Annotated in this window: 49 protein-coding genes, 1 other RNA gene, 1 pseudogene and 1 riboswitch; of the genes and pseudogenes, 39 read left to right on the forward strand and 12 right to left on the reverse strand. The window is 40.9% G+C overall.

All coding sequences use genetic code 11. From position 1 onward, the window contains the following. From ACFQ0V_RS00005 to ACFQ0V_RS00055, 11 genes are all read left to right on the forward strand, one after another. A partial coding sequence (locus tag ACFQ0V_RS00005) for an IS30 family transposase (protein WP_381008497.1) occupies nucleotides 1-221 on the forward strand: 221 nt, incomplete at its 5' end. Between the two features lie 154 nt (nucleotides 222-375). After that, nucleotides 376-641, forward strand: an RNA gene (gene ffs, locus ACFQ0V_RS00010) — signal recognition particle sRNA large type. A 503-nt stretch (nucleotides 642-1144) separates the two neighbouring features. Beyond that, entirely contained in the window at nucleotides 1145-2860 is a 1716-nt protein-coding gene (gene dnaX / locus ACFQ0V_RS00015; RefSeq protein ID WP_381008499.1) for a DNA polymerase III subunit gamma/tau, read from the forward strand. 24 nt (nucleotides 2861-2884) lie between these two features. Then, nucleotides 2885-3205, forward strand: coding sequence for a YbaB/EbfC family nucleoid-associated protein (locus tag ACFQ0V_RS00020; protein WP_381008501.1), 321 nt, complete (start codon nucleotides 2885-2887; stop codon nucleotides 3203-3205). 10 nt (nucleotides 3206-3215) lie between these two features. Beyond that, entirely contained in the window at nucleotides 3216-3812 is a 597-nt protein-coding gene (gene recR / locus ACFQ0V_RS00025) for a recombination mediator RecR (protein ID WP_194563054.1), read from the forward strand. Beyond that, complete coding sequence (locus ACFQ0V_RS00030; RefSeq protein WP_381008504.1) at nucleotides 3812-4042, forward strand: YaaL family protein; 231 nt, start codon at nucleotides 3812-3814, stop codon at nucleotides 4040-4042. Before recR ends, ACFQ0V_RS00030 begins: the two co-directional genes overlap by 1 nt. 131 nt (nucleotides 4043-4173) lie before the next feature. Then, nucleotides 4174-4848, forward strand: a complete 675-nt coding sequence (locus ACFQ0V_RS00035; protein ID WP_381008506.1) for a response regulator transcription factor — start codon at nucleotides 4174-4176, stop codon at nucleotides 4846-4848. Further along, the gene (locus ACFQ0V_RS00040; RefSeq protein WP_381008508.1) at nucleotides 4845-6230 is read left to right on the forward strand and encodes a sensor histidine kinase; all 1386 of its coding nucleotides are present in this window, start codon (nucleotides 4845-4847) and stop codon (nucleotides 6228-6230) included. Before ACFQ0V_RS00035 ends, ACFQ0V_RS00040 begins: the two co-directional genes overlap by 4 nt. Nucleotides 6231-6317: 87 nt before the next feature. Next, complete coding sequence (locus ACFQ0V_RS00045) at nucleotides 6318-6722, forward strand: hypothetical protein (protein ID WP_381008510.1); 405 nt, start codon at nucleotides 6318-6320, stop codon at nucleotides 6720-6722. A gap of 150 nt (nucleotides 6723-6872) precedes the next feature. After that, nucleotides 6873-7208 (forward strand): MMPL family transporter, encoded by a 336-nt coding sequence (locus ACFQ0V_RS00050; RefSeq protein ID WP_381008511.1) that lies wholly within the window; start codon nucleotides 6873-6875, stop codon nucleotides 7206-7208. Nucleotides 7209-7225: 17 nt separating this feature from the next. Then, nucleotides 7226-7894 carry an MMPL family transporter gene (locus ACFQ0V_RS00055; RefSeq protein ID WP_381008513.1) on the forward strand — a complete coding sequence of 223 codons (669 nt, stop codon included), beginning with the start codon at nucleotides 7226-7228 and terminating at the stop codon, nucleotides 7892-7894. An 85-nt stretch (nucleotides 7895-7979) separates the two neighbouring features. On the opposite strand, the gene topB is transcribed toward ACFQ0V_RS00055, so the two are convergent. After that, on the reverse strand, nucleotides 7980-10118 hold the full coding sequence (gene topB, locus ACFQ0V_RS00060) for a type IA DNA topoisomerase (RefSeq protein ID WP_381008514.1): 2139 nt from the start codon (nucleotides 10116-10118) through the stop codon (nucleotides 7980-7982). Between the two features lie 222 nt (nucleotides 10119-10340). On the opposite strand from topB, the gene ACFQ0V_RS00065 reads away from it, so the two are divergent. After that, nucleotides 10341-10535 (forward strand): antitoxin VbhA family protein, encoded by a 195-nt coding sequence (locus ACFQ0V_RS00065; protein WP_381008516.1) that lies wholly within the window; start codon nucleotides 10341-10343, stop codon nucleotides 10533-10535. A gap of 38 nt (nucleotides 10536-10573) precedes the next feature. On the opposite strand, the gene ACFQ0V_RS00070 is transcribed toward ACFQ0V_RS00065, so the two are convergent. Beyond that, nucleotides 10574-12220, reverse strand: a complete 1647-nt coding sequence (locus ACFQ0V_RS00070; protein WP_381008518.1) for a sigma-54 interaction domain-containing protein — start codon at nucleotides 12218-12220, stop codon at nucleotides 10574-10576. A gap of 208 nt (nucleotides 12221-12428) precedes the next feature. Here ACFQ0V_RS00070 and ACFQ0V_RS00075 point away from each other — a divergent pair, with 208 nt between their 5' ends. The 19 genes and pseudogenes from ACFQ0V_RS00075 to ACFQ0V_RS00165 all read left to right on the forward strand — a co-directional run bounded on the left by ACFQ0V_RS00075 (nucleotide 12429) and on the right by ACFQ0V_RS00165 (nucleotide 29980). Beyond that, the gene (locus ACFQ0V_RS00075) at nucleotides 12429-13361 is read left to right on the forward strand and encodes a thiamine pyrophosphate-dependent dehydrogenase E1 component subunit alpha (RefSeq protein WP_194563090.1); all 933 of its coding nucleotides are present in this window, start codon (nucleotides 12429-12431) and stop codon (nucleotides 13359-13361) included. A 13-nt stretch (nucleotides 13362-13374) separates the two neighbouring features. Then, nucleotides 13375-14361: an alpha-ketoacid dehydrogenase subunit beta gene (locus ACFQ0V_RS00080; protein ID WP_194563044.1), complete on the forward strand. Its 987-nt coding sequence runs from the start codon at nucleotides 13375-13377 to the stop codon at nucleotides 14359-14361. A 15-nt stretch (nucleotides 14362-14376) separates the two neighbouring features. Next, entirely contained in the window at nucleotides 14377-15669 is a 1293-nt protein-coding gene (locus tag ACFQ0V_RS00085; protein WP_194563043.1) for a dihydrolipoamide acetyltransferase family protein, read from the forward strand. 16 nt (nucleotides 15670-15685) lie between these two features. Next, nucleotides 15686-17050 carry a dihydrolipoyl dehydrogenase gene (lpdA, locus tag ACFQ0V_RS00090; protein WP_381008521.1) on the forward strand — a complete coding sequence of 455 codons (1365 nt, stop codon included), beginning with the start codon at nucleotides 15686-15688 and terminating at the stop codon, nucleotides 17048-17050. 11 nt (nucleotides 17051-17061) lie between these two features. After that, a complete protein-coding gene (locus tag ACFQ0V_RS00095) occupies nucleotides 17062-17808 on the forward strand; it encodes an SDR family NAD(P)-dependent oxidoreductase (protein WP_194563041.1) in 747 nt (248 codons plus the stop codon). 21 nt (nucleotides 17809-17829) lie between these two features. Then, nucleotides 17830-19266, forward strand: a complete 1437-nt coding sequence (locus ACFQ0V_RS00100; RefSeq protein ID WP_381008523.1) for an NAD-dependent succinate-semialdehyde dehydrogenase — start codon at nucleotides 17830-17832, stop codon at nucleotides 19264-19266. A gap of 17 nt (nucleotides 19267-19283) precedes the next feature. After that, nucleotides 19284-20285 carry a zinc-dependent alcohol dehydrogenase gene (locus ACFQ0V_RS00105; RefSeq protein ID WP_381008525.1) on the forward strand — a complete coding sequence of 334 codons (1002 nt, stop codon included), beginning with the start codon at nucleotides 19284-19286 and terminating at the stop codon, nucleotides 20283-20285. A 13-nt stretch (nucleotides 20286-20298) separates the two neighbouring features. After that, nucleotides 20299-20751, forward strand: coding sequence for a VOC family protein (locus ACFQ0V_RS00110; RefSeq protein ID WP_194563038.1), 453 nt, complete (start codon nucleotides 20299-20301; stop codon nucleotides 20749-20751). A gap of 12 nt (nucleotides 20752-20763) precedes the next feature. Continuing rightward, on the forward strand, nucleotides 20764-21519 hold the full coding sequence (locus tag ACFQ0V_RS00115) for an SDR family NAD(P)-dependent oxidoreductase (protein WP_381008526.1): 756 nt from the start codon (nucleotides 20764-20766) through the stop codon (nucleotides 21517-21519). 21 nt (nucleotides 21520-21540) lie between these two features. After that, nucleotides 21541-22299, forward strand: a complete 759-nt coding sequence (locus ACFQ0V_RS00120; RefSeq protein WP_381008528.1) for an SDR family NAD(P)-dependent oxidoreductase — start codon at nucleotides 21541-21543, stop codon at nucleotides 22297-22299. 14 nt (nucleotides 22300-22313) lie between these two features. Beyond that, the gene (locus tag ACFQ0V_RS00125) at nucleotides 22314-23351 is read left to right on the forward strand and encodes a TRAP transporter substrate-binding protein (RefSeq protein ID WP_194563035.1); all 1038 of its coding nucleotides are present in this window, start codon (nucleotides 22314-22316) and stop codon (nucleotides 23349-23351) included. Between the two features lie 63 nt (nucleotides 23352-23414). Further along, nucleotides 23415-23927: a TRAP transporter small permease gene (locus tag ACFQ0V_RS00130; protein WP_381008530.1), complete on the forward strand. Its 513-nt coding sequence runs from the start codon at nucleotides 23415-23417 to the stop codon at nucleotides 23925-23927. Further along, the gene (locus ACFQ0V_RS00135; RefSeq protein ID WP_194563033.1) at nucleotides 23928-25214 is read left to right on the forward strand and encodes a TRAP transporter large permease; all 1287 of its coding nucleotides are present in this window, start codon (nucleotides 23928-23930) and stop codon (nucleotides 25212-25214) included. It begins immediately after the preceding gene. A gap of 156 nt (nucleotides 25215-25370) precedes the next feature. Then, nucleotides 25371-25961, forward strand: coding sequence for a class D sortase (locus ACFQ0V_RS00140; protein ID WP_381008532.1), 591 nt, complete (start codon nucleotides 25371-25373; stop codon nucleotides 25959-25961). A gap of 294 nt (nucleotides 25962-26255) precedes the next feature. Next, complete coding sequence (gene proS / locus ACFQ0V_RS00145) at nucleotides 26256-27692, forward strand: proline--tRNA ligase (RefSeq protein ID WP_381008533.1); 1437 nt, start codon at nucleotides 26256-26258, stop codon at nucleotides 27690-27692. A gap of 176 nt (nucleotides 27693-27868) precedes the next feature. Further along, the gene (locus ACFQ0V_RS00150; protein WP_381008535.1) at nucleotides 27869-28276 is read left to right on the forward strand and encodes an Rrf2 family transcriptional regulator; all 408 of its coding nucleotides are present in this window, start codon (nucleotides 27869-27871) and stop codon (nucleotides 28274-28276) included. Nucleotides 28277-28482: 206 nt separating this feature from the next. Next, complete coding sequence (locus ACFQ0V_RS00155) at nucleotides 28483-28986, forward strand: NAD(P)-dependent oxidoreductase (RefSeq protein ID WP_381008805.1); 504 nt, start codon at nucleotides 28483-28485, stop codon at nucleotides 28984-28986. 104 nt (nucleotides 28987-29090) lie between these two features. After that, nucleotides 29091-29384, forward strand: a pseudogene (locus ACFQ0V_RS00160) (DoxX family protein); the annotation flags it as partial. Continuing rightward, nucleotides 29381-29980 (forward strand): nitroreductase family protein, encoded by a 600-nt coding sequence (locus ACFQ0V_RS00165; RefSeq protein ID WP_381008537.1) that lies wholly within the window; start codon nucleotides 29381-29383, stop codon nucleotides 29978-29980. The pseudogene ACFQ0V_RS00160 and the gene ACFQ0V_RS00165, both read left to right, overlap by 4 nt. 409 nt (nucleotides 29981-30389) lie before the next feature. On the opposite strand, the gene ACFQ0V_RS00170 is transcribed toward ACFQ0V_RS00165, so the two are convergent. Together ACFQ0V_RS00170 and ACFQ0V_RS00175 are read right to left on the reverse strand one after the other, a co-directional pair. Next, nucleotides 30390-31061, reverse strand: coding sequence for an ABC transporter ATP-binding protein (locus ACFQ0V_RS00170; protein ID WP_194563024.1), 672 nt, complete (start codon nucleotides 31059-31061; stop codon nucleotides 30390-30392). A 4-nt stretch (nucleotides 31062-31065) separates the two neighbouring features. Then, nucleotides 31066-32133 (reverse strand): ABC transporter permease, encoded by a 1068-nt coding sequence (locus ACFQ0V_RS00175; RefSeq protein WP_381008539.1) that lies wholly within the window; start codon nucleotides 32131-32133, stop codon nucleotides 31066-31068. A gap of 324 nt (nucleotides 32134-32457) precedes the next feature. Here ACFQ0V_RS00175 and ACFQ0V_RS00180 point away from each other — a divergent pair, with 324 nt between their 5' ends. Then, nucleotides 32458-33462: a c-type cytochrome gene (locus ACFQ0V_RS00180; RefSeq protein ID WP_381008541.1), complete on the forward strand. Its 1005-nt coding sequence runs from the start codon at nucleotides 32458-32460 to the stop codon at nucleotides 33460-33462. 63 nt (nucleotides 33463-33525) lie between these two features. On the opposite strand, the gene ACFQ0V_RS00185 is transcribed toward ACFQ0V_RS00180, so the two are convergent. Next, nucleotides 33526-34710, reverse strand: coding sequence for an alanyl-tRNA editing protein (locus ACFQ0V_RS00185; protein WP_381008543.1), 1185 nt, complete (start codon nucleotides 34708-34710; stop codon nucleotides 33526-33528). Nucleotides 34711-34829: 119 nt separating this feature from the next. Beyond that, nucleotides 34830-35726: an EamA family transporter gene (locus ACFQ0V_RS00190; protein WP_381008545.1), complete on the reverse strand. Its 897-nt coding sequence runs from the start codon at nucleotides 35724-35726 to the stop codon at nucleotides 34830-34832. 127 nt (nucleotides 35727-35853) lie between these two features. On the opposite strand from ACFQ0V_RS00190, the gene ACFQ0V_RS00195 reads away from it, so the two are divergent. Beyond that, a complete protein-coding gene (locus tag ACFQ0V_RS00195; RefSeq protein ID WP_381008546.1) occupies nucleotides 35854-36756 on the forward strand; it encodes a methyl-accepting chemotaxis protein in 903 nt (300 codons plus the stop codon). A 78-nt stretch (nucleotides 36757-36834) separates the two neighbouring features. Further along, entirely contained in the window at nucleotides 36835-37533 is a 699-nt protein-coding gene (locus ACFQ0V_RS00200) for a CBS domain-containing protein (protein ID WP_381008548.1), read from the forward strand. A 456-nt stretch (nucleotides 37534-37989) separates the two neighbouring features. On the opposite strand, the gene ACFQ0V_RS00205 is transcribed toward ACFQ0V_RS00200, so the two are convergent. Then, a complete protein-coding gene (locus tag ACFQ0V_RS00205; RefSeq protein ID WP_381008550.1) occupies nucleotides 37990-38247 on the reverse strand; it encodes a CsbD family protein in 258 nt (85 codons plus the stop codon). 129 nt (nucleotides 38248-38376) lie between these two features. On the opposite strand from ACFQ0V_RS00205, the gene ACFQ0V_RS00210 reads away from it, so the two are divergent. Together ACFQ0V_RS00210 and ACFQ0V_RS00215 are read left to right on the forward strand one after the other, a co-directional pair. Further along, nucleotides 38377-39456 (forward strand): AI-2E family transporter, encoded by a 1080-nt coding sequence (locus ACFQ0V_RS00210; RefSeq protein WP_381008552.1) that lies wholly within the window; start codon nucleotides 38377-38379, stop codon nucleotides 39454-39456. Between the two features lie 124 nt (nucleotides 39457-39580). Next, nucleotides 39581-40852, forward strand: a complete 1272-nt coding sequence (locus tag ACFQ0V_RS00215; RefSeq protein ID WP_381008554.1) for an acetyl-CoA hydrolase/transferase family protein — start codon at nucleotides 39581-39583, stop codon at nucleotides 40850-40852. A 45-nt stretch (nucleotides 40853-40897) separates the two neighbouring features. Here ACFQ0V_RS00215 and pepT read toward each other — a convergent pair whose 3' ends face one another. Both pepT and ACFQ0V_RS00225 read right to left on the reverse strand, forming a co-directional pair. After that, complete coding sequence (gene pepT / locus ACFQ0V_RS00220) at nucleotides 40898-42124, reverse strand: peptidase T (protein WP_381008555.1); 1227 nt, start codon at nucleotides 42122-42124, stop codon at nucleotides 40898-40900. A gap of 97 nt (nucleotides 42125-42221) precedes the next feature. Continuing rightward, a complete protein-coding gene (locus ACFQ0V_RS00225; protein WP_194563015.1) occupies nucleotides 42222-42443 on the reverse strand; it encodes a DUF2187 family protein in 222 nt (73 codons plus the stop codon). Nucleotides 42444-42682: 239 nt separating this feature from the next. On the opposite strand from ACFQ0V_RS00225, the gene ACFQ0V_RS00230 reads away from it, so the two are divergent. Together ACFQ0V_RS00230 and ACFQ0V_RS00235 are read left to right on the forward strand one after the other, a co-directional pair. Further along, nucleotides 42683-42949 (forward strand): metal-sensitive transcriptional regulator, encoded by a 267-nt coding sequence (locus tag ACFQ0V_RS00230; RefSeq protein WP_381008557.1) that lies wholly within the window; start codon nucleotides 42683-42685, stop codon nucleotides 42947-42949. Nucleotides 42950-43074: 125 nt separating this feature from the next. Further along, complete coding sequence (locus ACFQ0V_RS00235) at nucleotides 43075-44205, forward strand: MBL fold metallo-hydrolase (RefSeq protein ID WP_381008559.1); 1131 nt, start codon at nucleotides 43075-43077, stop codon at nucleotides 44203-44205. A 38-nt stretch (nucleotides 44206-44243) separates the two neighbouring features. On the opposite strand, the gene ACFQ0V_RS00240 is transcribed toward ACFQ0V_RS00235, so the two are convergent. Beyond that, nucleotides 44244-44870, reverse strand: coding sequence for a glycerol-3-phosphate acyltransferase (locus ACFQ0V_RS00240; protein ID WP_381008560.1), 627 nt, complete (start codon nucleotides 44868-44870; stop codon nucleotides 44244-44246). Between the two features lie 150 nt (nucleotides 44871-45020). Then, nucleotides 45021-45126: riboswitch (SAM riboswitch) on the forward strand. Nucleotides 45127-45232: 106 nt separating this feature from the next. Between ACFQ0V_RS00240 and ACFQ0V_RS00245 the strand changes: the two genes are divergently transcribed. Then, complete coding sequence (locus tag ACFQ0V_RS00245; RefSeq protein WP_381008562.1) at nucleotides 45233-46519, forward strand: O-acetylhomoserine aminocarboxypropyltransferase/cysteine synthase family protein; 1287 nt, start codon at nucleotides 45233-45235, stop codon at nucleotides 46517-46519. A 38-nt stretch (nucleotides 46520-46557) separates the two neighbouring features. Here the strand turns inward: ACFQ0V_RS00245 and ACFQ0V_RS00250 are convergent, their stop codons facing one another. Further along, entirely contained in the window at nucleotides 46558-47445 is an 888-nt protein-coding gene (locus ACFQ0V_RS00250) for a YitT family protein (protein ID WP_381008563.1), read from the reverse strand. Between the two features lie 292 nt (nucleotides 47446-47737). Then, nucleotides 47738-48256: RNA-guided endonuclease InsQ/TnpB family protein (locus ACFQ0V_RS00255; protein WP_381008565.1), on the reverse strand; the 519-nt coding region annotated here is incomplete at its 5' end.

Consider the following 48256-nt stretch of genomic DNA (forward strand, 5'->3'; position numbering starts at 1 on the left):
AATTTAGTGAACTTAGCGCACAAGGAAAAGAAATGGGAATAGATGTTTATTTTGCGCATCCATATGCATATTGGGAGAGAGGGACGAATGAACGTCATAATGGGCTACTCAGACGTTTTATAAAGAAAGGGCAACAGATTCATGCATACTCAGACCAGCGCATTGCAGAAGTTGCCAATTGGATGAATACATTCCCCCGGAAAATTTGCGAAATTCGTTGATTGTGTGGCCTAGGCCACATAATCAACAAATTGACATAAAAACCTTATATAGTGGTTTCACATAAAGTGTTGCATTTAATATTGCAATTTAGGATAAAAGTTTTGAAAAGGTTGAGAGTTGATTTTTTAAGGAAAAATGCTATACTTAGAAATGCCGTGCTAGGTGGGGAATTAGCGGTGCCCTGTACTTGCAATCCGCTTCAGCAAGACTGAATCCCTTCTCGAGGCTTCTCGTATTGTAGAGTCTGCCTCATGCACGTAGTGTTGACGTTTGGGTCCTGCGCAATGGAAACCCATGAACCATGTCAGGTCCGGAAGGAAGCAGCATTAAGTGGATCATTTCATGTGCCGCGGGGCAGCCTAGGCTGAGCTGGCGACATGAGTAACGTCTATGTGCGGTCGTCGAAGGAAGGTGCGCGGCATAATTAAGAATTTTCAACAGTCACTTCATTGAGAAGTGGCTGTTTTTCATTTATCGATGAGTTGTAAAGTGAGCATAGAGAAAATCATTCCCCGTGCTCACTTTTTTTATATTGAATATGCTTTTTGATGGAAAAGAACAATAGAAAAGAAAGAAGGAGTGCAACAAATCTGAGCAGTTTCACGAACCAAAGTGTGAAACCAAATACAATGGTGTACACCCCATAAGCAATCCAAATGAAAAATGCTAAAAATATTAAAGACGGACGGGCTTTCCTGTATTTAGATAAAGGTGGATGTTCTGTATTGTGCAAAGTAATCTCTCCTTTACGTCTTGTATAGTGAAGGTTAGAACATTCGAAAGATGAGTACAGTATATTGCATGGCGTAATTATTGCACCAAATGATTATCGTTTACATAAACGTTCTCGCTGTTTGCAAAGTAAAAGACATGAGAAAATGGTATAATAAACGAATGAGAAAAAAGAAAGGAAGCGACGTGAATGATTCATCAATCGTTTTATCGGGCGTATCGTCCACAAACGTTCGGAGATATGTCAGGACAAGCACTAGTGAAGCAGACGCTACAAAATGCTTTGCTCCATAATCGAACGACTCACGCTTATTTGTTCTCCGGACCTCGTGGGACTGGGAAGACGACGACGGCTAAAGTGTTTGCGAAAGCTTTGAACTGTGAGCGTGGATCAGCACCTGAACCTTGTAATGAATGTGCGACGTGCGTAAGCATTACAGAAGGTTCAAATACTGACGTCATTGAATTTGACGCTGCCTCGAACTCGCGAGTGGAAGAGATGCGTGAAATTATCGGAAAAGTTCACGTAGCTCCAGCTCGGTCCCCTTATAAAGTGTATATTATCGATGAAGTGCACATGTTATCGAATTCAGCATTTAATGCGCTCTTAAAAACGTTAGAGGAGCCACCGAGTCATGTCGTCTTTATTTTAGCGACGACCGAACCGCATAAAATTCCGCTGACGATTATTTCACGCTGTCAACGATTCGACTTTAAGCCGTTAACGAATGAAGAAATTATCGATCGTTTATCAGTTGTTTTAAATGATATTGGAGTGACCGCGGAAAAAGGAGCGCTTCAAGTGATCGCACAGGCGGCTTCTGGTGGAATGCGAGATGCACTCAGTATGTTGGATCAAGTCGTTGCTTTCAGTAGCGATACGATTACGGTAGACGCAGCCTTGCTCGTCACAGGTTCAATTAGCGAAAATCGTTTTTACGAATTGATGGATGCGCTCGTTTCAAACGATCCGAAACGAGCATTGTCAATCATCGATGAATTGATGCAAGAAGGGAAAGATGAACTGCGTCTCGTCGAAGATAGCATCACATTGTTCCGTGACTTTCTTCTATTGAAAACAGCGAACGATTCCGGACATCTTTTACAAATGATTCAAGAGCCGGCGACATTTCAGTCTGTCATTGAACGGTTTACAGTAGAACAGCTATACGCTTGTATCGACGTATTCGCTCAAGCGCAACAAGAGATGCGTTTTTCAAATTATGCGCGTGTGTATATCGAATCGGCTTTATTAAAAATTATCCATATGATGTCAGTCGCTCCAGTAGCGACCGCAGAAGCACCAGTAGCTGAAAATGTGCAACAACAGCTCGATGATTTACGGAAGACGGTATCCGATTTACGTCAGCTTGTCGCTAACCGTCCTGCTCCTGTAAAACAAGCGAAACAAGTATCGAGAGCACCCCAACAAAAGCCTGTCATTCGAGTGCCGAAAGCGAAAGTAGAAGGGGTATTAGCGGAAGCGACGAAGCAAGACCTCGTTCAATTGCGTTCGCTATGGGCGAATTTAATGCAAGCTTTAACAAAATCACACGCAGCACTTTTAGAAGAAACAGAACCGGTAGCAGCATCTTCGAGTGCTTTTGTGTTAAAATTCAATTATGATATTCATTGTTCTATCGCCCTTGAAAAAGAGATGTTGCGAGATGAACTGCTGCGCACGTTGCAACAGTTTTTACAAAAGCCGTACGATGTCATTTACGTTCCAGAAGAACAGTGGCAAAAAATTCGGTCTGAATTTATCGCAACGAAGATGAATCGCTCAGAAGAAGTAGAAGAACAAAGAGAAGAAGCTTTTGAAATGCATGATGTGGCAGATGAACAAGAGCATATCGTTCAAGCGACTGAATTGTTTGGAGATATCGTAACAGTCGTCGACGAATAAAAATTAATGAGGAGGCATACAATTATGCGTGGTATGGGAAATATGCAAGGTATGATGAAACAAATGCAAAAAATGCAAAAGAAAATGACGGAAGCTCAAGAGAAACTAGGTGAAGAGCGCATCGTCGGAGAAGCGGGAAATGGTATGGTGAAAGTGACGGTTTCAGGACATCGTGAAGTGCTCGATATCGAAATCGATCCAGAATTAGCAGATCCAGAAGATGTGGAAATGTTACAAGACATCATCATCATCGCAACGAACGACGCATTGAAAAAAGCGGAACAATTGTCTGAAAGCACGATGGGACAATTTACGAAAGGCTTAAACTTACCAGGAATGTTCTAGGAGGCGTCCAATGCATTATCCAGAACCGATTTCAAAGTTGATTGATAGTTTTATGAAACTGCCGACAATCGGCCCGAAAACAGCGAGTCGTCTCGCTTTTTTCGTGTTAAATATGGAAGAAGATACAGTGCTCGACTTTGCGAAAGCACTCGTCGATGCGAAACGAAATATTCATTTCTGTTCGGTTTGTGGTCATATTACGGATGTAGATCCTTGTCACATATGCCAAGACCAGTCGCGAGATGAGTCGATGATCTGTGTCGTCCAAGATCCGAAAGATGTCATCGCGATGGAAAAAATGCGCGATTATAACGGTCGTTATCACGTGTTACACGGTGCGATTTCGCCGATGGACGGAGTAGGACCTGAAGATATTAACGTGCCTAGTTTATTGACGCGCCTTCAAGATGAGCGCGTACAAGAACTCATTTTAGCGACGAACCCGACAGTAGAAGGGGAAGCGACCGCGATGTATATTTCGCGTCTCGTGAAACCATCTGGCATTAAAACGACACGAATTGCGCACGGCTTACCAGTCGGAGGCGACTTAGAGTATGCGGATGAAGTGACGCTCTCTAAAGCGATTGAAGGACGGAGGGAACTGTAATGTTTCGTTTATTTCGAAAGCGTTCTTCTGTACGTCAAGAGTTTGATGACCGCTTCATGCAGTTATTACAAGAATTAAAAGAAGAGTGGGAACAAGCCCGCGAACTTGAAGAGCTTGTACGCGATTACGATGAACAAGTGATCGCTAAACGCAAAATAGCAGAAAGTAAATATTTTTACATGTTTAAAGAGGCGAAAGAACGCAACATTCGTTTAAATCGTCGTTTTTAAAAGCTATCACAATCAGATAACGGTTGTGATAGCTTTTTTTTGTAATAAATCATCCTCTATCGTATCGTGTGCGAAATAAAAGTATGTGATGTAAAATTCATAACGTATGGTAGAAAGAAGGAGTGAATGAGATGAAAATATTAGTAGTAGATGATGATCGTCACATTGTAGAGTTAGTCTCGATTCATTTACAAGAAGCGGGTTACAAAGTGATGAAAGCATATGATGGGGAAGAAGCCCTTATATTAGTAGAAAATGAAATTCCAGACCTCGCCATCGTTGATGTGATGATGCCGAAGATGGATGGTTACACATTGACGAAAGAATTGCGTGCATATGATGACATTCCTGTGCTCATGTTGACAGCAAAAGGAGAATTAGAAGATAAAGAACGCGGATTTACAGCAGGGAGCGATGACTATGTCGTTAAACCATTTGAACCTCAAGAATTATTGTTCCGTGTTCGTGCCATTTTACGTCGTTATGACAAGGCGACGGACGATCAAATTGTCGCAGGTCCATTAAAAATTGATCGTCAGCGCTATGAAGTACATATTCAAAACAAAACTTTTTTACTCCCATTGAAAGAATTCGATTTACTTTCTTTACTCGCTTCTCGACCAGGTCACGTATATGCGCGTGATTTTTTAATCGAGCGCGTGTGGGGATATGATTACGAAGGAGATGAACAGACGTTAAACGTACATATTAAACGTTTGCGTGATAAGTTAGCTCCATTTGAAGATGAAGTGAAAATTGTGACGATGCGTGGCGTCGGATACAAATTTGAGGTTGTGGGCGAATGAAATCATTGTACGGAAAATTTTTAGCGATGACTGCGATCATTATGGTGATGAGTACAGTCATCGCCTTTTTAATCGTCAATACGTATTATCATCAAAATATGAAGGAAGAAAATTCAGCGAAAAATATATCGATTGTCCAACAAATCGCGACATATATTGAATCGGAACAGCCGCCTAACTTGGAGTTCTTTTTACGCACGGAAGCAGCGGTCGGGTATAAGCTCGTACTCGTTTCACCAACTGAAGAAATCGAATTTTTCGGCGCGCCTTTTCGCGAGCACAATTTAGCGCAAGATGCGATTGACCAAGTGTTAGAAGGACAAGTGTACAACGGTATGCAAAACTTCCCGACGGAAACGTTTATGACAGGCTTTTTCGCAGATGAGTCATCGAATACGGTCGGAAGTCCCGTATTATATCAAGGTGAGCGGTATGCTTTATTTTTACGTCCCGATATTAAATTATTGTTTACGGAAGTTCATTTATTATTAGGTGGAATGGTCATCGTCATTGCGATCATTAGCTTTTTAGCGATGTTATTTTTCGCGAAGAAATTAATCGATCCGATTACAGAGTTAACAAAGGCGACGAAGCAAATTGGCGATGAAAAATTTGTCGAGTCACTCGATATTGCGCGCCAAGATGAAATTGGACAGCTCGCTCAAAGCTTTAGTCAAATGGTGGAAAGCTTAAAGCAAAATGATCAAATGCGTAAACAATTTATTAGCGATGTGTCTCACGATTTTCAATCTCCTTTATTAAACATTCGTGGCTATGCTTCTTTATTGAATAAAGGAGAAGTCGATGAGAAGATGCGCCAACAATATGCATCGATTATTGAATCTGAAACAGAACGTTTGTCGACATTGACGAAGCAATTGTTGTTGTTAACGTCACTCGACCAATTAAAGACGCCATTGCAAAAGAAAACGTACGCGTTAGATGAACAAATTCGAGATGTCGTGCGTAATTATCAGTGGCAAATTGTTAATAAAGAGCTATCATTAGAGCTCGAAGTAGAGCCGATTACTTATCAAGGCGATCCAGCGTTTCTAGAAAAAGTGTGGGATAATCTCATTTCCAACGCTGTGAAGTATACAGAACAAGGAAGTATTCGCATTACGTTAAAAGAATTGTCTGAAGATGTCGTATTTTGTATTGAAGACACTGGGATTGGCATCTCAGAGGAGCATTTGCCTCAATTGTTTGAGCGTTTTTACCGAGCAGATTCTTCCAGAACGAAAGAGATTGAAGGGACGGGGCTCGGTTTGGCGATCGTCCAGCAAGTGGTCGAACTGCACGGGGGAACGATTGATATGAAAAGCGAGTTTGAAAAAGGAACACGCATTACCGTCTGTTTACCTAAAGAAATATTGAAATAATATTATGTTTAAGTTCCGTTCACTCTCCGTTCATGTAGAAATTTTAAACTGTGAATACATTGTGAAGTAGGAGGAGAGGAAATCGATATGTTACAACAAACATGGAGTATACGTTTAATTCGTATTTCAGCAATTTTTGGTTTAATCGGCGCAGTGCTCGGTTCACATATGGCTGGATCTGGTTCTTACGGATTCCGACCAATTCACGCCCACATTTTATTAGTAGGGTGGTTATCTGTTTTCGCGTGGGGAGCATTTTACCGCATCTTTAAAGTGCGTGCATCTAAATTAATTTCAGCTCACGGCTGGACAGGGATTATCGGTTCAATCGGATTAACAGCAGGCATGTGGTTACAATTTATGGAGCCCTTCCAAATCAATCCGACGATTTCGTTAATTTTCTATATCGTAGGTGGCTCGATTTTATTAATTAGTTTTGCTTTATTCATCGTCGTTACTTTCTTTATCGAAAAGGATGAGAAATTCGTATGAATAAAAAAGATGGTTTTCGTTAGTAGCAATTTGGCTCGTAGCGACGATGATTTTAAGTGTCGTCGCTCCTGGATCTAAAGAATTTACATTACCGACTATTCACTTTTAATTTTCTCACGTTTCCGTGAAGAGTTACGCCGTCATGAATCGGTGAACGATGCGATGCGTGAAGCGATGAAACATGTGAGAGAGCCTATTTTCTTCAGTGGAAGTACGATCGTGCTCGGAATGGCAACATTGTTCTTCTCTCTTTATGAGCCGTATCGCAACTTCGCTCCTGTCTTTGCGATTGCAGCGGCCGTCATGTTAATTGCGGGACTCACTTTACTTCCAGCATTGTTTGCGATTTTCGGTCGCGTTGCTTTTTGGCCATTCATTCCAAAATACGGAGAGATGGTGAAAGAGAAACGTACAATTTGGCGTAAAGTAGCGGATGTCGTCACCGCAAAACCTTTAACATTTTTAATTCCAGTCATTCTCGTATAGGCGTCGGCGCTTGGAATATGACGAATATGAAAACATCATTTGATTTAATCGAATCATTCCCAGAAGATTTGTCTTCTCGCGTCGGATATGAGCGATTAGGCGAAGTGTTTTCGAAAGGAAGTCTCGCTCCAGGAACATTGCTCATGATTCGTGATGAAGACTGGACAGAAGATACATTGAAAGAAAAAATGGAACAATTGAATGAATTAGACGGTGTACAATCCGTTCGTCCGACGGGTCATCCGTTAGTGGAAGATCATTTCAATGTGGCGAAATTAGCGATTACATTCGACGGTAATCCACACGGTCATGAAGCGATGGATACGGTCGAAATGTTAAGAGACATGTCTAAAGAAGGCGATGAATTGTATATCGCCGGAGAGACAGCGAAAAATGTCGACATCCGCGATATTAACGAGCGAGATACGTGGCTCGTCGTCGGCTTAATGACAGCGCTCATTGCGATTATGCTCGGTTTCCAAACGAAGTCAGTCATCGCACCAATTTATATGGTCGGTTCTATTTTATACTTCATTACATTAATTATCGTCTCGATGGGTTTTTCACTCATTTTGGAAATGATGTCGGATTCAGGTCGCACGGTACGACGAGAACGTTCGTCTAATCCGTTTACCCGAGTGAAAATCTTTTTCCGTACACAATTTCGTTATTTGGCATTATGTTAATTCGCGTCGCGATTCAAAGTATGTATCGCACGAAAAAATAAAACAGTTCCATTTTGGTTATGTGCTAAAATGGAACTGTTTTGCGTTACGGTTCAAACAAGAGTGAAATTTCACCGTGTTGAAATTGGAGTTTTGCGTTGAAGGTTTTGCCGTCATTCGATGTGAATCCTTTAATTAAATTCGTTTCTCCTTTTTCGCATAAATGTTTAATATTCGTTTTCGTCAATTTCTTTTTTAAAAATGTCCCGGGAAATGTTTGCTTACATCCTTGGCGGTAATGCGTACATCCGTAAAACGATTGACGTTGTACGATTTTCCCTTTCTGACATCTCGGACATGTGGCGATCGGAATTCGGTCCCATTTCGTCGCTTTTTTCTTTCCTATGAAAGGCGCGACTGTGAAAGGCCGTCGTTGAAGTTCATCAGGTGTCGTGGCGAGTAAGTGGTGTAAAAATTTCTCCATGCTCGTTAAAAATTTATCACTTGAACCTGTTCCAGCACCAATTTTTTTCAAATACGTTTCCCATTTTGCGGTCATGGAAGGACTCGCTAGTAAGGTCCCTTGAATCGCTTCGCAAAAAATTCTTCCTTTATCGGTTAATTGGACGATGTTTTTTTGAACGTCAATGTATTGATGAGTTTTTAAAGTTTCGATAATCGAACTGCGTGTCGCTTCTGTACCGATGCCTTCAATCTCTTTTAAAATTTCAACTTCCGCTTCGTCTTCGATATGTTTCCCACATGTTTTCATTAAAGTGATCAACTGACCTTCTGTATAAGGTTTTGGCGGTGTCGTTTTCCCTTCGTGAATCTGGATTGTCGCGCGGACTGTTTCTCCTTTTTGTAAAGGCGGAAGCATATTTGCCTCGTCTTCTTTATTGTTCGATTGTGGGAAGAGCTCTTTCCATCCGACGTCGAGTGTACGCTTTCCTTTTGACAGGAAAGGAAGACGTTTCACAGCGGTCGTGACGCTCGTTTCTAAATAGACGAACGGGCGATGGAACATACATAATGTCGTTCTTAAAATTTCTTCATAAAGTAATCGTTCTTCTCGTTTCATTTTTTCTATCGTCGTTCGAGTAGGTACGGTTTTCGTCGGGACGATCGCGTAATGTTCTTGCACTTTCGCATTGTCGACATAGCGCTTCGATGGCTTCATCGTAGCTGCTTCGAACGGTTGCCGAAGGAGGGTTTCATAGCGCTCTTTATTTTGTTGAATGTATTGCCACTCATTCGTCGTAATGTGACGGCTATCCGTGCGTGGATAGGAAATATACTTTTTTTCATAAAGCGTTTGGGCCGTTTTTAAAGTGACTGCTGGACTCATTTTCCATTTTCGGTTGGCGGTCGCTTGTAAAGTAGAGAGCGAATGAAGGAGAGGAGGGAGTTGACGTTTTTCGCGCTCCGTATGTTCAGTAATCGTTCCTTCATCATTTGGCTGAATCTCATGTTGATGCAATAGTCGTTCTACTTCTTGGCGCGTTTTAAAGCGTCCGTCGACTTTGCCTTCATATGTTCCTTTTGCACTTTGAAACGTAGCGACGGCTTCGAAGAAAGGTTCTACTTTGAACTGTTCGATTTCTTTTATCCGTTCGTAAACGAGAAAGACAGTCGGCGACTGCACGCGGCCGACCGGGAACACATCTTCATAGCCACGCTGTTGCAGAAGTAACGTATAAATACGGGAAGCGTTCATCCCGACGAGCCAGTCGCTCACTTGACGCGTGCGCGCTTCATCATACAATTTTAAATCGCGTTCATTCGTCTGCAGTTGAGTGAAGCCTCGACGAATTTCATCGACTTCTAACGAGTTGATCCACAAGCGTAAAATTTGTTTCGGCCGCGCTCCAGTTAAACGGAAAATCGAATAAAAAATATTCGACCCTTCTCGGTCAATATCACAGGCATTAATAATCAAATCTGCTTGCCGAAAAAGTTGCTGGACAGCTTTAAATTGTTGGAACTTTCCTTTAGCGACTTGAAATTCAAAAGTTTCTGGGAAAATCGGTAGACTGGCTAGGTTCCAACGCGTCCATTTGGTGTCATAAGCTTTAGGGTCTTTTAATTCCACTAAATGTCCAATCCCCCATGTAATAGTAGCTCCATTTGGAAAGGTAGGGCAAGCAGCGAGAATAATATGGGTTTTATGTTTACTGGCCACAGTAAATGCATCCGCATAAGCTTTAGCTTGGGATGGTTTTTCTGCGAATATGATCGTATTCATACGCACACTCCTTTCTTGAAACGTTTGTTCTCATAGATGAATTATCGCATAGGATGGATCATGCTTTCAACTGACATATGATTTAAAGCAATGTCTTCGTTTTCCTCGCACAACACTCGCCATCGATTAGATAGAATGTTAAAATATACATATATTCCCTATTGAATAAAGTTATTATGGACGAAACAGGCATATGAATATTAAAGGATGAGGAGGGTATGTATGAATTTGCAAACGAGAGAAGAACGTAAAGCGAGTGTTGAGTTAGCGAGTGCTCGGAATTCTTTAGGGCTGTCTAATAGTTCCCATTCGGAATTTTACCTTCATTTATTACAGCGTTATATCGACGGCGAAGTGACTTTGGAGGAAAAAGGGGAAATGTTAAAAGCTTATTATATGAAATCGTCGAAATCTTAAAAAAAGAGTGATGCATTTTTGCATCACTCTTTTTTAGTTTATTTAATGTCTTCTACGCGTAAATTGTAGCGTTTCATTTTGCGGACGAGTGTCGATTGATCAATATCGAGTGAACGAGCTGCACTGCGTAAGCTAGGATGTTCTTTAATGCGCTCTTTTAAAAAGTGAATTTCAATTGAAGCTAAATATTGTTTCAGAGGTACATTCGCTTCTGGAATCATCGTTTCCACACGGTCGTTCACTCGATCGTTCGAAAATTCTTTATCGATATGTGCAGATTTGAGGACATTGTCTTCACTCATTAAAACGATGCGTTCGACCATATTTTGAAGCTCTCGGACATTTCCAGGCCAGTCATAACGACGTAAGCGTTCGAGAACTTCGCTACTAATTTGTTTATTCAATCCGTATTGTTCGTTTAATTCTTTTAAAAAATGATAAGTGAGTGGAATGACATCTTCTTTTCGTTCGCGTAGCGGCGGGATAATAATAGGGATGATGTTTAAGCGATAAAATAAATCTTTCCGAAATTCTCCTGCTTGAACCATCGCGTTTAAATCACGATTCGTCGCTGCGATAATGCGCACGTTAACCGTTCGGGGCGTCGTTCCACCGACAGGAGTAATTTCGCGTTCTTCTAACACGCGTAAAATTTTCACTTGTAAGTCAAGTGGCATCTCTCCGATTTCATCCAAAAATAAAATTCCGTCATTGGCTGCTTCGATTAGTCCAATTTTCCCTTGTTTGGAAGCGCCTGTGAATGAGCCTGATACGTAACCGAATAATTCGGATTCTAGTAAATTTTCTGGAATGGCGCCACAATTTATTTTAATGAGTGGTTTCTTTTTACGTAAGCTATGCATATGAATGAGATTGACGATTTTTTCTTTCCCTACCCCTGATTCCCCTTGGATGATGACCCCTGAATCAATTTGCGCGATTTTTAGCGCTCGTTCAATGACTTCTTTCATTTTAGCGGAGGAAGAAATGAGTGAAAGCTTAGGATTTAATTGTTCTTTTAACGATTTTAATTCTTCTGTAATTTTTTGATTCGTTTCTTCTAAAGTTTGAATTTCTGTTTCTAATTGATTTAATTGAGTCAAATCGCGCACATTGTTGACGACTTTTTTTATATCTCCCGTTTTGTCGCGAATCGGTACGGCTGATACGAGTACATTTTTACCTGTATTGATCGATTGATTAATCGTGACCGAATCATTTTTATAAAGGGCTTGTAGCGTAGCCGAATGGTCGATGACGCCGAGCTCTTCCAATTCTGTTAAATTCCTCCCGATACATTCAGAAGGATGCAGGCCAGTAATATCCCCATATGCAGGATTTTGATGCAAAATTAATCCTTTATTATCAGAAATAACGATTCCATCAAAAGAGGAGTTGATGACCTCATACAATTCATTATAAACTTCTGCGGATTTTTTATTTTCTCTTTCCAGTAAGACGACATTCGATAACGGTTGAATGAATATGATGCCATTATTGATTGATAAATTCGTAATTTCACATAAACATTCTAATAAACAATAATGTTGGATATTTTCTTGGAAGTGAGATTTGAACGTCTCGAAATAGTATAAAAAGTGCTGGGCGACTTCGTTTGTATGCTTAAAATGCCCATGTTCATCCAAGATGATAATTCCTAAACTCGAATTTAATTGATGATTCACGCAAAAAAGCCTCCTTAATGATGATTTTATTCATCATACAGGCAAAAAATCATCACTTCAATAGGAAATAATGCATGAAAACGTTGAAAGCACTTACAATTTTGATTGGCATGAATATTGCATATATTTATAAGGCGAGTGTAAAAAGGAGGAATTGTTAGTGAAAACTATCGAGCAATTACAATTATCAAAATCAGACGTTCATAAAATGTTATATGACATGATTTTAATTCGAAAATTTGAAGAAGAGGTTGAAAAACTTTTCTTACGTGGAAAAATTCACGGCACGATGCATTTATGCATTGGACAAGAAGCTACAGCGGTTGGGGCATGTTTCCCATTAACGCTTGACGATAAAATTACGAGTACGCACCGTGGACACGGTCACAGCTTAGCAAAAGGGATGCAGTCAGACCGCATGTTAGCGGAATTGTTAGCGAAAGAAACAGGATACTGTAAAGGAAAAGGCGGATCGATGCATATTGCCGACTTAAACGTTGGAAACTTAGGAGCGAACGGAATTGTCGCTGCTGGTTTACCATTGGGCGTCGGAGCAGCGCTTACTTCTAAAATGAAAGATAAAAAAGAAGTCGTCGTTTGTTTCTTCGGAGATGGGGCGACGAATGAAGGGGCTTTCCATGAAGCGTTAAACCTAGCGTCTGTATGGGATCTTCCTGTCATCTTCTTCTGTGAAAATAATTTGTACGGTATGTCTGCATCTATTAAAGATATGACGAATGTTGAGCACATTTCAGATCGTGCGAAAGCTTACGGTATTCCAGGCGTAACGATCGATGGCAACAATATTTTAGAAGTATTATCGACGACACAAGAAGCGATTGAGCGTGCGCGTAATGGTGAAGGACCAACATTAATCGAAGCCGAAACATATCGTTGGAAAGGGCACTCTAAAAGTGACGCTCGAAAATATCGTTCACGTGAAGAAGAAAAAGAATGGCAAAAACAACGTGACCCTATCGTATTCTTTAAAGAGTTATTGATGGAAGAAGGACTTCTAACAGATGAAGAATATGCGGAAATCGAACAATCGGTAAAAGATGAAATTAAAAAATCTGTACAATTTGCTGAAGAGAGCAAGGAACCAGAATTATCAGATTTAATGACAGATATTTACGCGTAGGAGGAAAAGAATAATGAGAGAAATTACGTATTCAGAGGCAATTCGAGAATCGATGTCTCAAGCGATGAGAGGAAACGAAGATGTATTTATTATGGGAGAGGACATCGGGATTTACGGCGGTGCATTCGGGTTAACGAATGGCATGGTGGAAGAATTCGGTCCAGAACGCGTGCGCAATACGCCAATTTCAGAAGCTGCGATTAGTGGAGCGGCGGTAGGAGCGGCTATGACAGGTATGCGTCCGATTTTAGAAATTCAGTTTTCGGACTTCATTATGATTGCTCTTGACAATATCGTAAACCAAGCAGCGAAAACACGTTACATGTTTGGTGGCAAAGCGAAAGTGCCAGTTGTTGTACGCTTACCAGGTGGATCAGGCGCAGGGTTTGCGGCGCAACACTCCCAAAGCTTAGAAGCATGGATGGCACATGTTCCAGGACTATTTATCGTGCAACCGTCTAATGCTTACGATGCAAAGGGGCTAATGAAAACAGCAATCGATAATGACAATCCTGTCCTGTTCTATGAACACAAATTGCTTTACAATGTAAAAGGTGAAGTTCCTGAAGAAGAATATTCGATTCCATTTGGGGTAGCAAATGTTGCTAAAGAAGGAAATGATTTAACAATTGTTGCAACAGGTATTATGGTACAACGTTCATTAGAAGCAGCAGAAACATTGAAAGAACAAGGCATTTCCGTAGAAGTCATCGATCCGCGAACATTGGTCCCTTTAGATACGAAGACAATTTTAGAGTCTGTGAAGAAGACGAGAAAATTATTAGTCGTGTATGAGGCTGTTCAACGAGGAGGTTTCGGTACAGAAATTATTAGTACGATTGCTGAAAGTGAAGCATTTGACTATTTAGATGCACCGATTCGTCGTCTCGGCGGAAAAGAAACACCGATCCCTTATAACCCGAATTTAGAGAAATATGCTGTACCTCAAGTAGAAGACATTTTACGAGAAGCACAACGCATTATTAATAAAGAAGTGTAAGGGAGGGGAAAAGAGATGGCTGAAACGATTTTTATGCCAAAATTAGGCGCAACGATGGAAGAAGGTACAATCGTCAGTTGGATGATTGAAGAAGGTGGCTTCGTTGAAGAAGGCGACCCGATTGCTGAAATCCAGACAGATAAAATTATTTTAGAGCTTGAAGCAGAAACGTCAGGCTACTTATTGAAACAGCTCTATCCTGAAGGAACGGCAATCGGCGTGAATGAACCGATTGGGTATCTCGGAGAAGAAGGGGAAAGCATCGATCAAGTAGAAGTGACCACTCCTACACAAGCTTCGACTCCAAAAGTAGAAGAAGCGAAGCAAGAGCAATCGGTTGTTTCAAATGAATCAAGCGAGGTCGTATTGGCAACACCAGCTGCGCGTAAAGAAGCAGCTCGTCAAGGGATTGACTTAGCGAATGTGAAAGGTTCTGGTCCGCGAGGTCGCGTTCATTTAGAAGATGTAGCCCAACAGGCGAGCATTACACCGAAGATGACACCATTGGCGCAAAATATTGTCGCGCAAAACGGAGTCGATGTCACACAAGTGACAGGCTCAGGCCATAATGGAAAAATTACAAAGCGCGACGTACTCGGTTCGACATCAACCGCTCGAGAAGAAGTGAAAACGCCATTTAAAGGCATTCGTAAAGTTGTCGCTGATAATCTTTCAAAGTCATTCTATACTGCGCCACACGTCACATTGCATAGTGAAGTAGATATGACAAACTGCGTGAAATTAAGAACGGAACTTTTACCTGTTATCGAAAAACGCATTCAAATCCGTGTATCTTACAATGATCTCATCATTAAAGCTTGTGCATTAGCTTTAGAAAAACATCCGAATATCAATGTGTCATTAATTGATGACCATATCGTGCAACATGCTGATATTCATGTCGGCTTTGCAGTAGATACAGAAAATAGTCTCGTCGTCCCTGTCATTCAGCACGCGAATGAATTATCGATTCAAGAAGTGATGAGCGAAGCGCGCGAATTAATTCAAAAGTCGAAAGAAAATAAATTAACAGCGGCGCATATGCAAGGAAGTACATTTACGGTGAGCAATTTAGGAAAATATGCGATTCAAGGGTTCACACCAATTATTAATCAGCCGAATGCAGCGATTTTAGGCGTCGGTACAATCGAAAAGAAACCGAAAGTCGTAGGCGATGAAATTGCTATTCGCGATATGATGACGCTCAGCCTTTCATTCGATCATCGACTCATCGATGGCGCACCAGCCGCCGCATTTATTTCTGAAGTGAAAAACTTATTGGAAGAGCCATTATCTTTATTGGTTTAGAAACGGAGGAATGACTATGTATGATGTCGTCGTAATCGGAGGTGGTCCGGGTGGCTATGTTACAGCCATTCGCGCCGCACAAAAAGGTTTTAAAACAGCGCTTATCGAAAAGGGAGAATTAGGAGGCACTTGTTTAAATACAGGATGTATTCCATCAAAAGCGATGCTAGAACACGCATCCATCATCCGCAAAATCGAGAGTGTGAAAGACTGGGGCATCTTTTGTGAAGTTGAAAAATTAGAATATGGCAAGATGCAAAAACGTCGCGCATCGATCATTCAAAATTTGAGAAACGGCGTTCAAATGTTGTTATCCAAAGGGAAAATCGATCTCATTCGTGGAGAAGCGCAAGTAGTAGGAGAACATGAAATCATCGTCAAAAAGAGTGAAAAATCAGAAACTGTACAATCGAAACGTATCGTTATTGCGACAGGAAGTACACCTTCTGTACCGCCAATTCCAGGATTGATGGACATCGCTTACGATACGACAGATACGATATTTGAATCGAATGAAGTGCCGGCATCTTTAACGATTATCGGTGGCGGGGTTATCGGTGTAGAAATGGCGGAAATTTTTTCCGCACTCGGGACAAAAGTGACGATTATTGAAGTAGCTCCCCGTATTTTAATGTTAGAAGATCAAGAAATTTCAAAAGCTTTACAGAGAAAGTTAGCAAAACGAGGCATTCAATTCCATATCGGACATTCTGTGGAACGATGTGAGCATGTGGATGAAATGTTTCGGGTTCATTTAGCAAATGATGCAGTGATTGAAAGTGCTCGTCTTCTTGTAGCGACGGGTAGAAAAGCGAATCTCGAAGTCGTACAAAACTTAGCACTTCCAGTGGAAGGCGGCAAACTACAAGTGAACGACCAATTTGCAACAGCGATTCCATCTATTTTTGCAATTGGCGATGTCGTCGGTCGTATGCCGCTTGCTCATGTAGCTAGCGCAGAAGGTCTCGCACTCGTTGATACGTGGTTAGGAAAAGAAAATAATCTCGATTACAAAAAAATTCCTCGTTGCGTCTACACGCTTGATCAAGTGGCGAGTGTCGGCTATACCGAAGAACAATTGAAAGAAGAACATATCGCCTATCGGGGAGAAACGTATTCATTCGCAGGTAATGGAAAAGCGATGACGAAAGATCAAACGGATGGCTTCGTCAAAATTTTTGTCGATACGCAATACGGTGAAGTTTTAGGCGTGACTATGTTCGGCCCTGACGTCACTGAAATTATCGGTTATCCAACGGCTGTCATGCAATTAGAAGGAACGATTGAGGAACTAGCGGATATTACAGTCGCTCACCCATCCATTACAGAAGTGATCGATGAAGTGGCGAATAAATATTTGAATCAAGGAATTCATAGCTAGGAGGAAATGGAATGAATTTTAATAATAAGACGGCTCTCGTTACGGGAGCTGCGAACGGAATTGGAAAAGCCATTGCCCATCAACTGGGGCAATTAGGAGCTCAACTCATTTTAGTCGACCGTTCAGAAGCTGTGTTTCAAGTGGCGGAACAATTAAAAAACGACAATGTTCGCGTAGAAGCAGTCATTTGCGATTTATCGAATGAAGATCACATCGATCACTTATGGGAAGATGTGAAAGCGCGTTACGAAAAAGTGGATGTCTTAGTGAATAGTGCAGGCATTATTAAGAGACAACCGATTTCAGAAACGAGCACTTTCGACTTTGAAAAAACGATGTCCATCAATGTCATGTCGGTTTTTCAAATGTCGAAACATGCGGTGGCACTCATGACGAAACATGGTGGCGGTAAGATTATCAATTTCGGCTCTTTGCTTTCATTTTTAGGAGGCTTCCATGCGGTTGCCTACTCTTCTAGTAAAGGGGCTATCGCGCAACTTACAAAATCATTCTCCAATGAATATGCTAAACATAATATTCAAGTGAATGCAGTAGCGCCTGGCTATATTGAAACAGATATGAATACCGATTTAAAAGCGGACGCAAAACGTTCCGTAGAAGTATCTGAACGCATTCCAGCAGAGCGTTGGGGAACGCCAGAAGATGTCGCAAAAGTCGTGTGCTTTTTAGCATCAGACTTATCGGATTATGTGACAGGAACAATCATCCCAGTAGATGGCGGCGTGCTCGCTCGCTAAACGAAGAATGGAGACGACAAAATGAAAGAACAAGCATTATTTATCGACGGTCAATGGATCGATCATATCGATGGTCGTACGTTTGACATTATTAACCCTTCAACTCAAGAAGTGCTTGCAAGTATTCCAAGCGCTGGAAAGAAGGAAGCTGATTTAGCGATTGAAGCAGCAGATCGCGCATTGGAAGGTTGGTCTGCTTTAACAGCATATGAGCGTGCAGACTACTTAATTCGCCTCGAACAATTGCTGTTAGATGAAAAAGAAAATATGGCAAAAATTATCAGTTCAGAAATGGGCAAAGCGTATATAGAAGCTGTAGGTGAAGTTCATTACGCTGCGAGCTATCTCCGCTGGTATGCAGAGGAGGCGAAGCGTATTTACGGTGAAACGATCCCTGCTTCATCTGCATCTAAAAGATTGATGGTCATTAAGCAACCAATTGGTGTCGTTGCTGCAATCACACCGTGGAACTTCCCGATTGGCATGTTGACACGTAAAGTTGGTCCCGCTTTAGCAGCAGGGTGTACATGTATCGTAAAGCCAGCGAAACAAGGCGTATTAACAGCGCTCGCTTTTGCGAAAATGGTTGAAACAGTAGGCATTCCAAATGGCGTTGTGAACGTTATCGCAGGATCCACGAGCGAAATTTCAAAAGCGATTTTCGATAGTCCAATCGTGCGTAAAGTATCTTTCACTGGATCGACAGAAATCGGAAAAGAACTCGTCGTGCAGTCAGCGAAAACATTAAAAAAATTATCACTCGAACTCGGTGGTCATGCACCGTTCATCGTTTTGGAAGACGCGGATTTAGATCGCGCAGCAGAAGGCGCATTGTTGAGCAAGTTTAGAAACTCAGGTCAAACATGCGTATGCACCAATCGTATTTACGTGCAAGAAAGCGTGAAAGAAGCATTTACAGCACGTCTCGTCGAAAAAACAAAGCAATTGAAAATGGGACATAGTCTTTCAGAGGAAGTCGATATCGGTCCGCTCGTTTCAAGAGAAAGTGTCGAAAAAGTGCATAGTCAAGTGCAAGACGCAGTGGAAAAAGGTGCAAAAGTAGAAGTTGGAGGCAATCTCGACGTATCGACAGGATTCTTCTTTGAACCGACTGTTTTATCCGATGTGACGGAAGACATGCTCGTGATGCAAGAGGAAACATTCGGTCCGCTCGCACCTATTTCAGGATTTACCCATTTGGATGATGTCATTGCGATTGCGAATTCGACAAATTACGGATTAGCTGCTTACGTCTACACGAGCAATATCGATAAAGCGACATATGTGACAGAGAAACTCCAATTTGGAATTATTGGTTTAAATGACCCGATGCCAAGCGCTGCACAAGCACCGTTCGGTGGAATAAAAGAAAGTGGTTTCGGCCGTGAAGGTGGTCGTCAAGGAATCCAAGATTACTTAGAAGAAAAGTATATTTCAATGGAGACAAAGCCTTTATAAGAAAGAAGTGAGTTCATTTGAAAGCGCTTAGAAAATTAAATGACAAACAATTCACGCTCGTCACACAACCGTTGCGTGACGTAGCGGCAAACGAAGTATTAATTAAAGTGCATTATGCCGGAATTTGTGGAACGGATTTGCATATTATCGATAATGAATACCGCCATCGTACACCGGTGACGTTAGGACATGAATACGCAGGGACAGTCGAACAAATTGGAGCTTCTGTTCAAGATGTAGAGATCGGAGAACGAGTCGTCTCTTTAACGGCTGTTCATACGTGTGGCGTATGTGGGTACTGCCAACAACAAACTCCGATGCTGTGTGAGGAGCGCCAGTCAATTGGTTCCTTTGTGGACGGAGCATTTGCTGAGTACATCATCGTTCCTGAACATGCGGTATACAAAATTCCAGATCATCTTTCTTTGCAAGAAGCAGCGCTGACCGAGCCACTTGCATGTGCTGTGCGATGTTTAGTGGAAAGAGGAGCTGTTCGTGCTGGGGATGATGTATTAATTTCAGGGCCTGGCACATTAGGCATGTTAGCGGCACTCGTTGCCCGTTCACAAGGAGCGAACGTGACGATTGTTGGAACGAAAATGGACGAACAGCGTTTAAAAGAAGCGAGTACATTCGGCGCGCATCACACTTTCTATACAGATGATAAAGAGCAATATATCGAACAGTTCGATGTTGTCGTGGAATGTGCAGGAAATGAATACTCCGCGAACGATTGCATCGCGTACTGTAAAAAATCCGGCTTATATATTCAATTAGGATTATTCGGAAAGAAAATACCATTCGATGCAGACTTATTGTTGACGAAAGAAATTTCATATACGAACGGTTTCGCAACGACGCCTCGCTCATGGGAGATTGCTTTACAATTGCTTGAAACGAAAAAAGTTCAAGTCGCACCTCTCATTACGAATATTTTTTCACTCGATGATTGGGAAGAAGCATTCCAAACGATGAGACGACGCGAAGGGTATAAAACATTATTTCAATTGGAACTGTGAAAGGTAGATGGAGATGGATTGGAAATTAAAAGGCTTTGTTCATAGTGGTATTACGGTGAAAGATTTAAAACGCTCCATCGATTTTTACGAGAACAGTCTCGGATTGGAGCTCGTGCGGTTACAAACGAATGATAAACCATATATTTACGACTTAGTCAATATCCAAGGATTAGAAAAAATCGAACTCGCTTTTTTACAAACACCGGATGGGCAAATTGTGGAATTGCTTGAATACCACGGTGAAACAATTGAGGACGGTTCAAGTTTGCACAGTCATTACGGAACAGGTCATATTTGTTTACACGTTGAAAATTTAGATGCGATGTATGAGCATCTTCAACGAAGAAATACAGATATTATTTCAGAACATGTCGTCCAAATTACGTCAGGGAGACATGCTGGGTCGAAAGCCATTTATTTACGCGATCCAGACGGATATGTCATTGAAGTATTGGAATACATTTAGGAGTGGAACGCGATGAGCTTTCAATTAACGGGTAAAAAAGCAATCGTAACAGGAGCGACACACGGAATCGGTCGAGCACTTGTGGAGGCGCTTCTCGAAGAAGGAGTAACAGTTTGTATACTCGACATTGCGCCGGAGCTTGCTGACGTCGTGGCAGAGATGAACGCTTCAGGACATGTTGTGACAGGCCTTCAAGCGGACTTATCGAACACAGAAAATATCGCTCACTATTACGAAGAAGCCCTTTATCATTTAGGGGGTTCTGTTGATATTTTAGTGAACAATGCAGGCATTCATAAAGCGGGCGCAGCAACTGAATTATCACGTCTCGATTTTGAAAAAATATTTAAAGTGAACACAGAAGCGGTTTTTGAATTATCAAAGTGCGCTGCGAACGATATGATCGCGCAACGCTCTGGAAAAATTATTAATATCGCCTCGGTTCTATCTTTCCAAGGGGGCTTTCATGCATCAGCATACTCCGCAAGTAAGGGTGCCATTGCTTTATTGACAAAATCATTGTCGAATGAATGGGCGAAAGATGGAATTTGTGTGAACGCGATTGCCCCAGGATATTTCGATACACGTTTAAACAATCATATTAAGAACGATCCTAAACGACTGGCAAGTATTTTGGATCGAGTGCCGAAACAACGTCTTGGAAAACCTGAAGAAATCGGCGGCTTATTAAAGTTTTTAGCATCGGATTTATCGGATTATGTAACAGGTGCCATCATCCCAATTGACGGTGGGTTCACCGGTAGATAAAGAGAGAGAAGAGGCGAAAAAATGGATTTACAATTAAAAGGGAGCAACGTATTAATTACAGGCGGTACGCGTGGAATCGGGAAAGCAATCGCTCTCATGCTGCAGCAAGAAGGAGCGAATGTCTCGGTAACAGGCCGGCGTAAAGAAGCGGCAGAAGCATTCCAACAAGCTCACGAAGGAATACAAGTCTACACATTAGACGTCATGAATCCGGAGGAACGTGCGCAACTTGTCGAGCAATATATGAGCGACTATGGAACGATTGATGTCCTCGTCAATAACGTGGGCGGCAGTAGCGGTTCAACAACACAAGAAACCGATTTAGAGCAATTTCGTGAAGCATTTGAATTTAATTATTTCCAAGCCGTTGATTTTAGTAAGCGATTTGCATCACATATGGTTCGAAAAGAAAGTGGTGCCATTATTAACATCGCCTCAGTGTATGGACGAGAAAGCGGTGGACTAGTCACTTATAACAATGCAAAAGCGGCATTAATTAGCTTCTCAAAATCATTATCGAATGAACTGATTCCACATGGTGTACGCGTTAACTGTATTGCACCAGGAAGCGTCTTCCACAGTGATGGTGTATGGGATCAACGAATGAAAGAAAATGAATCTTCGGTTCAAAATTTCATTTTTAATGAAATTCCAGCCAATCGTCTCGGTACACCAGAGGAAATCGCAAATGTCGTCACATTTTTAGCATCAGAAAAATCATCATGGATCGTAGGCGCTTGTTTAACCGTAGATGGTGGACAATCTCGCATGAACCATTAAAAGGAGAAAAGAAAATGAAAAACACATTACAAAAATTTAAAGTATTGTTACTCGTTACGGTATTAATGACAGTGTTAGCAGCATGTTCAGATAAAGAAGGGGCAGAGGGAGCAGAAGGCGAAGTTATTAAAATTCGCATGGCGAACCAAGTAGATGAGGGTAACTTCTTAAATCAAGGATATGTGAAATTTAAAGAAGTATTAGAAGAAAAAGGAAAAGGACAATTCGCTGTAGAAATTTACAATGGCGGTACGTTAGTCGGATCAGATGATGGAATTGTAGAAGCTTTAAAAAGTGGTTCAATTGAAATTTCAACATCATCTGCTTACGGAACAGCGAATACAACAGGCGTAAACGGTTTTAAATTATTCGATATGCCTTTGTTAATTGACAATCGGGAGTCGTTTTACAATTTATTAGATGGTGAATTCGGTGAAGGATTGAAAGAAGAAGTTGCCAAAAATAATAATTTAAAAGTATTAGGCTTTATTGACTTAGGCTTTTATTCTATTTTGAACGGTAAAAAAGACGTCTCGACACCAGCTGATTTAAAAGGTTTGAAAATTAGAAGTTCAGCAGCAGATTTACATTTAGATTCATTAGCAGCAATGGGTGCAAATCCGACGCCACTTTCATACACAGAAGTATTCACAGGATTACAACAAGGGGCGATTGATGGCGTTTCAACGACGACACCATTAATTTATGGAGACCGTTTCTTTGAGATCAATAAACATTTGACATTGACGAATCATGTATTACTCCCGCACGTATTGATGATTAATGGCGATCTTTACGAGCGTTTAACAGATGAGCAAAAAAGCATTTTAGAAGAAGCGACAGCGGAGTATATAAAATATGCGCGTGAATTATCAATCGAAGCAGAAAAAGAAGCGGTTGAAGGTATGAAGGCAGAAGGTGTGACAGTTACAGAATTAACAGAAGACCAAAAAGAAGAATTTAAAAAAGTGGTCGCGCCTGTCATTGATAAACATATTAATGAAATTGGAAAAGATGTGTACGACAAAGCAATCGAAGAATTGAATAAATAATTGATCGGCAACTTGCATATGAATTTTCGTATGCAAGTTCCTTATTCAGATAGGAGGAGGAGTATGAATAAAAAGAAACGACCGATTGAGGCCTATCTTTCATTCTTCTTATTATTGTCAATGACAATTGTTATGTTTATTGGGTTTGTTTTCAGATATGTTTTCAATGCCTCGTTATCGTGGTCTGAAGAATTGTCACGTTATCTCTTTATTTGGTTTATTTTTATCAGTATGAGTTATGCGGTAACGGAGCGTGCTCACATTCGAGTAGAAGCGTTAAATCGTTTAATTCCGTTAGAAATTCGAAAGTATGTTAATATTTTTGGGAAATGTATTTGGCTTGTCTTTTCATTGTTCGTCTCGTATTTAGGCGTGACGTATGCGATGACGATGTCGAGTTCTGTATCGGCTGCATTAAAATTACCGATGTCCGTTGTCTATTTCGGAATTCCACTTGGATATGCACTCATGTCGGTACGATTATTCGTTCAAATTATTCAAGCGTTCAAAGACCCTTACTTAGAAGTGGCCAATGATTTAGCTGAAGAAGGTTATATAGAAGGGGAGGAAAAATAGATGGCATTTACTTTACTTACGATTTTAGTCGTTTTCCTCATTACTTTATTCGTTAATATCCCGATTGCAATCGGGTTAGCCATTTCTGGTATGGTTGTTGTTCTTATGGAAGGTTCGATTCCTCTTTCATTCTTCGTTCAGTCGACGTTTGGAGCGAGTGATTCCTTCCCTTTACTTGCGATTCCTTTCTTCATTTTAGCTGGAGAAATTATGAGTACGGGCGGGATTGCGAAACGTTTAATTGAATTCGTTCAAAACCTCGTCGGTTCGATTACAGGAAGTCTCGGTTTAATTACGATTATCGCAAGCTTCATTTTTGCGGCGATTTCTGGTTCAGGAGCTGCAACGGTTGCGAGTATCGGAGCGATCACAATTCCTTACATGTTGAAAAATGGATACACGCCTGCCTATGCAGCTTCTATCGCAGCGAGTTCGGGATCACTCGGTCCAATCATTCCACCGAGTATCATCTTCATTTTATATGGAGTGATGGCTGGGGTTTCCATCGGTGATATGTTCATTGCAGGATTAATTCCAGGTGTATTAATGGCGGTTGCCTTAGTGACGATCAACTATATCATTTCGAAAAAAGAAGGATTTGGTGGTTCTGAGAACTTTGTAAAGCAAAGTTTCTGGAAGTCATTAAATGAAGCGAAATGGGCATTGCTTGCACCAGTTATTATTCTTGGTGGAATTTACAATGGTTGGGTAACGCCGACAGAAGCGGCTGTAGTAGCAGTTGTCTATAGTTTAATCATTAGTGTATTCGTTTATAAAGAATTTAAAGTTAGCGAATTGATGGAAGTCTTTTTAAGAGCGGCAAAAGTTTCTGGAACGATCATGATTTTCGTCAGTGCGGCATCATTTTTCGGAAAAGTCCTCGCTTTAAAACAGATTCCACAATATATTGCGATGGTCATTGCTGATTTTACAACGAATCCAATTATCATTTTAATTTTAATTAATATTTTCTTATTGCTTGTCGGAATGTTTATGGAAACAGTCGCGGCAGTGTTATTATTTGTTCCGTTATTGTTGCCGATCGTGTTACCTTTAGGAATCGATCCGATTCATTTCGGTATTATCGTGAGCATTAACTTGTCATTAGGATTAATTACGCCACCATTGGGCATTAATATTTTCATCGCTTCGAATATCGCCAAGATTCGTTTCGAAGAATCATTGAAATATTTCTTCCCTATCTTTATGTCTTTAATTATTATCCTTTTACTCGTGACATTTATCCCGCAGCTAAGCTTATTCTTACCTGAATTATTATCTAAATGATAAAAGACCTCTTTCATTTTTAATGAAGGAGGCTTTTTTGAGTTTAAAAGATGCGTTGAATAACCGTATTGTATACAATGAAACGAAAAGGCTATCTAATCGAATAATTTTAGTACGATATAAGAGAAAGAGGATATTAAAAGAGGAGATTGAATGATGAAGAAATGGATGGGTATTGTCATTATTTTTGTAGGGATTGGATTAATCGCTTATCCTTTTTATATGGAGTACGAGCAAAATAAAGAAGTGCGTGCGTTAGAAGAAGCGATGGAACTGATCATGTCCGCAGATGAAGGAGAAGATATCGATTTAAGCGAAATTGACAATTTACCGTTTACGGAAGATGAAATTCGCAATGTCATGGAATTAGAAATTCCTTATTTAAACATTCGTCATAAAGTGCTGGATACGACGACAACACATAACTTAAACGTCGCTCTTACACAAATTAAAGAAAACCAAACACCAGGAGAAGGGAACTTTACAATAGCAGGTCATCGTGGATATCGTGATGGACGTCATTTTAGTAATTTAGCAGAAGTTCCTATTGGAGAAGAAGTGTATTTGCATGTAGGTTCTACAAAGTATATTTATCAAATTACTGATCGCGACGTTATCGAAGCGACAGATGTACACGTTTTAGATGATCGTGAAGGTATTGATGAGTTGACGATGATTACGTGTACCATTTCAGGGAAGCAGCGTGTAGCGGTGCGTGCGAAACTATTAGACATTGTCAGTGTGTAAACGATACAGCATTGTGAAATGAATGAAAATTTGGTATAGTAACGTTGATATAAGAGTCATTGAAGCGACTAAGTAAGGATTGAAATGAACAGAGAGTGGCGCATTGCTGAGAGCGTTATACATCCCTCATCCTGAACCCTATCGACGGAGACTGTACGTCTTGCCAACGTTATGAGGCAACCTGAGGGCTAGATCATTAGCTAAATCAAGGTGGTACCACGTCTACAATGCATAGACGTCCTTAACTTCAAGGGCGGACTGTGCTTTTTTTAATGAAGAGGAGGATTTTTAATCATGTCAGAACAGAAAAACGATTTTACAAGTTGGTACATTCGCACGATTCAACAAGCGGATTTAATGGATTACACGCCAGTGCGCGGTTGTATCGCATTTAAACCAGACGGCTATGAAATTTGGGAGCATATTCAAGCGGAAATGGACCGTCGTTTTAAAGAAACGGGTCACCGTAACGCGTACTTCCCAATGTTAATTCCAGAAAACTTCTTCCAAAAAGAAAAAGATCATATCGAAGGATTCTCACCAGAACTCCCTTGGGTGACAGAAGCTGCAGGAGAAAAATTAGAAGAGCGTCTCGCACTTCGTCCGACATCTGAAACGATGATCGGTCACCTTTATTCAGACTGGATTAAAAGCTATCGTGACCTTCCAGTGCTCATTAACCAATGGGCGAACGTCTTCCGTTGGGAAAAGAAAACACTCCCATTCATCCGTACGTCAGAATTCCTCTGGCAAGAAGGGCATACGGCTCACGTAGATGAAGAAGAAGCACGTGAAGAAACGATGAAAATGCTTGAAATTTATAAAGAGGTCGTCGAAGAACTATTAGCAATTCCAGTATATGATGGACAAAAAACACCGTCTGAGCGATTTGCTGGAGCGGTTGATACGTATTCAATCGAAGCGATGATGAAAGACGGAAAAGCGGTACAAGCCGGAACGTCTCACTATCTTGGAACGAAATTCGCTGAAGCGTTCGACATTAAATATTTAACGAAAGAAAATAAACACGAATATGTCCACACGACATCATGGGGAACTTCAACGCGCTTGATCGGTTCGATGATTATGGTGCACGGCGATGAGCAAGGGCTCGTTTTACCACCACGTGTCGCACCGACACAAGTCGTTTTAATCCCAGTTGGACCATGGAAGAAAAACCCGGCAATCGTCGAAAAATTAGACGAAGTATTCGCGGCTTTAAAAGCACAAGGAGTACGTGTGCGTCTTGACGATTCAGATCAATCACCAGGATATAAGTTTAACGAGTGGGAATTGAAAGGTGTGCCGGTTCGTATTGAGCTTGGACCACGTGATTTAGAGAAGGATGCAGCGATGTTAAAAGCGCGTGACGAAGATGAAAAGCGTCAAGTACCATTAGAAGGTATCGTCGACACAATCGTCGCAGAGCTCAACACGATGCAAGGACGTCTCCTCGAAAAAGCACGCGAATTCCGTGCGGAACATTCACATTTGAATGTCGATACGATGGAAGATTTAAAAGCACATATCGAAGCGAAACAACAAGCGGGAGAAATCCCAGGTTGGATACTCGCAGGATGGTGTGGCGATGATGATTGTGAAGCGAACGTTCAAACAGAAACGAAATTCACATCACGCAACATTCCATTTAATCCACCAGCAGAAAAAGAAGTATGTATTAACTGTGGTAAACCGTCACAACATACCGTTTGGTTCGGTCGAGCATACTAATATTCGAATGTACGATGAAATTTTTCATCGTACATTTTTTCATGTAAAGGTTGAAATCACAACGTTTGTAGTAGTTTTGGAACTGTCTAAAAAACGCGGAGATCAAATAAAGTGAGCATATTCGTTTGACATTTCTTTTACATGTAACTATGATGGTTACATAGGTGGTGGACGAAATGATCAACACACGCTTTTCTGTAGCGATTCATATCATTTCTCTTATCGCATCCAATCCGAATGAACAAATGTCTTCTGAATGGATCGCGGGTAGTGTGAACACAAATCCCGTCGTTATTCGTCGCATTATCGGTTTATTAAAAAAAGAAAATATCGTACGCACTTCACAAGGAGTAGCAGGTGTCGAACTTGTCAAATGTCCTTCTGAAACGACATTGCTTGAAATTTATAATGCGGTCATTCATCAAGATGAATTATTTTCGATGCATGAGAAGCCGAATGTTGCTTGTCCGGTTGGGCGTAATATCCAAAAAGCACTTGATGTTACATTTGGAGAAGCGCAAGAAGCGATGGAGAAAGTATTAGCTGGGAAAACAGTGAGTGACATTATCGACGATATGCGTTAAAAATAGTCGGAAATGCCAATCATTTTTCACACCTAACATGTAACTGAAGCGGTTACAAGAAGAAGGAGTTTGAGATGAGAATCGCAGTAGTCGGAGCGACAGGTCGAGTAGGACGCTTAGCGGTAGATGAGGGAGTAAGAAGAGGATACGATATAACGGGGTTTGTACGTGACGCAAATAAGTAGTTAGAGGCCCCGGTGTCATTAGTGGAGAAGGATGTATTACAGTTGACGAAGAAAGATGTGGAATCATTTGACGCCGTCATTAGTGCATTTGGAGCGGAGTCAGGGAAAGAGTCATTATTCGCAGACGTTGCGACTCATTTCATCGAGATCCTTCAAGGAACAAAAACGCGACTCGTCGTCGTCGGAGGTGCGGGTAGTTTACTGATCGGAGATACGATGTTAGCTGACACACCCGATTTCCGAGAAGTATTTTTACCGACGGCGAAAGGGCATGAGCGTGCATTACGTATTTTTGAAGCGAGTGAAGGAATCGATTGGACATATGTTAGTCCGGGTGCATTGTTTGAACCAGGGGAACGCACTGGTCATTATGTGACAGGTGGCGATGAATTTTTCGTCAATGAAGCGGGCGAAAGTTATACAAGTATGGGAGATTACGTCATCGCACTATATGACGAAATTGAAAACCGTCAACATGTAAATGAACGATTTAGCGTCGTGACAGAACGAGGTGAAGCGTCATGAATAAGCAAACATTAGCACTCGTCGTCATTCGTATTAGTTTAGGACTCATTTTTGCCATTCACGGTGGCGCAAAATTTGCGGGAGGAATTTGAGGAACGGCAGCCTTTTTTGAAACGATATCAATTCCTAGCTTTTTAGCATACATCGTTGCTACAATTGAATTAGTTGGCGGTGTCTTGCTCGTATTCGGCGTATTAACGAAAATCATTTCTGCTTTATTCGTCTTCATCATGTTAGGTGCTATTTTCACAGTGAAAGGACCACTCGGCTTTTTAGACGGATGTGAATTGGAATTCGCTTTAATCGCGATGAGCGTAACGACATTTATCGCAAGCGACTTGAAAACAGTATTCGCTTTCGTCCCTACAACAAAACATATAACGGAGGTTTCATCATGACAACGAAATCAGTATCAGCAGCAATTCAAGAGCGTCGTTCAATTCGACGTGTGAAAAAGGATCCAAACGTAACGAAAGAACAAATGGAACAATTACTTCAAAAAGCAGTGTATGCACCATCAGCATTCAATATGCAAAGTGGACGTATGGTACTCGTAATGGATGAAGATAATGAAAAATTATGGTCAATCGTCGAGGAAGAACTTCGTAAAGTTGTACCAGCAGAAGACTTCTCAGCGACAGAAGAGCGCTTAGCAGGTTACCGTAACGGAAACGGTACGATTCTCTTTTTCGAAGACGACGCAACATTAGAACAAATGCGTCAAAACGCTCCTTTATATGCAGATTCATTCATTAACTGGTCGGACGAAGGAACAGGAATTTTGCAGTATGCGACGTGGTTATTGCTTGAAGAAGCAGGACTCGGTGCATCGATTCAGCACTACAATCCGTTAATTGACGAGAAAGTAGCTGCGGAGTGGGACATTCCGAAAGAGTGGCGTTTAATCGCACAAATTCCATTCGGTGCGAAAGATGAAGAAGCAGCGAAACGTGAATTTTTACCATTTGAAGACGTTGTGAAAGTAATTAAATAATAAATGATAAAGAACTCCTCAATCCAAAATGGAAAGAGGAGTTCTTTATCATTTAACGGATTTCCGAAAGAAGTCTCCCATCCTCAAGGAGTGTGAAGGTGCGAATAGCACCAATGAGTAGGTGGGAGATGAATTTCGGTTGGCTTTAGCCAAAGAATTTGGTAAAATATAGACATAATGTTCTTTGACAACTGGATATATGGAGTTGCATACGGAAATAAGAGCGAAAACCAAGCCCCTCGTATGCGTAAAATATCCAAGGTACTAAAAACATTGCGTATCAGTAGGGTTGGAATGCCCCGAATTCACGCTCGTGGAGAACACATAAGACTTGCTTGCAAGCTATGTTCGTGGAAGCGAGAAGCCCCCACTTCAAGTAGACCGTAAGGTTAACTAAGTGGTGGGTAGTTCACCGCTCTTGAGTTAATACTCCGTCTGTCATATTGTAGACGTGATCGAAGTAATCGAGTAAACGTGTATCGTGTGTGACGACAATCGTCGTCGTGTTTTTATTTTTCGTTTCCTTCTGGAGTAATTCCATCACCTCGAAAGCGCGTTCAGAATCGAGAGAAGCGGTCGGTTCGTCAGCTAAAATAACGGAAGGATTCGTGTACAACGCTCGTGCAATCGCTAACCGTTGTCGCTCACCACCTGATAAATCAGTTGGGTATTTATTTTTTAATTTCAAAATACCGAGATCGCTCATTAACTGTTTTAAATGATTCGCTCTCATATTTTTTTGTTTGACGCGATCCATTAATTTAAATTGGTCTTTCACTTTTAAAAAAGGTACCGTATTCGAAGCTTGCAAAATGAATCCGATTTCTTCGAGGCGTAATTTTGAACGCTTTTTTTCATTTAATCGAGATAAAGAACGTCCGTTAATAATGACTTCACCTGACGTCGGACTTAATAGCCCCCCGACGATTGTGAGAAATGTACTTTTACCAGATCCAGACGGTCCGATAATCGCAATTAATTTGCCGCGTTCCGCTTCGAAATTAGTTGGCTTTAATGCTTCGATTGTTTTAGAACCGTCATTATACGACTTTGAAACATTACGTAATTGTAAAACTGTCATCGTTTTAACCTCCTATCGCTTTCAATGGATCAATTTTGACGATGGTACGCACGGAGAATAATGAACCTAAAATTGCGACTACGACAAAGATTGCACCGTATGTGAGTAAAATTGGTAAATCAAATGTTACAGGAACAGCGTTAGGCAAAAATTCTCCAGTGAGTAGGGCGAGTCCGAGTCCAATCGCTACTCCGACGAAAGCTAAAATAAACGTTTGCGCTACTACGGAACGTGCTAAGTAAGCACTAGAGATTCCTTGCGCTTTCATCACGCCGAAAATATTGATTTTTTGGACAGTGAGTACGTATAAGAAAATCGCAACAATCACTGCTGAAATGACGAGTAAGAAATAAATCATAAAGTTCAATGTCATGTTTTGTTCGGAATAACCTGGTAATTTTTCGATAAAGCTTTCAATTGGAATGGCTTCTAATGTAGAGTCCTTTGTAATGTTGTCAACATCATCCGATTGAACGACGAACCCGTTCAACTTTGTATTGTTCGTCTCGCTCGCTTCACCGTATTTAATAGAATAAAACGTATCGAAATTGGTATAAAGTACAGGAGCTGCGTTGAAGCGTGCCGATGTTATAAAACCGACAATCGTCAATTCATCATCGGATCCTGATAACTTCACTTTATCTCCAATTGTGAAGTCTTCAGATTTCAAAGTTTCACTTGCGACAACTTCATATTTGTTTTTAAATGATTTTCCTTCAATAATGTCAGGCATGATAAAAGAAGTAGGATCGATGGCGAATAAAGAAATATTTTGCTTTTCTCCGTCATTGTTGGCAATCGCATTAAGTTGTCCAATGGGAGCGACGGCATCTGCTTTTAATTTTGATTCTTTGTCCGCTGGCATAATCGATTGCAACAAACTTTTGTCCGCCTCATCTGTTAATACAATCGCATCCGCTTTCCAGGAATCAACCGCTTCTCGATTCAATGTTTGAAGTCCAGTAGCGAGCCCAGATAAAAAGAAGACGAGATATGCAACGAGCATGAGCACCCCTGTAATGAGAAAGAATCGTAACTTATTGCGTCTAATTTCATTCCATGCTAAAAACATAAAAAACCTCCTATCTATATTTCTTATTTTACATGAAATTGAATGAAATGACGCTTAAAAACACTCATAATTGATTATTATTATCATCTATATAACTAATATAGAATAAATATTATTAAGGATGACCGAAAGTCCTTTTATAAATAAAAGTATCCCATCATAAGTGAAGAAAGTATGAATAATCGACTGATGTTTAAAAGTCTGTAATTGAAATGTCAAAACTTTATAAGCAATCTCCTTTGTATTGTGAAAAAGGCATAGACGCTATCGTAAAAAGTGTGATAATTTGAAGGTAACAGAAAGAGATAAAAGGAGGTTACACGAATGAATAACAAAAAAGGTTTACCAATTCCATTAATAGCAAGTATTTTCGTACTCGGCTTAATTATGGTATTGTCCATGTTCGGTATGCAAGTGGCAAAAGAGAAACGTGCTGAAGCGCCGAAAGAAACAGAAGAAGTGGCAGGTGGAGAAGAAACAACAGCACCTGCACCAGTAGCGGGAGGAAAGATTGCGCACAACCCGCCATCACTTGATGACGTGCCAGAAGGTCCATTAGGTGAAGCGATTTTACGAGGTTATGAATTAACGAATAACACATCAGAAGTATTACGCAGTGAAGCAGCGACACCAGAAGATGGTGAGAAACTCGTCAACGAATTATCGTGTACAAGCTGTCACGCAGGTGCAGGTATGGATGAGCATTCTTCATCAATGGTCGGTGTATCTGCCGTGTATCCAATGTACATCCCACGTTCAGGCAAAATTGTTACTTTAGAAGACCGTATTAACGGTTGTATGATTCGTAGTATGAACGGTCAAAAATTCGAAGCGAATGATCCAGACTTAAAAGCGATGGTCGCTTACTTAACTTACATTTCAGAAGGAATTCCAGTCGGTGCTGAATTAGACTGGCGTCACCTTAACAATATGGATGATGTACCAGTTCCAGATGTAGATGCAGGAGAACAATTGTACAATCAATCTTGTATCGCATGTCACGCAGGTGACGGTTCAGGAACAGGTTCGAACACAGGTCCAGCCCTTTGGGGTTCAGGTTCATTTAACGATGGAGCAGGACTCGCACGTATGGGCAAAATGGCAGGATACATTCAACGTAACATGCCAATCGGGCAAGAAAACTCATTGTCAGACCAAGAAGCAGCTGACTTAGCAGCGTTCATCTTGTCACAAGACCGCGACTCTTATCCAACACCTGAAAAAGATTGGCCAAATGGCGATCGTCCATCTGATATTATGGACAAAGAAAAACGTGATCAAGTGAAAAATGGAACAATTGATTGGAACGAAGTATTAGGCAAAAACTAATATATACGAAACACTCCCTTTTAAAAATCCTCCTGTCCGGTAAGGACGGGAGGATTTTTGTCGTTAGACGAGGGAAATACGGGTAATCATTTCATCTAGTAACTGTTGGGCGCTGATATTTACTTTTGGTCCCCCGCCTTGAATGAATTTAGGGCTCCCCCCGCCACGACCTTCAAATAATGGGAAGATTTCTTTTCCGAACTCCCGCATATTCGGTAGGGCATCCTCTCCACGCATCGCAATGAGTTGGACAAGTTCATCGTTCGTTGTCGTAAATAAGACAACTGCGCTCGTTCGCTGTTCCACAATTTTTGTAGCGAGTGCTTGAATTTCCTGAAGTGGACGATTTTTGAATGTCGCGGTAATGAGTTGCTCGGAATTTTGCAGTAGCTCTGTCGCTTCGACATCGAGTAATTGCTTACGCATATCTCGAATGAGCTGTTCTTGTTCTTCTCTTTCTTCAATCCACCGCTCAATTTTCGGTACGACGCGAGTTTCAGAAGTTTCGAGAAGTTGTGCGCAACGTTTTATGCGCTCGTTTTGTAAAGCGTAATGGACGAGCGCACGGCGACCTGCGATGAATGAGAGTCTCGTTTTTTTCTTCATGCGTTCTGTTCCGAGCAATTTGATGAGTTGAATTTCATTCGTTGCTTTCGGGTGCGTTCCGCCACAGCCGTTGTAGTCGATTTCTGGAATGATGACGAGTCGGATGTTGTCATGTGCTTTAATCTCACTACGGAGTGGATAATTCGCTAATTCTTCTTCTGTCACCCAAAAGGTCTCAATCGGAATGTTGCGTAAGACGACTTCGTTGGCCATCTGTTCAGCTCGGATTATTTCCTTTGTCGAAACTTGTTCGGTCATAAGATCGATCGTGACGACTTCATTTCCTAAGTGGAAACTATCGGTTTCATAACCTAAAATATCATGGAAAATGGCGGTGACGATATGTTGCGCACTATGTTGCTGCATGTAGTCAAAGCGTCTTTCCCAATCGATGACGCCTAATACTCGCTCATCTTCTAAGGTTGTATCCATATAGTGACGGATTTCACCTTTTATTTCTTCTACATTATGTACGATACTATTATTCAAGTATCCCATATCATGGGGTTGTCCGCCGCCTGTCGGATAGAAAGCAGTGCGGTCGAGTACGACGTAGAGCCCTTGCTCGTCTTCTTCTTGTTTTATCACATTCGCTTCAAATGTCGTTTCATACGCATCTTTGTAATACAATCGTTCTGTCATTTCACGGCCTCCTCATAAAACTACAATGATTCTCTTACTAGTATAGTAGAAATTGTAAATAGATACACAAAAAAAGAAGTGTGAAGAGATCACACACTTCTTTTTAAACTCATTTTCATTTAAGTTTGTTGCCGTTTTTTCTGTTTCAATTGTTGCATAATCGTAGGGAAAGTCATGCCGATTAAAATAATCGCAATTCCTAAAAACTGCAAAGCTGTTAAACGTTCGCCTAAAAGTAACATAGACGCGATAATGGCTACAGGCAATTCCATCGCACTTAAAATAGAACTCATACCAGCGCCAACTTTCGGTACTGCGATAGAGAATAGATAAATAGGAACGACAATCCCGAAGAATCCTAAAATGAGCCCGTATTTCCAAAGTCCTCCACCGAATAATGTACCATCCCATACGATTTCAGGGTCTTGGAACAATGTGATGAAAATAGCTGCAAAAATAGAAGTGAAGAGGAGACGAGTTAATGTGTCCATTCCTTCTACTTGTTTGGAATTGACCATGACGAATGAAGAGAAGCTAATCGCTGAGGCCATTCCCCATGCCCAACCTTGCCAAGGGATAATAGATAAGTCTACATCGATGACACCTGCAGCTAAAATCGTTCCGGTAAACAGTAAGATGAGAGAAAGTAATTCAGGACGCGTTGGAAAACGTCGATTCGCGATACAATCGAATAACATACCAATCCAAGTGAATTGGAATAACATGACGACAGCAAGTGAAGCGGGCATATATTCGACAGCTTGTCCGTAAACCGTTCCTGTCGTCGCTGTGAACAAACCTGCAAAAATTAACGTTTTTCCACCGCCCCATTGTGGTTTAGACCTTTTAAACACTAAAAAGAGTACGATAGTAATAAAGAGACCTACATAATATTGGCTCGTTACAGCTTGTGAAGCTGTAAAGCCATCTTGAATAGATAATTTTATGATGGTCGATAAAATCCCGTAACAACTCGCCGCAAAAACGATGAGTAAAGGATAAATCGCATTTTTCATTATAATTCCTCCTAACCGACACGATATTATAACATGAATGCGGAAAAGAGTTAGGGGATGAAAGGTTATAATTTGTGAAAACGGGAATAATGAACGAGAGAGTATAAGAAAACTGGAGGATTAGTCAATGAATGTATTGCAGTTAGAAGCGAATGAAATGTTATTAAATACGATGGATCGAAACTTAGCGTTAATTATTTTTAATGAAGACCATGAAGTAGTGTATGCTTCAGAAAAGTTTGCGAATGCGGTAGGTTATTCACAAGAGCAAATTTTACATAAAAATCACCAAGAATTTTGTTTTCCTGAATTTGTGAAGAGTCGAGAATATGTGAGCTTTTGGAATAACTTATTACGCGGAACAGCATTCGTCGATAAAATCGAACGTCGCCATGCGAACGGAGATAGTATTTGGCTAGAGGCGACATATATGCCTGTTTTTGATGATCGTCGACGTGTGAAATACGTCATGAAAGTCGCATTTGACATTACAGAACGTACAAATAATGTGAAAGAAGTAACCGAAAACTTACGCAACATGTCTGAAAACTTGAATGAAAGTTCAGAGCAAGGGATTCAAGGAAGCGACTATTTACAGAAGAGCATTCACGAAGTGTCGACGATATCAGCAAGTAATGAATCGACGATTACGACACTCGTCTCCCGCACAGAAGATATTCAAAAAGTTGTTCAAACGATTCGAGAAATTGCGGCTCAAACGAATTTACTCGCATTAAACGCAGCTATTGAAGCGGCGCGTGCCGGTGAACACGGACGTGGTTTTAGCGTCGTAGCAGGAGAAGTTCGTAAACTGTCCGAAAATGTAGAGAAATCGATTATTGAAGTGAGAAAAAGCGTCGATGCGATTACGAAAGAAGTAGAAGAAATGTCGAGCGGTGTATTAAATATTCATAGTACTGTCGTAGAAAATGAGAATCAAATTAAGAAAACACAACAAGATTTTGAAAATATTTTACAAGAAGCGAAGCAATTAAAAGAACAAGCTTCTTGCTTAATGACATTAATTTAATGAAAATATTTGAAAAAACAGAATAGATAGTTAAAAAAGCGTATGCTATACTGTAAGAAAAAGGTTGGAGTTGAGAAGATGAAAAATTCTGAACGTTACATCATTGCATTCAATCGAATTGACGCTGCGATGAAAAAAATGTGTAATTCAACGAATATGCCTTTCTTTAAGTTAATCGATTGCGCACGCCGTCACAATGCAGTCGTTCGCCGATATGAGCATGATTTACGCGAATTTGCAGAACTGCGCAATGCGATTGTTCATGATCGTACAGAACAAGCTTACGTTATCGCAGAACCTCATCATAAAGTCGTACAAAAAATTGAACAAATTGCAAGAAAAATTACGAAACCTGTGACCGTAGGTAATTTGTTCCGGAGAAAGGTCGTTACGCTACAAGCGGATGACTCTTTATTAGTCGGTTTGCGACTCATTCGCGAACAAAAGTTCAATCAATTTCCGCTTTATGATAAACAAAATTTTATAGGAATGATTACAGCAATGGGAATTACATACTGGTTATCAGATCGAATGACAGAAGGAATGCCGAAAGGAAAAATCCCAAAACTCCGCGACATTCACCAACATGAGAAACGTAAAAAATCCTATCGTTTCGTCCGTCAAAATATGCCGATTTATGAAGCGGTAGAGATTTTCCAAAAAGGTGTTACGTCTGGTAATCGAATCGAAGCTTTACTCATTACAGAAAATGGCCGAAAAAAAGAAAAATTACTAGGCATCGTTACACCGATGGATCTCGTACGTGCTCATAAATAAATGAATTCTGCTTTTCCATCTTGGATCGGAAAGCAGAATTTTTTGTTTTTAAAGACACAAAAAAACTGTCATTTGCCTCTCATGCAAACAACAGCTTGTGAACTACCCACCACTTAACTTCGTTTGAAGTGGGGGCTTCTCGCTTCCACGAACATAGCTTGCAAGCAAGTCTTATGTGTTCTCCACGAGCGTGAATTCGGGGCATTCCAACCCTACTGATACGCAATGTTTTTAGTACCTTGGATATTTTACGCATACGAGGGGCTTGGTTTTCGCTCTTATTTCCGTATGCAACTCCATATATCCAGTTGTCAAAGAACATTATGTCTATATTTTACCAAATTCTTTGGCTAAAGCCAACCGAAATTCATCTCCCACCTACTCATTGGTGCTATTCGCACCTTTACACTCCTTGAGGATGGGAGACTTCTTTCGGAAAGTCGTTAAAAATAAACATTATTTTGATTCTTTTTTGTCGACGTAACGTTCTTTTAATTCGTCCACTTTGTCGACGACATCTTTTTTCGCTTCACTGTATGCTTCTTTCGCATCGCCTTGTACTTCGCCCATTTTCTTTTGAGCTTTTCCTTTCACTTCGTCTTTTAAGCCGTCCGCTTGCATTGAAGTATCGTCCATCGCTTTACCTAATTTTTGTTTTGCTTCCCCTTTTAATTCATTGAAAGTACCTTTCGCTTTATTTTTGAATTCACTCATGTTCATTTCCTCCTCTGGAAAAGTTTCTACAATACGTATTCCACATTTTTTGCAATCTAAACACATAAAAGAAACGAAAATTTGAAAAAACAGGTATACTAAAGACATCGAATGTATTAGGAGGTTGCCATGACGAATAAACGTTGGTTTCAAGTAGGGGTAGGAATATTACTTGCTATTTTAATTGTAAAATACTTTTTAAGCATTAGCTTTTTATTTACACCTTTCATCATTATAGCGAAAACGATTTTCTTCCCGCTATTGTTAGGGGGCGTTTTATTTTATATGACGGAACCGATTCAGCATTTTTTAGAAAAGCGTAAATTTCCGAGATGGGCGAGTATTTTGTCCATTTTAGCAGGGCTTGGTCTGATCATATGGATCTTTATCGCAATCATCGGTCCTCCTGTAGGAGAACAGGTGAACACATTTGTGAAAAATGCGCCAGGCTTAGCGAAAGAATTGGAAGGAGTTAAAGATTACGCATTAGAACAGCGTAAAGACTTACCAGACAATGTGAAGACAGCAATCGATGAAGCGGCAGACTCACTACAAGATGTCGCCCTCGGTTTTGGGAAATGGATCGTGCAATTTTTACAATCATTTTTCCAAGCGATGTTTTTACTCATTCTCGTTCCGTTTTTCTTTATTTTCATGTTGAAAGATCATGAGAAGTTCATTCCGTTCGTCACGCAATTTTTCACCGGCGAACGTAAACGTTGGGTCGAGAAAACGATGAAAGATATTAACGACGTATTGAAAAACTACATTCAAGGCCAGTTTTTAATTAGTGCCATTTTAGCGACGTTAATTTTTATCGGGTATTCATTGATCGGTTTGGAATATGCGTTATTGCTTGCGATTTTTGCATTGTTTATGAATTTAATTCCGTTTATCGGTCCTTGGATTGCGGTCGTACCTGCTATTATTATCGGGTTTTTACAAGAGCCTTCGCTCGTCATTTGGGTCGGAGTCGTCACACTCATTGCCCAACAGACGGATAGTAACTTAATTACGCCGAACGTTATGGGGAAAACATTGTCGATTCACCCACTTACGGTCATTACACTCATTTTAGCTGCTGGAAATATCGCAGGGTTCCTCGGAATTTTAATTGCGATTCCGACGTATGCCGTCATTCGAGCGATCGTGAAAAATATTTATGAACATCGACAAGATATTAAAAAAGCGGTGACGAAAACCGTTTAAAAATGAACCACAAGCATATGATATGTTTGTGGTTTTTTTATAGATGTGACAATTATGTATTGACCGTGCTTGAAAGTATTGTAAGATAAATATAATCGATATTGAAAGTTGGTGTTAGTACCAGATGTCAAAGAGATTAACGAAACAACAGTTTATTGACAAGATTGAACCTTTTGCAGATTTAATTTTACCTTTAGGGCATGGGGAGCCACGCCTTTTATTAGATTGGTTAGAAGAAGAACATAAACAATTAGAACGTGTGAAAATTCATCAAATTTTACCCGTTCAACAAAGAGATTATATGTATGGCAAAATGAAAGGCCATTTAACGCACGTATCTTATTTTTTAAGTGGTGCGAATCGGCAAGCTTATTTAGATGGTCATATTGAACTCGTTCCGAACGTCTTTCATGAAATGCCTAAAATATTGCGTCAGTCGACACATTTATCAGCGGTATTAGCTGTCGTTTCACCGATCGATGAACACGGGTATTTTTCGTTAGGAACGCAAGCAGAATATATTTCGCCATTGATTGGAAAAGTACCGTTTTATGTGGAAGTGAATGAACATATGCCACGCACATTTGGCGGCAATCAAATTCATATTAGCCAAGTGAAAGGATACGTCGAGCATCACGTGCCTTTAATTGAAGTACCAGAACCGCGCATTCGGGAAGCGGATTTGCAAATTGCGGATTTTATTGCGGAACGTGTTCGAGATGGTGATACGTTACAAATTGGGATCGGCTCGATTCCGAATGCTGTCACACATAAATTGAAACATCACCGCAGTTTAGGGTTACATAGTGAGTTAATTTCAGACGGGATCGTCGATTTAGTGAAGGCGGGTGTCATCGATGGCTCAGCGAAAATGACGAATCGTGGGAAGTTAATCGGAACGTTCGCATTAGGTACGGAACGTCTCCATCGATTTTTGCATCATAATCCAGTGATCGAATTACTCCCTGTCGATATCGTCAACCATCCGATGGAAATTGCGAAAGAAGATAATATCGTTTCCATTAATGCGACGACAGAAGTCGATTTTTACGGTCAATGCGCTTCAGAAACGATTGGCGGGACGTATTACTCTTCTACGGGAGGACAAGCGGACTTTGCGCGTGCTGTCCATTTTGCGAAGCGGGGGAGAGGCTATATTTGCATGCATTCGACGGCGAAAAATGGTGAAGTGTCACGCATTATGCCTCATTTAACGAAAGGTTCTGTCGTGACGACGAGCAAAAATGACGTCGATCATATCGTGACGGAATACGGTGTCGCAAAATTGTACGGAAAGTCCATTCAAGCGAGAACGGAAGCACTTATTCAAATCGCACATCCAAAGTTTCGAGAAGAACTTACATTTGAAGCGAAGCGCTTAGGCTTTATTATTTAAAAAAGACGTCAAACGAATGTTTAACTTCGTTTGACGTCTTTTCAATTATTGCGCTTTAGCGAAATGTTTACTAATTTCAATAATGACTTCTACTGCTTTTTCCATATTGTCGATTGAAATGAATTCATATTTCCCATGGTAGTTTTCTCCACCTGTGAAAATATTTGGCGTCGGTAAGCCCATATAAGAAAGTTGTGAGCCATCTGTGCCACCGCGAATCGGTTCGATAATCGGTTTTATGCCGAGTTGAATCATAATTTGTTCGACAGCATCGACAATCTCCATCACGGGTTCAATTTTTTCACGCATATTGAAATATTGATCTTCAATGTTTACTTGGACAGAGGATTTTCCGTACAATTGTTGAAGTTCTTTTTCGACCTCGTACATGTACTGTTTTTTCTCTTCAAAAGCATCGCGATCGAAGTCTCGAATGATGTAAGAAAGAGTCGTTTCTTCCGTCGTTCCTTGAACGTCCATTAAGTAAATGAAACCATCATAACCATCTGTCTTTTCAGGAACCGCATCTTCTGGCATTCTTTTTTGAAATTCATGCGAAATTAAAATCGAATTGACCATTTTATTTTTTGCTGTCCCAGGGTGAATATTGACACCACGGAATGTCACCGTCGCAGCGGCAGCATTGAAGCTTTCATACTGAAGTTCTCCGATTGGACCACCGTCCATCGTATAAGCGAAGTCAGCAGCGAATGCCTCGACGTCGAATTTGTGAGGGCCACGGCCGATCTCTTCATCCGGTGTAAAGCCGATGCGGAATGTAGGGCGAGGAATTTCAGGATGTTCGATTAAAAATTCCATCGCCGTCATAATTTCTGCAATTCCCGCTTTATTGTCGGCACCGAGTAACGTCGTGCCATCTGTCGTCATTAACGTATGACCGACATAATTTTTTAAGTTCGGGAAGTCTGCAACATGCATTACGACATCTTCATTCAGTTTAATATCTTTCCCGTCATAGTTTTCATGAATTTGTGGTTGTACATTTTTTCCTGTATAGTCTGTCGCCGTATCGACGTGGGCGAGCAGTCCAATCGTCGGTGTTTTCCCTTCAACATTAGAAGGGAGTGTACCGAACAAGTAACCGTTTTCATCTAACGTAATCTGTTGTAAGCCGATTTCTTTCATCTCATCTTGCAACAAATGCAACAAATCCCATTGTCCTGGAGTAGAAGGGGTCGTCGTACTTGCGTCATCAGATTGCGTGTCGATTTTTGCATACGTTGAGAGGCGATCAATCAATGTTTGTTTCATAGCCATTCTCCTTTTAAAACATATTTAAGCAATACTATAATAACATAATTATGCAAAAAAATTCCTCCATACATTCTCGTATAGAGGAATTTTCGTATTACACGACCGAATAGTTTTTATGGGCAACGACTGTTAAATCGGATGGTGCTCCGATCAACTCGGCATCGCGATCAGAGATACGAACGATGACTGAGTTTTCTAAAATTTTATGAATCGTGCCGGTCACTTCGTGGTCGTTTCGAACGAATGCAATTTTCTCATCCACTTGGCGTGCTGCGACGAAATCCGAAACCTTTTTTTCCCGTCTTGGAAATGACAATCGAATTCCCTCCCTCACCTTAGTGCGTCGAAAGTTAAAAAATCGTCCGAAACATACGATGGACGACGACAGTAAGGTTGTATTTGAATTAGATAATCCCTATCAACTCACTATGATTATACCACAAAATCGGTTATAATGCATGTTGTAATGTTTTTACCCCGCAATCAAAAATTTTGACTTCATACCTTAAGGGGTATACAATAAATGTAAGAATAAACGAATAGGAGGCGATCCAAATGACGGATTATGATGCAAAAATCCGAAACCGTCTCAAACGTGTAGAAGGCCAAATTAAAGGCATTTTGCGCATGATGGAAGAGCAAAAAGAATGTAAAGATGTCGTCACTCAGCTTACGGCCGCTCGTTCCGCAATCGACCGTACAATCGGTGTTATCGTCAGTTCTAACTTGATTGATTGCATTCAACAAACCGATAGTGAAGAGCCGAAAACACAAGAGGAAATTGTTCAAGAAGCAGTGGATTTACTTGTGAAAAGTCGTTAATTTTAAAATCGATCCTCTCGACGATTGTGTTGAGAGGATTTTTTTCGTCAAATGATAAACACGTTAGTTGACGAGTGAAAATACGCTCGATATGATAATGAAAATAAAGAACGGAGGAATTGTTCATGACAGTACAACCGAGAACTGCTACGGAAGTGGCGGAAGCGATTTTAAATAGAGAAGAGATTTGCGTATTAGACGTGCGCTCGCGCGATGCGTTCGCTGATTGGAAAATAGAAGGTCCAGAAGTATGTTCGTACAACGTACCTTACAGTGAGATGAAAGAAAATCCGGAGGCACATATTGAAGAACTTCCGAAAGACCGTCCGATTCTAGTCGTATGCGCGAAAGAAATTTCGTCCGTGTACGCTGCGGAATTGCTTGAACCGCTCGGGTATGATGTTTCTTATTTACAAGGTGGTATGCAGACGTGGAGTGAAGAGTTAGCTCCTGTTAAAGTGTACGAAGATGAGGATGTCGATGTTTACCAGTTTATCCGTATCGGAAAAGGTTGTCTCTCATACATGGTCATTTCAGGAGAGGAAGCACTCGTCGTCGACCCAGCACGATTTACAGACGTATATGTAAACTTTGCGAAAGAGCACGGTGCTCGCATTACACATATCGTTGACTCGCATTTACATGCGGACCACATTTCAGGAGGGCGCATGTTAGCAAACGAAACAGGTGCACAATATTACATTATGAAAAGCGAAGGAGCAGTGTTCGACTTTGAACCTTTAGAAAATCATGATGAAATTCGCTTTGAGCAAGTGAAGTTAGAAGTGCTCGCAGTGAAAACACCTGGACATACACCGGGAAGCGTCTCATTTTTCGTCAATGATCGCTTGCTCTTTTCGGGAGATACGATTTTCGTTAGTGGTCTCGGTCGCCCAGATTTAGGGAATAAAGTGCGCGAATGGGCGGAAGATTTATTCGATACCGTTCAATCGAAAGTCGCTCAAATTGCAGATGATGTCATCGTCTTACCGGGACATTATGCCGATTTAAAAACCGAGTTGAACGAAAGTCGCTACATCGGAAATACGTTAGGTGCCATTCGTCAGCAAAATGAGAAAATGTTTGAAGCGTCAAAAGAAGAATTTTTATCGCAAGTAGAACGTTCAGCAAGTTCTGTGAAGCCACCGAACTTTGAACGTATTGTAGAATTGAATCGCGGTATGGAAGAAGCGTCAATTGAAGAATGGCAAGAGTTGGAGATTGGTCCGAACCGTTGCGCGGTTCACCACTCTTAAAAAAAGTCCGCCCACGAAATTCGTGAGGCGGACCATTTCTATTTCGAGCGAAAAGCAGCAGATACGCGCTTTTCTGTTTTTAAGTGGATGCGTTCAAAGTTTTCTCGGTGTTGATAAATCATCACGACTAACAGCCCGAGCGCGACCCAAAAGCTTAGGACGGAATGCTTCGTTAACGTTTCGACAATTAAAACGAGATACAACATGAGTCCACCGATCACGATATAGTCAGTTAACCACGTAATGATGAGGAATGCGACGAGTGCAAACAACCCCCAATGCCAATCGAGAGCGAGCATCATACCGATCATCGTCGCCGTTCCTTTTCCGCCGTTAAATTTCATCCATACGGAAAAGTTATGACCGATGACGGCAAATGTTCCAGTGAGTGTATAAAAGAAAAATAATGAATCTGTCTCAATAGTCGAAAATTGCTGAAGTAACCATGCGATAACCCCAATCGCAATCGCTCCTTTCGCGATATCGACGACAGCAACTAATATGCCGTATCCTTTTCCGAGTTCGATAAAGGCATTTGAAGCGCCTGCATTTTTCGTTCCGAGTTCTTTTAAGTTGCGCCCAGATAAGCGACTTGCCAAGATTGAGCCGTGTAAGGAACCGAATAAATAACCGAGGACAATCGCAATACTACTCCATAGAAGCATTAAAATCGCCTCCTTTTTCTTTTCAGTATACTAAATAAGGCCTTCAAACGTGAATAAAAAACAATATTCTAAATATTTTATAATTTCTCTTGACTTTCGAAAAGGTTTAATTATATACTATGTCACAAGATGGAAAACGACATAACAACACTCTTATCCAGAGAGGCGGAGGGACTAGGCCCTATGATGCCCGGCAACCGGTGAAATTTCACAAAGGTGCTACTTCCTACAGGTTTGACTACCTGGAAGATAAGGGGAGGCGAACAGAACTTACAACCCTCTTCTTATTTTGAGAAGGGGGTTTTCAATTTAGATTGAATCTCCCCAAAGCTCGTTCCATCAATGACTAGGAGGGAATTTCAATGACAAAAAATTATGGCAAAGAAACAATTTTACTTCACGCAGGACAAGAACCAGACCCGAATACAGGATCACTTGCTGTTCCTATTCACCGCACGACATCTTACGTATTTAAAAACTCACAACACGCACAAGACTTATTCGCTTTAAAAGAAACGGGTAACATTTATACACGTATTATGAACCCAACAGTGGGCGTCTTTGAAGACCGCGTTGCACAGGCAGAAGGTGGAACAGCAGCGGTTGCTCTTTCTTCAGGAATGGCAGCTATCGCATTTTCAATTTTAAATATTGCGAGTGCAGGAGACGAAATTATCGCAGCGAGCAACTTGTACGGAGGTACATATAACTTATTCACGACGACACTTCCACGCTACGGCATTACAGTGAAATTAGTGGACGTTACGGACCCGAAAGCGTATGAAGCGGCAATTACAGATAAGACGCGTGCAATTTTCGCTGAAACGATCGGTAATCCAGGGCTTCACGTTCTCGATATCGAAGCGATTGCAAAAATCGCACATGACAATGGCTTACCATTGCTCGTAGACAATACATTCCCTTCACCATACGGCTTGAATCCGATTGAGCACGGAGCGGACGTCGTCATCCATTCAGCGACAAAATTGATCGGTGGACACGGTACGACAATCGGTGGTGTCGTTGTAGACGCAGGGAAATTTGACTGGACGCAAGGACGTTTCCCTTACTTCACAGAGCCGGATGAGTCATATCACGGCATTCGTTACGGTGTAGACGTACCGCAAGCGGCATTTGCAACGAAATTGCGCGTTCAATTGTTGCGTGACTTCGGTCCAGCGCTCGATCCTGATAGTGCATTCAACTTCTTACAAGGTCTTGAAACGTTACACTTACGCGTTGACCGTCATAACGAAAACGCATTGAAAGTAGCGAAGCACTTACAAAACCATCCGCAAGTCGAGTGGGTCACATATCCAGGTCTTGAAGATCACCCATCTCATGACTTAGCGAAAAAATATTTGAAAAACGGTTACGGTTCAATCGTCGTCTTCGGTATTAAAGGAGGACGTGATGCAGGACGTGACGTCATCGATAACGTGGAAATCTTCTCACACGTAGCAAACGTTGGAGATGCGAAGTCATTGATCATTCACCCAGCTTCGACAACTCACCAACAATTATCAGAAGAAGATTTGAAAAAAGCAGGAGTCCCAGAAGAGTTAATTCGTTTATCAATCGGTTTAGAATCGGTTGAAGACATTATCGCTGATTTAGATCAAGCGATCGAAAAAGCGACATCGAAATAAAAGAAAAGCGCTGCGACTGTAAAAGTCGTAGCGCTTTTTTAGCTTTGAGCGTATCGTCTCGCTTCCATTTCTTGCAAGCTTTCGCCTTCTTTTCGGAAGAAGCCGAACACATTGACCGTTTGCACGACGTTCGTGAAAGCGAACGGGTCGATTTCTTTAATAATTTGTTCTAAGTCATAAAGCTCGTAACGTGTGACGACGAGATACAGCATATCTTTTTCTCGTTTCGTATATGCACCCATCGCAGGCATGACCGTAATACCACGCACCATCCGTTCATGAATGGCCTTTTGTAACGCTTCGCCATTTTCGGTAATGATGAAGACCGTAAGTTTTTCGTGGCTCGTATGAATCGCATCGATCACTTTAGACGTTAAGTACAAGCCGACCATCGTATACAATGCGTTAGCTGGTTCGAATAACAGACCCGCACAGAAGACGATGACCGCGTTCATCGCAAAAAAGTAAATGCCGACAGGGCGATCTTTAATGCGCGCGAGAAGCATGACGACGATATCCATACCTCCTGTAGAAGCACCTAATTTCATCGTAATTCCAATACCGACTCCGATTAACGTTCCTCCTGCTACCGCATTTAAAATGATATCATCTGTTAAAGAAATGACAGGAAGTATTTCTAGAAAGAATGTCGTAAAGCCGACCGAAATAATACTATAAATCGTAAATCCTTTTCCTACTTTAAACCAGCCTAAAATTAATACAGGAATGTTGAGAAAAAGGAGTAAAACACCGGTTCCCCAGTTGAGGCCTAAAAACTGTTGAGCGACGGTGGAAATCAATTGTGCGACACCAGCGAACCCACTTGAGTAGACGTTGGCATTAATGAGGAAGAAGTTTAACCCCACTGCAACTAATAAAGCTCCGACAATGACTGTTCCAATCCGTTTTGACTCCATAAAAAACATAAGACCCCTCCTATTATATATAATGTTAATCGATTATCGCATAAAAAAAGTAAAAGAACAGTTAGATAAAAAAAGTAAAATAAATGAGAATTTTTTGAAATTTCGGCATGTGTTCACCTGAAAAAGACATAGGTTCAAAAGTATTAATTTGTAAAGTAACGATTATGTGAACTACCCACCACTTAGTTAACCTTACGGTCTACTTGAAGTGGGGGCTTCTCGACTTATCGTTGCTTTTACTAGCCAACGAAAAATGACCGAGCTAACCCTCTCGTTCCAAGAGTTTTTGTTTCTATGCTAATAAGCGTAACCCTTCGTTTTTAATGTTGATTGCGGCATTGTGGTCACGTTCTAGCACAAAACCACAAGAACAATGGTATGTACGTTCAGACAAGGGCATTCTCTTTTCAGCACCACAACATGAACATCTCTTAGTAGAGGGAAACCATTTATCAATTTTGATAAGCTGTTTTCCTCGTTCTTTTAGCTTGTACGCTAAGAAAGTAGTGAACATGCCCCAACCGTTATCATGAACGCTTTTTCCAAAGCGAAGGGCTTTAGACATACCTTTCATGTCTAAATCTTCAATAATCACAGCGTCATAGTTTGTTGCTAATTCTTTTGATTTATGATGAAGAAAGTTTCTGCGCTGGTTCGCTACTTTTTCATGCAACTTAGCCACTACCAGTCGTTGCTTATTCCAACGTGCAGAACCTTTCTTGCGTTTGGATAGAATGCGTTGTGCTTTTGCTAGTTTGTCTAATGATTGTCGATAGAATTTTGGGTAATTGGCTTTCTTACCCTGTTCACT

Origin of the sequence: Savagea faecisuis (assembly GCF_042675605.1) — a bacterium.
Classification (GTDB): Bacteria; Bacillota; Bacilli; order Bacillales_A; family Planococcaceae; genus Savagea; species Savagea faecisuis.

What these genes read in the sequence shown, in the direction of transcription:
- ACFQ0V_RS00140 (WP_381008532.1), top strand. Translation starts at nt 25,371, where the DNA reads ATGAAGAAATGGATGGGTATTGTCATTATTTTTGTAGGGATTGGATTA.
- ACFQ0V_RS00240 (WP_381008560.1), bottom strand. Translation starts at nt 44,870, where the DNA reads ATGCTTCTATGGAGTAGTATTGCGATTGTCCTCGGTTATTTATTCGGT.
- ACFQ0V_RS00020 (WP_381008501.1), top strand. Translation starts at nt 2,885, where the DNA reads ATGCGTGGTATGGGAAATATGCAAGGTATGATGAAACAAATGCAAAAA.
- ACFQ0V_RS00245 (WP_381008562.1), top strand. Translation starts at nt 45,233, where the DNA reads ATGACAAAAAATTATGGCAAAGAAACAATTTTACTTCACGCAGGACAA.
- ACFQ0V_RS00055 (WP_381008513.1), top strand. Translation starts at nt 7,226, where the DNA reads ATGACGAATATGAAAACATCATTTGATTTAATCGAATCATTCCCAGAA.
- ACFQ0V_RS00230 (WP_381008557.1), top strand. Translation starts at nt 42,683, where the DNA reads ATGACGGATTATGATGCAAAAATCCGAAACCGTCTCAAACGTGTAGAA.
- ACFQ0V_RS00035 (WP_381008506.1), top strand. Translation starts at nt 4,174, where the DNA reads ATGAAAATATTAGTAGTAGATGATGATCGTCACATTGTAGAGTTAGTC.
- ACFQ0V_RS00235 (WP_381008559.1), top strand. Translation starts at nt 43,075, where the DNA reads ATGACAGTACAACCGAGAACTGCTACGGAAGTGGCGGAAGCGATTTTA.
- ACFQ0V_RS00130 (WP_381008530.1), top strand. Translation starts at nt 23,415, where the DNA reads ATGAATAAAAAGAAACGACCGATTGAGGCCTATCTTTCATTCTTCTTA.
- ACFQ0V_RS00250 (WP_381008563.1), bottom strand. Translation starts at nt 47,445, where the DNA reads ATGTTTTTTATGGAGTCAAAACGGATTGGAACAGTCATTGTCGGAGCT.
- ACFQ0V_RS00165 (WP_381008537.1), top strand. Translation starts at nt 29,381, where the DNA reads ATGACAACGAAATCAGTATCAGCAGCAATTCAAGAGCGTCGTTCAATT.
- ACFQ0V_RS00125 (WP_194563035.1), top strand. Translation starts at nt 22,314, where the DNA reads ATGAAAAACACATTACAAAAATTTAAAGTATTGTTACTCGTTACGGTA.
- topB (WP_381008514.1), bottom strand. Translation starts at nt 10,118, where the DNA reads ATGAATACGATCATATTCGCAGAAAAACCATCCCAAGCTAAAGCTTAT.
- ACFQ0V_RS00080 (WP_194563044.1), top strand. Translation starts at nt 13,375, where the DNA reads ATGAGAGAAATTACGTATTCAGAGGCAATTCGAGAATCGATGTCTCAA.
- lpdA (WP_381008521.1), top strand. Translation starts at nt 15,686, where the DNA reads ATGTATGATGTCGTCGTAATCGGAGGTGGTCCGGGTGGCTATGTTACA.
- ACFQ0V_RS00200 (WP_381008548.1), top strand. Translation starts at nt 36,835, where the DNA reads ATGAAAAATTCTGAACGTTACATCATTGCATTCAATCGAATTGACGCT.
- ACFQ0V_RS00065 (WP_381008516.1), top strand. Translation starts at nt 10,341, where the DNA reads ATGAATTTGCAAACGAGAGAAGAACGTAAAGCGAGTGTTGAGTTAGCG.
- ACFQ0V_RS00085 (WP_194563043.1), top strand. Translation starts at nt 14,377, where the DNA reads ATGGCTGAAACGATTTTTATGCCAAAATTAGGCGCAACGATGGAAGAA.
- ACFQ0V_RS00150 (WP_381008535.1), top strand. Translation starts at nt 27,869, where the DNA reads ATGATCAACACACGCTTTTCTGTAGCGATTCATATCATTTCTCTTATC.
- ACFQ0V_RS00115 (WP_381008526.1), top strand. Translation starts at nt 20,764, where the DNA reads ATGAGCTTTCAATTAACGGGTAAAAAAGCAATCGTAACAGGAGCGACA.
- ACFQ0V_RS00195 (WP_381008546.1), top strand. Translation starts at nt 35,854, where the DNA reads ATGAATGTATTGCAGTTAGAAGCGAATGAAATGTTATTAAATACGATG.
- ACFQ0V_RS00175 (WP_381008539.1), bottom strand. Translation starts at nt 32,133, where the DNA reads ATGTTTTTAGCATGGAATGAAATTAGACGCAATAAGTTACGATTCTTT.
- ACFQ0V_RS00170 (WP_194563024.1), bottom strand. Translation starts at nt 31,061, where the DNA reads ATGACAGTTTTACAATTACGTAATGTTTCAAAGTCGTATAATGACGGT.
- ACFQ0V_RS00045 (WP_381008510.1), top strand. Translation starts at nt 6,318, where the DNA reads ATGTTACAACAAACATGGAGTATACGTTTAATTCGTATTTCAGCAATT.
- ACFQ0V_RS00210 (WP_381008552.1), top strand. Translation starts at nt 38,377, where the DNA reads ATGACGAATAAACGTTGGTTTCAAGTAGGGGTAGGAATATTACTTGCT.
- ACFQ0V_RS00095 (WP_194563041.1), top strand. Translation starts at nt 17,062, where the DNA reads ATGAATTTTAATAATAAGACGGCTCTCGTTACGGGAGCTGCGAACGGA.
- dnaX (WP_381008499.1), top strand. Translation starts at nt 1,145, where the DNA reads ATGATTCATCAATCGTTTTATCGGGCGTATCGTCCACAAACGTTCGGA.
- ACFQ0V_RS00190 (WP_381008545.1), bottom strand. Translation starts at nt 35,726, where the DNA reads ATGAAAAATGCGATTTATCCTTTACTCATCGTTTTTGCGGCGAGTTGT.
- ACFQ0V_RS00185 (WP_381008543.1), bottom strand. Translation starts at nt 34,710, where the DNA reads ATGACAGAACGATTGTATTACAAAGATGCGTATGAAACGACATTTGAA.
- ACFQ0V_RS00030 (WP_381008504.1), top strand. Translation starts at nt 3,812, where the DNA reads ATGTTTCGTTTATTTCGAAAGCGTTCTTCTGTACGTCAAGAGTTTGAT.
- ACFQ0V_RS00075 (WP_194563090.1), top strand. Translation starts at nt 12,429, where the DNA reads ATGTTATATGACATGATTTTAATTCGAAAATTTGAAGAAGAGGTTGAA.
- ACFQ0V_RS00205 (WP_381008550.1), bottom strand. Translation starts at nt 38,247, where the DNA reads ATGAGTGAATTCAAAAATAAAGCGAAAGGTACTTTCAATGAATTAAAA.
- ACFQ0V_RS00180 (WP_381008541.1), top strand. Translation starts at nt 32,458, where the DNA reads ATGAATAACAAAAAAGGTTTACCAATTCCATTAATAGCAAGTATTTTC.
- pepT (WP_381008555.1), bottom strand. Translation starts at nt 42,124, where the DNA reads ATGAAACAAACATTGATTGATCGCCTCTCAACGTATGCAAAAATCGAC.
- ACFQ0V_RS00110 (WP_194563038.1), top strand. Translation starts at nt 20,299, where the DNA reads ATGGATTGGAAATTAAAAGGCTTTGTTCATAGTGGTATTACGGTGAAA.
- ACFQ0V_RS00120 (WP_381008528.1), top strand. Translation starts at nt 21,541, where the DNA reads ATGGATTTACAATTAAAAGGGAGCAACGTATTAATTACAGGCGGTACG.
- ACFQ0V_RS00215 (WP_381008554.1), top strand. Translation starts at nt 39,581, where the DNA reads ATGTCAAAGAGATTAACGAAACAACAGTTTATTGACAAGATTGAACCT.
- proS (WP_381008533.1), top strand. Translation starts at nt 26,256, where the DNA reads ATGTCAGAACAGAAAAACGATTTTACAAGTTGGTACATTCGCACGATT.
- ACFQ0V_RS00135 (WP_194563033.1), top strand. Translation starts at nt 23,928, where the DNA reads ATGGCATTTACTTTACTTACGATTTTAGTCGTTTTCCTCATTACTTTA.
- recR (WP_194563054.1), top strand. Translation starts at nt 3,216, where the DNA reads ATGCATTATCCAGAACCGATTTCAAAGTTGATTGATAGTTTTATGAAA.
- ACFQ0V_RS00040 (WP_381008508.1), top strand. Translation starts at nt 4,845, where the DNA reads ATGAAATCATTGTACGGAAAATTTTTAGCGATGACTGCGATCATTATG.
- ACFQ0V_RS00100 (WP_381008523.1), top strand. Translation starts at nt 17,830, where the DNA reads ATGAAAGAACAAGCATTATTTATCGACGGTCAATGGATCGATCATATC.